This is a genomic window from Actinophytocola sp., from assembly GCF_050699935.1.
GTDB lineage: Bacteria > Actinomycetota > Actinomycetes > Mycobacteriales > Pseudonocardiaceae > Actinophytocola.
This window is the reverse complement of sequence record NZ_JBOHGB010000033.1, coordinates 1-52,515: the sequence shown is the minus strand read 5'-3', so window position 1 is coordinate 52,515 and position 52,515 is coordinate 1. Positions and strand designations below refer to the sequence as shown.

The 52,515-nt window shown below is 71.4% G+C and carries 52 protein-coding genes and 1 tRNA gene; 26 read left to right on the top strand and 27 right to left on the bottom strand.

Translation table 11 applies throughout. The features are described from left to right. Window positions 1-192 (bottom strand): hypothetical protein (locus ACRDTB_RS14010; protein WP_431430638.1); only part of this gene is annotated, 192 nt, incomplete at its 3' end. A 139-nt stretch (window positions 193-331) separates the two neighbouring features. Here ACRDTB_RS14010 and ACRDTB_RS14005 point away from each other — a divergent pair. Beyond that, a complete protein-coding gene (locus ACRDTB_RS14005; RefSeq protein WP_431430637.1) occupies window positions 332-1,207 on the top strand; it encodes a LysR family transcriptional regulator in 876 nt (291 codons plus the stop codon). Between the two features lie 7 nt (window positions 1,208-1,214). Here ACRDTB_RS14005 and ACRDTB_RS14000 read toward each other — a convergent pair whose 3' ends face one another. After that, the gene (locus tag ACRDTB_RS14000) at window positions 1,215-1,814 is read right to left on the bottom strand and encodes a TetR/AcrR family transcriptional regulator (protein WP_431430646.1); all 600 of its coding nucleotides are present in this window, start codon (window positions 1,812-1,814) and stop codon (window positions 1,215-1,217) included. Between the two features lie 98 nt (window positions 1,815-1,912). Here ACRDTB_RS14000 and ACRDTB_RS13995 point away from each other — a divergent pair, with 98 nt between their 5' ends. Then, window positions 1,913-2,383, top strand: coding sequence for a hypothetical protein (locus tag ACRDTB_RS13995; protein ID WP_431430636.1), 471 nt, complete (start codon window positions 1,913-1,915; stop codon window positions 2,381-2,383). Between the two features lie 2 nt (window positions 2,384-2,385). Here the strand turns inward: ACRDTB_RS13995 and ACRDTB_RS13990 are convergent, their stop codons facing one another. From ACRDTB_RS13990 to ACRDTB_RS13980, 3 genes are all read right to left on the bottom strand, one after another. Then, window positions 2,386-3,219, bottom strand: coding sequence for a DUF7192 family protein (locus ACRDTB_RS13990; RefSeq protein WP_431430635.1), 834 nt, complete (start codon window positions 3,217-3,219; stop codon window positions 2,386-2,388). Between the two features lie 85 nt (window positions 3,220-3,304). Then, window positions 3,305-4,744: an AAA family ATPase gene (locus ACRDTB_RS13985; protein ID WP_431430634.1), complete on the bottom strand. Its 1,440-nt coding sequence runs from the start codon at window positions 4,742-4,744 to the stop codon at window positions 3,305-3,307. A gap of 60 nt (window positions 4,745-4,804) precedes the next feature. Beyond that, window positions 4,805-5,251 (bottom strand): NUDIX domain-containing protein, encoded by a 447-nt coding sequence (locus tag ACRDTB_RS13980; protein ID WP_431430633.1) that lies wholly within the window; start codon window positions 5,249-5,251, stop codon window positions 4,805-4,807. An 82-nt stretch (window positions 5,252-5,333) separates the two neighbouring features. Here ACRDTB_RS13980 and lipA point away from each other — a divergent pair, with 82 nt between their 5' ends. Both lipA and ACRDTB_RS13970 read left to right on the top strand, forming a co-directional pair. Continuing rightward, window positions 5,334-6,338 (top strand): lipoyl synthase, encoded by a 1,005-nt coding sequence (gene lipA / locus ACRDTB_RS13975; RefSeq protein WP_431430632.1) that lies wholly within the window; start codon window positions 5,334-5,336, stop codon window positions 6,336-6,338. A gap of 120 nt (window positions 6,339-6,458) precedes the next feature. Beyond that, window positions 6,459-7,130 (top strand): DedA family protein, encoded by a 672-nt coding sequence (locus ACRDTB_RS13970; protein WP_431430645.1) that lies wholly within the window; start codon window positions 6,459-6,461, stop codon window positions 7,128-7,130. A 13-nt stretch (window positions 7,131-7,143) separates the two neighbouring features. Here ACRDTB_RS13970 and ACRDTB_RS13965 read toward each other — a convergent pair whose 3' ends face one another. The 4 genes from ACRDTB_RS13965 to ACRDTB_RS13950 form a co-directional block, all read right to left on the bottom strand. Continuing rightward, window positions 7,144-7,353, bottom strand: coding sequence for a KTSC domain-containing protein (locus ACRDTB_RS13965; protein ID WP_431430631.1), 210 nt, complete (start codon window positions 7,351-7,353; stop codon window positions 7,144-7,146). A 26-nt stretch (window positions 7,354-7,379) separates the two neighbouring features. Continuing rightward, window positions 7,380-8,621: an MFS transporter gene (locus ACRDTB_RS13960; protein WP_431430630.1), complete on the bottom strand. Its 1,242-nt coding sequence runs from the start codon at window positions 8,619-8,621 to the stop codon at window positions 7,380-7,382. A 189-nt stretch (window positions 8,622-8,810) separates the two neighbouring features. Continuing rightward, a complete protein-coding gene (locus tag ACRDTB_RS13955; RefSeq protein ID WP_431430629.1) occupies window positions 8,811-13,088 on the bottom strand; it encodes a S8 family serine peptidase in 4,278 nt (1,425 codons plus the stop codon). A gap of 225 nt (window positions 13,089-13,313) precedes the next feature. Continuing rightward, window positions 13,314-13,892: a TetR/AcrR family transcriptional regulator gene (locus ACRDTB_RS13950; protein WP_431430628.1), complete on the bottom strand. Its 579-nt coding sequence runs from the start codon at window positions 13,890-13,892 to the stop codon at window positions 13,314-13,316. A gap of 173 nt (window positions 13,893-14,065) precedes the next feature. Here ACRDTB_RS13950 and ACRDTB_RS13945 point away from each other — a divergent pair, with 173 nt between their 5' ends. From ACRDTB_RS13945 to ACRDTB_RS13930, 4 genes are all read left to right on the top strand, one after another. Further along, on the top strand, window positions 14,066-14,767 hold the full coding sequence (locus ACRDTB_RS13945) for an NADPH-dependent F420 reductase (RefSeq protein ID WP_431430627.1): 702 nt from the start codon (window positions 14,066-14,068) through the stop codon (window positions 14,765-14,767). A gap of 445 nt (window positions 14,768-15,212) precedes the next feature. Continuing rightward, on the top strand, window positions 15,213-15,350 hold the full coding sequence (locus ACRDTB_RS13940; protein ID WP_431430625.1) for a hypothetical protein: 138 nt from the start codon (window positions 15,213-15,215) through the stop codon (window positions 15,348-15,350). A 145-nt stretch (window positions 15,351-15,495) separates the two neighbouring features. Then, on the top strand, window positions 15,496-17,031 hold the full coding sequence (locus tag ACRDTB_RS13935) for an MFS transporter (protein ID WP_431430624.1): 1,536 nt from the start codon (window positions 15,496-15,498) through the stop codon (window positions 17,029-17,031). A 123-nt stretch (window positions 17,032-17,154) separates the two neighbouring features. Continuing rightward, complete coding sequence (locus ACRDTB_RS13930; RefSeq protein WP_431430644.1) at window positions 17,155-18,174, top strand: DUF3048 domain-containing protein; 1,020 nt, start codon at window positions 17,155-17,157, stop codon at window positions 18,172-18,174. Between the two features lie 269 nt (window positions 18,175-18,443). Here ACRDTB_RS13930 and ACRDTB_RS13925 read toward each other — a convergent pair whose 3' ends face one another. Further along, a complete protein-coding gene (locus ACRDTB_RS13925; protein ID WP_431430623.1) occupies window positions 18,444-19,289 on the bottom strand; it encodes a nuclear transport factor 2 family protein in 846 nt (281 codons plus the stop codon). A 106-nt stretch (window positions 19,290-19,395) separates the two neighbouring features. Between ACRDTB_RS13925 and ACRDTB_RS13920 the strand changes: the two genes are divergently transcribed. The 3 genes from ACRDTB_RS13920 to ACRDTB_RS13910 all read left to right on the top strand — a co-directional run bounded on the left by ACRDTB_RS13920 (window position 19,396) and on the right by ACRDTB_RS13910 (window position 20,925). Beyond that, entirely contained in the window at window positions 19,396-19,995 is a 600-nt protein-coding gene (locus tag ACRDTB_RS13920; protein ID WP_431430622.1) for a TetR/AcrR family transcriptional regulator, read from the top strand. Window positions 19,996-20,261: 266 nt separating this feature from the next. Continuing rightward, window positions 20,262-20,489 carry a type II toxin-antitoxin system CcdA family antitoxin gene (locus tag ACRDTB_RS13915; RefSeq protein WP_431430621.1) on the top strand — a complete coding sequence of 76 codons (228 nt, stop codon included), beginning with the start codon at window positions 20,262-20,264 and terminating at the stop codon, window positions 20,487-20,489. Next, window positions 20,482-20,925, top strand: coding sequence for a type II toxin-antitoxin system VapC family toxin (locus ACRDTB_RS13910; RefSeq protein WP_431430620.1), 444 nt, complete (start codon window positions 20,482-20,484; stop codon window positions 20,923-20,925). Before ACRDTB_RS13915 ends, ACRDTB_RS13910 begins: the two co-directional genes overlap by 8 nt. Before the next feature lie 86 nt (window positions 20,926-21,011). On the opposite strand, the gene ACRDTB_RS13905 is transcribed toward ACRDTB_RS13910, so the two are convergent. The 4 genes from ACRDTB_RS13905 to ACRDTB_RS13890 all read right to left on the bottom strand — a co-directional run bounded on the left by ACRDTB_RS13905 (window position 21,012) and on the right by ACRDTB_RS13890 (window position 25,628). Further along, window positions 21,012-23,999: an NACHT domain-containing protein gene (locus tag ACRDTB_RS13905; RefSeq protein WP_431430619.1), complete on the bottom strand. Its 2,988-nt coding sequence runs from the start codon at window positions 23,997-23,999 to the stop codon at window positions 21,012-21,014. A 591-nt stretch (window positions 24,000-24,590) separates the two neighbouring features. After that, window positions 24,591-24,662: transfer RNA gene (locus ACRDTB_RS13900), tRNA-Val, on the bottom strand. 7 nt (window positions 24,663-24,669) lie between these two features. Then, the gene (locus tag ACRDTB_RS13895) at window positions 24,670-25,131 is read right to left on the bottom strand and encodes a peroxiredoxin (protein WP_431430618.1); all 462 of its coding nucleotides are present in this window, start codon (window positions 25,129-25,131) and stop codon (window positions 24,670-24,672) included. A 65-nt stretch (window positions 25,132-25,196) separates the two neighbouring features. Continuing rightward, window positions 25,197-25,628: a DUF3052 domain-containing protein gene (locus ACRDTB_RS13890; RefSeq protein ID WP_431430643.1), complete on the bottom strand. Its 432-nt coding sequence runs from the start codon at window positions 25,626-25,628 to the stop codon at window positions 25,197-25,199. A 182-nt stretch (window positions 25,629-25,810) separates the two neighbouring features. Here ACRDTB_RS13890 and aceE point away from each other — a divergent pair, with 182 nt between their 5' ends. The 4 genes from aceE to ACRDTB_RS13870 all read left to right on the top strand — a co-directional run bounded on the left by aceE (window position 25,811) and on the right by ACRDTB_RS13870 (window position 30,720). Continuing rightward, complete coding sequence (gene aceE / locus ACRDTB_RS13885; RefSeq protein ID WP_431430617.1) at window positions 25,811-28,609, top strand: pyruvate dehydrogenase (acetyl-transferring), homodimeric type; 2,799 nt, start codon at window positions 25,811-25,813, stop codon at window positions 28,607-28,609. A 505-nt stretch (window positions 28,610-29,114) separates the two neighbouring features. Further along, window positions 29,115-29,540 carry a hypothetical protein gene (locus tag ACRDTB_RS13880; protein ID WP_431430615.1) on the top strand — a complete coding sequence of 142 codons (426 nt, stop codon included), beginning with the start codon at window positions 29,115-29,117 and terminating at the stop codon, window positions 29,538-29,540. Further along, window positions 29,534-29,761 carry a helix-turn-helix transcriptional regulator gene (locus ACRDTB_RS13875; protein WP_431430614.1) on the top strand — a complete coding sequence of 76 codons (228 nt, stop codon included), beginning with the start codon at window positions 29,534-29,536 and terminating at the stop codon, window positions 29,759-29,761. Before ACRDTB_RS13880 ends, ACRDTB_RS13875 begins: the two co-directional genes overlap by 7 nt. Then, window positions 29,758-30,720 (top strand): NAD(P)-dependent alcohol dehydrogenase, encoded by a 963-nt coding sequence (locus ACRDTB_RS13870; RefSeq protein ID WP_431430613.1) that lies wholly within the window; start codon window positions 29,758-29,760, stop codon window positions 30,718-30,720. The genes ACRDTB_RS13875 and ACRDTB_RS13870 overlap by 4 nt, the downstream gene beginning before the upstream one ends. Window positions 30,721-31,009: 289 nt before the next feature. Here ACRDTB_RS13870 and ACRDTB_RS13865 read toward each other — a convergent pair whose 3' ends face one another. Continuing rightward, a complete protein-coding gene (locus ACRDTB_RS13865; RefSeq protein ID WP_431430611.1) occupies window positions 31,010-31,135 on the bottom strand; it encodes a hypothetical protein in 126 nt (41 codons plus the stop codon). A 77-nt stretch (window positions 31,136-31,212) separates the two neighbouring features. Between ACRDTB_RS13865 and ACRDTB_RS13860 the strand changes: the two genes are divergently transcribed. From ACRDTB_RS13860 to ACRDTB_RS13840, 5 genes are all read left to right on the top strand, one after another. Next, window positions 31,213-32,388, top strand: coding sequence for a PucR family transcriptional regulator (locus ACRDTB_RS13860; RefSeq protein WP_431430609.1), 1,176 nt, complete (start codon window positions 31,213-31,215; stop codon window positions 32,386-32,388). A 178-nt stretch (window positions 32,389-32,566) separates the two neighbouring features. Continuing rightward, complete coding sequence (locus ACRDTB_RS13855; protein ID WP_431430608.1) at window positions 32,567-33,469, top strand: ACP S-malonyltransferase; 903 nt, start codon at window positions 32,567-32,569, stop codon at window positions 33,467-33,469. Next, entirely contained in the window at window positions 33,466-34,440 is a 975-nt protein-coding gene (locus ACRDTB_RS13850; RefSeq protein ID WP_431430607.1) for a beta-ketoacyl-ACP synthase III, read from the top strand. Before ACRDTB_RS13855 ends, ACRDTB_RS13850 begins: the two co-directional genes overlap by 4 nt. Window positions 34,441-34,493: 53 nt before the next feature. After that, a complete protein-coding gene (locus ACRDTB_RS13845) occupies window positions 34,494-34,748 on the top strand; it encodes an acyl carrier protein (RefSeq protein WP_431430606.1) in 255 nt (84 codons plus the stop codon). 32 nt (window positions 34,749-34,780) lie between these two features. Next, a complete protein-coding gene (locus ACRDTB_RS13840; RefSeq protein WP_431430605.1) occupies window positions 34,781-36,028 on the top strand; it encodes a beta-ketoacyl-[acyl-carrier-protein] synthase family protein in 1,248 nt (415 codons plus the stop codon). Between the two features lie 35 nt (window positions 36,029-36,063). Here ACRDTB_RS13840 and ACRDTB_RS13835 read toward each other — a convergent pair whose 3' ends face one another. After that, a complete protein-coding gene (locus ACRDTB_RS13835; protein WP_431430604.1) occupies window positions 36,064-36,648 on the bottom strand; it encodes a hypothetical protein in 585 nt (194 codons plus the stop codon). Between the two features lie 23 nt (window positions 36,649-36,671). Next, a complete protein-coding gene (locus ACRDTB_RS13830; protein WP_431430603.1) occupies window positions 36,672-37,163 on the bottom strand; it encodes a DUF3145 domain-containing protein in 492 nt (163 codons plus the stop codon). Window positions 37,164-37,377: 214 nt separating this feature from the next. Between ACRDTB_RS13830 and ACRDTB_RS13825 the strand changes: the two genes are divergently transcribed. Then, on the top strand, window positions 37,378-38,667 hold the full coding sequence (locus tag ACRDTB_RS13825; RefSeq protein WP_431430602.1) for a hypothetical protein: 1,290 nt from the start codon (window positions 37,378-37,380) through the stop codon (window positions 38,665-38,667). Between the two features lie 10 nt (window positions 38,668-38,677). Here ACRDTB_RS13825 and ACRDTB_RS13820 read toward each other — a convergent pair whose 3' ends face one another. Together ACRDTB_RS13820 and crcB are read right to left on the bottom strand one after the other, a co-directional pair. Next, window positions 38,678-38,932 carry a fluoride efflux transporter FluC gene (locus ACRDTB_RS13820; RefSeq protein WP_431430601.1) on the bottom strand — a complete coding sequence of 85 codons (255 nt, stop codon included), beginning with the start codon at window positions 38,930-38,932 and terminating at the stop codon, window positions 38,678-38,680. Window positions 38,933-39,043: 111 nt separating this feature from the next. Then, entirely contained in the window at window positions 39,044-39,436 is a 393-nt protein-coding gene (gene crcB / locus ACRDTB_RS13815) for a fluoride efflux transporter CrcB (RefSeq protein ID WP_431430600.1), read from the bottom strand. A gap of 130 nt (window positions 39,437-39,566) precedes the next feature. Between crcB and ACRDTB_RS13810 the strand changes: the two genes are divergently transcribed. Beyond that, window positions 39,567-39,902, top strand: coding sequence for a histone-like nucleoid-structuring protein Lsr2 (locus tag ACRDTB_RS13810; RefSeq protein ID WP_431430599.1), 336 nt, complete (start codon window positions 39,567-39,569; stop codon window positions 39,900-39,902). Here ACRDTB_RS13810 and ACRDTB_RS13805 read toward each other — a convergent pair. From ACRDTB_RS13805 to ACRDTB_RS13790, 4 genes are all read right to left on the bottom strand, one after another. Further along, entirely contained in the window at window positions 39,899-40,792 is an 894-nt protein-coding gene (locus ACRDTB_RS13805) for an oxygenase MpaB family protein (protein ID WP_431430598.1), read from the bottom strand. The two genes, ACRDTB_RS13810 and ACRDTB_RS13805, sit on opposite strands and share 4 nt — an antisense overlap. Before the next feature lie 100 nt (window positions 40,793-40,892). After that, window positions 40,893-42,452 (bottom strand): acetolactate synthase large subunit, encoded by a 1,560-nt coding sequence (locus ACRDTB_RS13800; protein ID WP_431430597.1) that lies wholly within the window; start codon window positions 42,450-42,452, stop codon window positions 40,893-40,895. A 193-nt stretch (window positions 42,453-42,645) separates the two neighbouring features. Next, window positions 42,646-44,034: an FAD-binding oxidoreductase gene (locus tag ACRDTB_RS13795; RefSeq protein WP_431430595.1), complete on the bottom strand. Its 1,389-nt coding sequence runs from the start codon at window positions 44,032-44,034 to the stop codon at window positions 42,646-42,648. A gap of 28 nt (window positions 44,035-44,062) precedes the next feature. Beyond that, a complete protein-coding gene (locus tag ACRDTB_RS13790; protein ID WP_431430593.1) occupies window positions 44,063-45,142 on the bottom strand; it encodes an NAD(P)/FAD-dependent oxidoreductase in 1,080 nt (359 codons plus the stop codon). Window positions 45,143-45,331: 189 nt separating this feature from the next. On the opposite strand from ACRDTB_RS13790, the gene ACRDTB_RS13785 reads away from it, so the two are divergent. Next, window positions 45,332-46,132 (top strand): rRNA adenine N(6)-methyltransferase family protein, encoded by an 801-nt coding sequence (locus ACRDTB_RS13785; protein ID WP_431430591.1) that lies wholly within the window; start codon window positions 45,332-45,334, stop codon window positions 46,130-46,132. Between the two features lie 244 nt (window positions 46,133-46,376). Next, window positions 46,377-47,657: a Na+/H+ antiporter NhaA gene (nhaA, locus tag ACRDTB_RS13780; protein WP_431430590.1), complete on the top strand. Its 1,281-nt coding sequence runs from the start codon at window positions 46,377-46,379 to the stop codon at window positions 47,655-47,657. A 13-nt stretch (window positions 47,658-47,670) separates the two neighbouring features. Here nhaA and ACRDTB_RS13775 read toward each other — a convergent pair whose 3' ends face one another. Further along, window positions 47,671-48,255 carry a TIGR03086 family metal-binding protein gene (locus ACRDTB_RS13775; RefSeq protein WP_431430588.1) on the bottom strand — a complete coding sequence of 195 codons (585 nt, stop codon included), beginning with the start codon at window positions 48,253-48,255 and terminating at the stop codon, window positions 47,671-47,673. A gap of 121 nt (window positions 48,256-48,376) precedes the next feature. Between ACRDTB_RS13775 and ACRDTB_RS13770 the strand changes: the two genes are divergently transcribed. After that, a complete protein-coding gene (locus ACRDTB_RS13770; RefSeq protein WP_431430640.1) occupies window positions 48,377-48,766 on the top strand; it encodes a GNAT family N-acetyltransferase in 390 nt (129 codons plus the stop codon). Here the strand turns inward: ACRDTB_RS13770 and ACRDTB_RS13765 are convergent. Then, window positions 48,753-49,667 carry a LysR family transcriptional regulator gene (locus tag ACRDTB_RS13765; RefSeq protein WP_431430587.1) on the bottom strand — a complete coding sequence of 305 codons (915 nt, stop codon included), beginning with the start codon at window positions 49,665-49,667 and terminating at the stop codon, window positions 48,753-48,755. The two genes, ACRDTB_RS13770 and ACRDTB_RS13765, sit on opposite strands and share 14 nt — an antisense overlap. A gap of 202 nt (window positions 49,668-49,869) precedes the next feature. Between ACRDTB_RS13765 and ACRDTB_RS13760 the strand changes: the two genes are divergently transcribed. Beyond that, complete coding sequence (locus ACRDTB_RS13760) at window positions 49,870-50,277, top strand: RidA family protein (protein ID WP_431430585.1); 408 nt, start codon at window positions 49,870-49,872, stop codon at window positions 50,275-50,277. Here the strand turns inward: ACRDTB_RS13760 and ACRDTB_RS13755 are convergent. Together ACRDTB_RS13755 and ACRDTB_RS13750 are read right to left on the bottom strand one after the other, a co-directional pair. Continuing rightward, a complete protein-coding gene (locus tag ACRDTB_RS13755) occupies window positions 50,249-51,826 on the bottom strand; it encodes a PH domain-containing protein (RefSeq protein ID WP_431430583.1) in 1,578 nt (525 codons plus the stop codon). The genes ACRDTB_RS13760 and ACRDTB_RS13755 overlap by 29 nt on opposite strands. After that, entirely contained in the window at window positions 51,823-52,314 is a 492-nt protein-coding gene (locus ACRDTB_RS13750) for a PH domain-containing protein (RefSeq protein ID WP_431430582.1), read from the bottom strand. The genes ACRDTB_RS13755 and ACRDTB_RS13750 overlap by 4 nt, the downstream gene beginning before the upstream one ends. Window positions 52,315-52,515 lie beyond the last annotated feature (201 nt).

Here is a 52,515-nt window from a genome sequence, read left to right as displayed (position 1 = left end):
GCCCGGGGCCGCAGCGTCGCCGCGCTCGGCCGGGGTCGCGGCGCTCGCCCGCCTCCGCAGGGCCCGGAGGAACCCGAAGGCGCGAGGCCGCGTCCGGACACGGTCGGGCTCCACCGGTGCGTCCGGCTGTGCCGACAACGCCAGCGCACGAGTGGCGTCGAGCGCGAGGTGCGCGGGGATGACGATGGACATCGGTCAACTCTCTTTCGTTAGCGGGTAAGCGATGCGCGCTGGCGAGGTACCTCGTCACCTTCGACGCTAGGCCGGCAGGTCTGATTCGTCCAATGCAAGTGTTTGGCGCTTTTGATGCACACCAGGAATGATGTCGAGCATGGAACTCCGGCATCTCCGCTCGTTCGTCATCACGGCGGAGGAACTGCACGTCGGCCGGGCGGCGGCCCGGCTGCACCTGACCCAGCCGTCGTTGAGCCGCCAGATCGCCGCCCTCGAAGGGGACGTCGGCGTGCCGCTGTTCACCCGCGTCCGCCGCAGGTTCGGGCTCACCCCCGCCGGCGAGATCTTCCTGACCGCGGCGCGGGAGATCGTGCGCCACGCCGACGAAGCGGCACGTGACGCGCGGCGGGCCCACCGCGGCGAGCTCGGCACGCTGCGGCTGCGCTTCGTCCAGTCCGCCACGTTCGAGGCCCTGCCCCGCCTCCTCGTGGCCTTCCGAACGGCACACCCGGACGTCACCCTCGACCTGGAGACCATGACGACCCTCGGCCAGGTCGCGGCGCTCCGGGACGGCCACATCGACGTCGGCCTGCTCCGGCCGCCGATCAGCGAGCCGGCCTTGACCACCCGGGTGATCTCCCGCGACCCGCTGGTCGCCGCGCTACCGGCCGAGCACCCGCTCGCCAAGCGCCGGCGCCTGCCCCTGGCCGCACTCGCCGACGAGCCGTTCGTGCTCTACACCCGCGCGTACGGGCCGTCCGTGCAGGACGCGATCATCGGACACTGCATGGCCGCCGGCTTCTCACCGCGGATCGTCCAGGAGGCCGCCGGCGTACAGACGATCGTGTCGCTCGTCGCCGCCGGGCTCGGGGTGTCCCTGCTGATCGCACCGACCCCACCGACCACCGAGCGCGCGGTCGTCTACCGGCCGATCAGCGACGACCTGCCCCCGTGGGAGCTGGCGCTCGCCTGGTCCACCGACCACCACGCGCCGGTCCTGTCCCGGTTCCTCGCCGTGGCCGCACAAGCCTGAGCATCGATCACAAGCGCGCGTTGCGTCGCATGCCCTCCATCACCGCGACGATCGTGCGGCGGACGTCCGCGGCCGCCTTCTTCGGCTCGGCCGAGCTCGCGATCGTCTCCGCGCCCGCGGACAGCGCGCCGAACAGGATCCGCGCGGTCGCCTCCACCGGCAGCGGCTCGATCTCTCCCGCGTCGACCAGCGCCTCGACCGTCGCGCGGACCAGGCCGTAGCTGAAGTGCTCCTCGGCCTCGCGCCACCGCTCCCAGCCCATCACGACCGGCGCCTCGTGGATCACGACGCGTTGGTAGGACGGCTCGAGGCAGACGTCCACGTACGCCTGGATGCCCGCCATCGCGCGCTCCCACGCGGCGCCGTCGCCGTCGACGACCTCGGTCAGCCGGTTCATCGCGGCCGTCTCGACGAGGTCGAACGCCGCCTCGAACAGCGCCTGCTTGCCGCTGAAATGGTGGTACAGCGCGCCTTTCGTGACCCGCGCGCGCTTCACGATCGCGTCCAGCGAGGTGCCCGCGTAGCCACGCTCGGTGAACAGGTCGAGCGCCGAGTCCACCAGCGCCTGCCTGGTCGACTCGACGTAGTCGACCCGCCTCGACCGCATTGTCACCACGTTCACAACCGTACGACACATGGCCGGGGCATACCGGTGGTACGTTGGCGTTGTCCGACCATACCGCCAGTATGTCGAAGACCGGTGGTATGACCGACGTCACGGAAGAGGCAACCATGGGGTGGGACGACTTCTACCGGCGCAGAGACGCGCTCGACGCCGTGGTCGAGCGGGGTGAGCTCGTGGTGCCGGACGTGTTCCACGGTCCCGGTGAGCTGCTGCTGGCGCTGCACCACCGGTGGTCGCTGCGGCTGGCCGGCCGGGTCGAGCTCGCGACGCCGGCCGAGGACCCGGTCGACGCGGTCGGTGCCGCCTGGCGCGAGACGGCCGTGGCGAACCCAGGGCTGCGCCGCCTGCTGGACGAGCACGCCGACCACCCGGCGCTGCGCGAGGTGACCATGGCCGAGCAGCGGATGCTCGCCACCGCGGCCGGCCTCACCGAACCCGGCGACGGCCCGGCCGAGCGGGCCGCGGTCGGCGCCGCGTTCACGGCGCTGCTGCGCAACGGCCCGCGGCGCGGCCCGGTCGAGCGCTTCCCGAGCCTGGTTCCGTCCGGGTGAGCTCAGTCGAGTAGGCCGAGGTCCACGAACGTCTCGTGGCACCAGTGCGATGCGGCGTCCAGGTCCGTCCACTGTGGATCGTCCGGACGCAGATACGGGAAGATGTAGGGGTCGGTCACCTCGCCGGGCAGATCCGACGGCAGGCAGTGATAGGGCGGCGCCCCGTAGTTGTCGGCGTTCATCCGCCGCGCGAGCGCGCGCTCCTGCGCGTCCCACACGGCGAACCACAGCCGCCGGCACATCAGCGGGTGCGCGACCGCGAACACCAGCCGCCCCACGTCGAGCGGCTCGCCCGCCGAGATCACCCGGGCCATCGCGGTGTGCCGGTCGGGGCCGACCATGCACGACCAGCCGGACCAGATCTCCACGCTGTGCCCGGCCCCGATGATCGCGGCGCACAGCGTGGCGAGCGCGATCCCGCGGTTGCGCACCAGCTCGTGCGGTGTCGTGTTGAGATAGGTGGCCGGCACCACGAACGTCACCACCCGCCCGCGCGTGGAGGTCCGCCGCGGCACCGCGTCGACCATGCACTCGGGCACCCCCGCGAGGTACGCGCCCACGTCGACCTCGCTACCGGTCACGTCCCAGGTCGGCTCGAGCGTGGTCGCCCAGCTGCCGATCCCGGCCCGCTCCCGCAGGGCGCCGACCGTCACGTCGGCCTCGTGCAAGGCCAGCGGCCACCCGTCGACGGCCAGCCGCAGCGCCTCGGACCACGAGCCACCACACCAGCCGTCCGCACCGTGGCGGCCGGAGCCGTGGATGGTCTCCGGCGCCCGTGCCGCGTCGAGAAAGTCGTGCCAGGACAACAGCGCCACCAACGCAACATCACCACTCACGCCCCCACCCCCCACCCCCGTTGGGCTTGGAAGGACGCCTTACGGACGCTCAACGCCAGTAAGGCGTCCTTCCACGCCCTCCCGCTCACAGGCCCAGCGCCTCGCGGTTGGCCTCGGACAGGCCGCGCGTGACCCGCCAGCGCAGCACCTGCTCGTAGTTCGCGCCCGCGGCGAGCAGCTTGGCGCCGTCGATGCTCACCCGTGGCGAGAAGATCACCGGCAACCGCTTGTCCGCGGCGAGCGTGCGGAGGCGGTGGACCTCGGTCAGCAGCTGGCGCACCAGCCGCTTCTTCGTGGGCGCGTGCGCCATCGCGACGCGCTCCTCCAGCCGCTCGTCGACCGGTACGTCGATGGTGACGAACCGGTCGAGGGTGGCCGCGTCGAGCGCCTGCCGGCCGACGTAGTGGCGGTCGCCGCCGGTGCCGTACGTGTTGCCGGTGGCCACGAGCCGGAAGTCGGCGTGTGCCCGCACCATCCCGTCGGCGAACGCGCACCTGCCGAGCGCCAGCGCCTGGTTGAGCTCCGCGAGCAGCCCGGGGTGCCCGTTGTCGAGCTCGTCGAGCAGCATCACGCCGCCGTGCTCGAAGGCCCGGCGGAACGGCGTGTCGTGGTACGCGCCGTGCGCGTCGAAGTAGCCGAACACCTTGCTCATCGGCGTGGTCGGACCGAGCGAGATCGCCTGCAACCCGAGACCGAGCGCCTCGGCGGCCTGGGTGGCGAGCGTGGACTTGCCGGTGCCGGCCGGTCCGACGAGCAGCACGTGGCAGCGCGCGTGGAGGGCGAGCAGCAGCTCCGGCAGCACCTGGTGGTGGTGCCCGGTGACGGTGATCTTCCGGCCCTCCGGCAGCGTGACCTCGATGGGCGCCGGGACGAACTCGACGCACGCCTTCTCGGCGGCCTCCCGGGCCAGCGTGACCACCTCGTCACGGGCGTGCTCGACTGCCGCGGACGCCTTCGCGGTCGCCTCCCGCGCGAGCGCGACCACCTCCTCGCGAGCCTCGTCGACCGCACGCCGCGCGGTCGCGGAGGCCTCCCGCGCCAGGCCGGTGACCTCGTCCCGGGCCTGCCGCACCGCCGACTCCGCACGCTCGCTCGCCTCCCGCGCAAGCGCCGACACCTCCTCGCGAGCCGCATCGACCGCCGTCTCGGCACGAGCCGTCGCCTCCCGGGCGAGCGTCGCCACCTCATCCCGCGCCTCGGCCACCGCGGAGGTCGCCCTCGTGGTGGCCTCGCGGGCCAGCTTCGCGACATCCTCGCGGGCCAGCTCGATCGCGGCGCGGGCGTCGCGGACCGCGGCGTCGGCCGTCTCCGTGGCGGTCGCGTGCGCCGTGTCCGCCGCGAGGTCGCGGATGTCGTCCGACAGCGGCGCGAGCGCGGCCGACGCGACGGCCGGGTCGGCGAACCGCTCTCCCACCGCCCGCCGCGTCGCGGCGTCGACGAGTTGACCGAGGTTGTGCTGGTGCAACACCGCCCGCGCGGCCTCGACCGACAGCTGGTGCAGCTCGAGCCTGGTTGTCCGCCGCAACGAGTCCTCCTCCGGGTCGCCGCGCCAAGCCTGCGGCACCGGGTCCGGGAGGGGTCCCGATCAGCGCAACGGCTCGGCGTGCTCGAGGTAGCGGATGGTCCCGTCCGCCCGCGCGGCGACCGCGGCGGTGACCCGGCGGACGAGCCGAGGCGGGAGCCACTCGCCGACCTCGCCGGGCGGCACGAACGCGAACGACGCCAGCTCGTCGACCTGCAGCCGGATGGCCGCCACGGACTCCGCGCCGAGCAGCCCGCCGTCGAACACGAACCGCACCTCGTCGCCGTCCGGGTGCGGCGCCCAGTCCACCACGAGCAACCGTCCCACGTGGACGGTCAGGCCGAGCTCCTCGGCGACCTCGCGGGCGCACGCCGCGCTGGGCGTCTCCCCCGACTCGATGACGCCGCCCGGGATGTCCCAGCGCGGCTTGTAGGTCGGCTCGACCAGCAGCACCCGCCCGAGCTCGTCGAAGAACAGGGCGCCGGCAGCGCTCCCCACCACAGCGGGCACCCGAACCTCCACCCCGTCGCACCTTCAGCGCAGCCTAATGCGGCGGCCGAGGCGGTGTCGTGACGCGAGGTAGCCTGGCGGCGTGACCATCGCGCCGGAAGGACGAAAGCTGCTGCGTCTCGAGGTCCGCAACAGCCAGACCCCGATCGAGAAGAAGCCGTCGTGGATCAAGACCCGCGCCAGGATGGGCCCGGAGTACACCGCGCTCAAGGGGCTGGTGCGGCGGGAGGGCCTGCACACGGTGTGCGAGGAGGCCGGCTGCCCGAACATCTACGAGTGCTGGGAGGACCGCGAGGCCACCTTCCTCATCGGCGGCGAGCAGTGCACCCGGCGCTGTGACTTCTGCCAGATCGACACCGGCAAGCCGGCCGCCCTTGACCGCACCGAGCCGCGCAAGGTCGCCGAGTCGGTCCAGGCGATGGGCCTGCGGTACGCGACGGTCACCGGTGTGGCCCGCGACGATCTCGACGACGGCGGCGCGTGGCTCTACGCCGAGACCGTCCGCCAGATCCACACGCTGAACCCGGGCACCGGCGTCGAGCTGCTGATCCCGGACTTCAACGCCGAGCCCACGCAGCTGGCCGAGGTGTTCGGCACGCGGCCGGAGGTGCTGGCGCACAACCTGGAGACCGTGCCGCGGATCTTCAAGAGCATCCGGCCGGCGTTCCGCTACGAGCGGTCGCTGGAGGTCATCACGCGGGCGCGGGAGTTCGGCCTGGTCACGAAGTCGAACCTGATCCTGGGCATGGGCGAGACGCCCGCCGAGGTCACCACCGCGCTGTGGGACCTCCACGACGCGGGCTGCGACATCATCACGATCACCCAGTACCTGCGCCCGTCGCTGCGCCACCACCCGATCGACCGGTGGGTCAAGCCGGAGGAGTTCCTCGAGCACAAGGAGACCGCCGAGCGGATCGGGTTCGCGGGGGTCATGGCGGGCCCGCTGGTGCGCTCGTCGTACCGGGCCGGCCGGCTGTACACGCAGGCCATGGCGCACCGCGGCGAGGCGGTGCCGGAGGCGCTGCGCCACCTCGCGGAGGCCGGGCCGGCGAGCCAGGAGATCGGTGCGTTGCTGAACCGCCACTGAGGGTCTACCCGTATCACCGATGAGGTGGAACCCCGATGTTTCGGTCGCGGTCGTACTGCTTAACTGATCGCGGTTCGGCCGCAGGGGGCGGCCACACAGGAGGGGAGCCGGGTTGTGGCGGTGCTGACCGACGTACTCGACTGGCTGAACAGCGGCATCCCGTTCGCGGCCGTCGCGGGCGCCACCGCGGGGCTCGTCTTCGCCGAGTGCACGATCGGGCTGGGCTTCATCGCCCCGGGCGAGGTCGGTCTGCTGGTCGCCGCCACCACGGTCGACTCGGCTCCCGAGTTCCTGATCCTGTGGCTGATCGTCACGGTCTGCGCGGGTATCGGTGACTCGATCGGCTATGCGATCGGCCGGCGCTTCGGGCCGGCGCTACGCGAGACACGGCTGATCCAGAAGTACGGGGTCGAGGGCTGGGACTCGGCCACGGGCATCCTGCGCAGGCGCGGTGCGTGGGCGGTGTTCTTCGCGCGGTTCCTTCCGGTCGTGCGCACGCTCACCCCGGCGGCCGCGGGTACGGCGCGGCTGCCCTATCGCAAGTTCCTGCCGGCCGTCGTGGCCGGGGCCGCCTGCTGGTCGGTCCTGCACATCTCGCTCGGCGTCGCCCTCGGCGACGCGGCCAGGCGGATCGAAAGCGCGATCACCACCGGCGGCATGTTCGTCGTCGGCGGCTTGGCCCTGACTCTGATCGTCACGGTCATGGTGCGCAAGCGCCGCAAGGCGAAGCGAGCGCTGCAGACGGCGGCCGCCGCGCGCCCGGACGACGACACGGAGCTGGAGCCCGCCTGAGCACGCGAACCCGTCAGAGCCGGCGGTAGGCGTAGTTCGGTTTGATGATCGTGTTGTAGTAGCGGCCGCGGCTTTCCGCGGCGAGCAGGGCCATGAACTCGCGGGCCGGGACGTCGAGATACTGGTAGATCGCGCCGCTCACCAGCTTGACCTCCAGCAGGCGGCGCTTCTGGTCGTAACCGACCTCCGCGAGAACACTGGACTCGATCGGTCGGCGGTGCACGGCGTCATTGTTCCCTTCGGCACGCGTCATCGAGGACGGCCGGCGTCCGGAACCAGGTCGCGGCCGAAGCGGCGCAACGTCGGGACGGCCACCACGCAGACCGCCAGCAACAGCGAACCCGACAGCAGGAACGTCGCGCTCGCGCTGCCGAACAGCCGGGTCGTGACGCCGCCCAGCAGGGCGCCGGCCGGAATGGCGCCCCACACGGCGGTCCGCCACATGCCGAGCACCCGGCCCAGCAACCCGTCCGGCACCGCGATGTGTCGTGCCGTGGCGATGACGACGTTGACCGCGACGATGCCGACCGCGAAGGCGCCGAACAACACGGCGGCGAGCACGGGCGAACCGGTGAGCCCCATGCCGAGGAAGCTCGCGCCGGCCACCCCCATGCCGCCCAGCAGCACGGCCCGCCGCGACATGACCCGCAGCAGCTTCGGCGCACCGGCACCGACGAGCCCGCCCACCCCGGACGCCGCCGCGAACACGCCGAACATGCTCTCGCTGAGCCGCAGGTCGTCGAGCACGTAGAGGACCAGCTGGTTCGCGGCCAGCTCCGAGGTCAGGCCCAGCGCCGCCGCGATCGCCATCAGGCGCACGATCAGCGGGCTGCCGCGCAGCCAGCTCAGCCCGTCCCGCACGTCGCCGTGCTCCGCCCGCCGCGGGTCCGGGACGCGGGCCGGCCGGTGGCTGCCGGCGATGCCGACGAGCAGTGCCGCGGCGAGCGCGAAGCCGATCGAGTTGAGCACGAACGGGAACGCGGCGAACACCGCGAACGTGAGGCTGCCGGCCAGCGGCCCGAGGAACGACTGGCCGACCACCTCCGCGGCCTGCACCTGGCCGTTGGCGCGGTCGAGGCGCTCCCGGCCCGCGACCGACGGGATGAGCACGTTACCGGCACTGTCCGCCACCGTCTCCGCCGTGCCGACCAGCAGCGCCGCCACGAACACGAGCCAGATCGTCTGGGCACCGACTACCAGGACGACCGCGAGCGCCCCGATCACGACGGCCCGGGCGAGGTTCGCGAGCGCCAGCGCCCGGCGGCGGTCGACCCGGTCCAGCAGCACGCCCGTCGCGATCGAGAACAGCAGCCAGGGCAGGACGGCGACCGCGGAGAGCGCGCCGATGACGACCGGGTCGCGGGTCATGCTGGCGGCCAGCAGAGGAAACGCTGTCTTGCCGATGCCGTCCGCGAGGTTCGAGACCGAGATGGCCGAGATCAGGTACGGCATGCCGGCGCGCCGGACCGGTCGCTCGGTCGCCGTCCGCATCCCGTACCCCCAGTACGCGTCGACGTCAGGCAGCTACCCCACGTGACAAATCGGTCCTAGGAGGTCGGCCGTTAGCGCGGGCTTCCGTTTCCCTGTTGCCGTTTTACGGCGCGCGGCCACCGGCCAGCGTGATCACCACGGCCGTCTGGTCCCGCGGCGGCGCCGCGGGACCAGACGGACCAGACGGACCTACCGGACGCCGACCGGCTCGGCCACCACCAGTTCGTCGGCGTTGGTGACGAAGACACCGCCGCCGGTGAACGTGTCGCTGACGTGGTACGTCCCGGTCGTGCGCAGCAGCAACGACATCCGCCACGTGCGCTCCGCCCCGGCGGCCACCGCGGCGTCGGAGACGACCGCGCCGGCCAGCGCGTCGCCGTCACGGGTCAGCCGCACGCGCTGCCACGTGTCCCCGACCAGCTGCCGAAGGACGACATCCTTCGGCGCCACCGCGTGGTCGGCGGCGATCCGTACCGTCCAGGTCATCGGCCCGGAGTCGGCGGTACCGCTGTTGACCGCGCGGACGTCGTACGGGGTGCGCTCACCCGGCGAGAACGTGCCCCGAGTGTCCGAAATGGACACCTGGGCGGCCGGCTGCGGCCCGACCCGAAGCAGCGCCTCCCCGGTGAGGTCACCGGAGTAGCCGCCGGTGTCGACGTCCAGCGCCAACGGGTACGCCCCGTTCGGAGTGTCCGGGTCGAGCGTGAACGTGAACGGCCGCGCGTTCCAGTCGATCTCGCCGGCACGCACCGGGGTGCCCTCCGGCGAGAACAGCCGCAGGATCGGCTTGAGCTCGTTCGGCACCGCGGCCCGTACCAGGCCCTCGACGTCCTCGAGCGCCGCGCGCTGCGGCAGGTTGAGGAAGGGCCGCACATCGGAGGCCATCACCGTGGCGAACGGCATGCCGTGCGCGTCGGTCACCGACCAGTCCACCGTGGCCTGGCCGTCCGCGTCGACCGCGACGTCACCCACCGAGACGGCGGCGGGGCCGCCGAAGGTGAACGACACGTCGTACGGGTCGATCCAGTCGAGCCCGCCGACCACCGTGCTCGGCAGGAACCAGTCCTGCTCGAGGTGCCGTACCGCGTGCACGGTCACCGCCTCGTACCGGTCCAGCGTCGCCACCAGCGTGCCGGGCTCGTAGCGGTACCCGTGCGGCGCGGTGCCCGCCGGCCGCAGGAACACCGAGCCGGTGTGCCGGGTGTCGGTGGCGTCCAGCGCGATGTCGGCCCGCACGGCGAAGTCCTCGCCGATGGACCCGGCGGCCGCCCGCGTGCCGCCCGCGAGCACCCGTGGCGCGAACGAGACCGTCTCGTCGTCGATCACGGTGATCTCCCGGTGCAGCAGGTAGGCGTCGCCACCGTCCGCCGGCGTCGGCTTGCGCACCACGAGGGTGTACCGGCCGACCGGGTCGGGGATCTCGAACGACAGCTTGCCCGCGGCGTCGGTCGTCCCGAGTGGATGGACCTGACCGTCGGCGATCAGCTCCACGGTCGCCCCGGCGAGCGCGCCGGCCGCGGCCGCTCCCGGCGCGTCCACTGTGGACGCGACGAGGTCGACCCTCGGCGCGCGCACCCGGAACGAGCCGGTCAGGTACTCGACCTCCACGCCGAAGGTGCCGAGCGTGTCGGGGTCGACCGTCCACGTGACGGTCCTCGACTGGCCCGCCGAGAGCTGCACCGGGGTGGTCGCCTCGACAGCGCCGCCGACTCTCAGCTCCGCGTTGTAGGTGCCCGCGGCCTTGCCGACGTTCTTGACCTGCACCGACACCGTGACGTTCTCACTGGCCTTGACCAGCCCCGGCGACACCCGCAGGTCGTGCAGGGCGTAGTACGGCTGGTTCGGGTCCGGTGCGGGCGAGGCCCAGGTGATCGCGTTCAGGAACAGCTCGGTCGCCTCCGGCGTCCAGTCCTCGGGACCGCGGGTCGCCGACACACCGTGCAGCGACAGCAGCACGTGCCGGTTGGTGGCCCGCTCGTCGACGCCGATGCCGCCGCCCAGCACACCGTCGGCCGTACGGCCGAGGCCGGCGATGGTCTGCCTGCCCTCGCCCGAGTAGCCGTCGAACCAGGCCACCCACTTCGGCTGGCCGCTGTTGTCGAGCGGGATCTGGTCACCCACCGCGTGACCGGCGAAGATCGGGTGTTCCGCGGTCACCTCGTAGTACGACTCGGCCGACGTGCTGCCACCGGTGCTGCGGTCGGTCGACACCGGCTGGCCCGTGTGCGTGGACAGCTGCCGGATGCCGTTGCCCGACGCGTAGGCGTGGTCGGTGAAGATCACGCCGGTGCCGTTGGCGTCGGTCGCGTCCAGGAACGCCTGGAACCTGGCCGGGTCGTAGTCCGACGACAGGGTGCCGTAGCCGAGCACGACCGTCGCGTGCTGTGCCGCCTCGTCCAGCTCGTCCCAGTCGTAGTAGGCGGTCTCGATGCCGCGTGTCGCGAACACGACGTCGCGGTACTCGTTGGCCCGCGACTCCGAGCTGTCCACGATCGCCACCGTGCGCGGCGGCACCCCGAACGTGAAGTCGACGGTGGCCGCCTGGCCGGCGGTCACCGTCACCTCGACCTCGGCGGGCGCCCGGAACCTCGGGTGCGTCGCCGCGACCCGGTAGGTGCCCTCCGGCACACCGCTGATCGTGTAGCCGCCGTCGGCGGCGGTCGTCGCCGACGAGTCGACCGGCACGTCGAGCAGCGTCACCGTGACCCCGGGCAGGCCGGCGCCGGACACGTCCAGCGTGGCCTTGCCGGTGATCTGTCCACTCGGGAGCGCGGTGAGACCTATGTCGACCGTGGCGAAGGAGTCCGCGACGACCGTGGTGTTCGCCGTGGCCGCCTCGTAGCCGAACGCCTCGACGGTGACGGTGTAGTCGCCCGGCTCGAGCCGGGTGGTGAACGTACCGTCCGCGCCGGTGACCACGTCGCGGCCGCCCGGCTCGGTGGTGACCGTCGCGCCGGAGACGGGCGCGCCCGTCGCGACGTCGGTGACCGTGCCCTGCACTCCGGAGTTCATGGCGACGAACCGCACCGCCTCGTACGCGTTGATCCGGCCCCGGCCGAACCGGGTGTCCGGCGGGGCGGTGGCGTACCGGTCGTCCCAGAACCCCGTGTCCGCCAACACGTCCAGCACCTCGGACACCGGCAGGTCACCGCCCGCCGACAGCATCAGCGCGACGGTCCCCGCGGTGTGCGGGGTGGCCATCGAGGTGCCGGACAGGGTCCGGTAGCCGCCACCCGGCGAGGCCGAGTACACGTCGACGCCCGGCGCGGAGAGGTCGGGCTTCACCCAGCTCTCCGGCCACTCGGCCGGCGGGTCGGTCCACTGGTCCTTGCGCACCACGCCGCCGCAGGAGAACGACGCGACGTTGTCGTCGCTGTCGGTGGCCCCGACGCCGACCGCCTCGAACACGTTGCCCGGGCTGGCCGTGCCGAGCGAGCCGCAGTCGTTGCCGATGGCAAAGGCCGGGAACGAGCCGAGCGCGCGGATGGCCCGGGTCGGCTGGATCATCTCCTCGTGGAAACCGTTGCCGCCCAACGACATGCTCACCACGTCGGCGGGTCGCCCGGCCGGGTCGCCCGCCGCGTCGGTCGGCGCGACGGCCCACTGCATGCCCGCGGCGACCTGTGCGAACGAGCCGCCGCCACCGGGGATCACCAGGCCGTGCATCATCTCGGCGCCGGGCGCGACACCGATCGCGGTGCCCGAGGTCGCGCCGCCGTAGATCGTGCCGGAGACGTGGGTGCCGTGGTACGCGGAGTCGTGCGGCGCCGACGGGACGAGGTTGCCCGACCCGTCGAACTCCATCCAGCCACCGGGGTGGTTGGGGTCGCTCGGGTCGTCGGTCACCATCTTGCCCGCGAGGTCCGGGTGGGTGATGTCCACGCCGGTGTCCAGGGTGGCGACGCGTACGCCGCTGCCGGTGACACCGAGCTCCTGCCATACCCGGGCGGCCTCGATCTTCTGCAGGCCCCAGGTGAGCTCGGCGGCCGGGGTGACGTCCGCGGCACTCGGGACCGGTTCGGGGGCGGTGAGCTCGAAGTTCGGGATGAGGCGCGCCACGCCGGGCACGGCGGCGAGCGAGTCGAGGGTGTCGGTGTCGGCGGGGAACTCGACCAGCAGCATGTTGGTGAGCCAGAAGCGGTTCACCACGGCGGCGGTCTCACCCATCGCCTGTTCGACGTGGGCCTGGGTCTCGGTGGCATGGTCGCGGAGGGTGGCGAGGACCTCCGCGCGGTCGCCGGAGAGCCCGGCGGCGTTCGGGAGCATCATGAGAGCCTGGACGGGCTCGCCCTCTTCGGCCGCTTCGATCTCGGCGACGAGCTCCGGCGCGATGGGGGCGGCGACGTCCTTCGGGGGGTGGGACGGGGTGAGTGCGGCGAACAGGCCGACCGCGGTGGCGACGGCCAGCCAGGGTCTTGTCAGGCCTCTGTGCCGGCGTCTGCGTCTTGGTAAGGGGAACCGGGGCATTCACGCCTCCTAAGGTGCGAGATTTCGCTCCTTTGAGAATGGTTGAGATTCACCCACCGTCAATGCGCCGCACGGGGTAGCCATCAGAGCCCGGATGCCGAATGACACACGTCCACAAGACACGTCGTCGTCACGCCGGCCGGTGGATCCGCCGCCGACGTCCACATCGGACGCACCGCCGTCTCGGCCTCCGGCTCGGCGGTCACCGCCCGGCCGAGGTCGACGTCAGCTGGTGGGGCAGGCGGCGTCGACCAGCATCCGGGCGGCGGCCTTGGCCGCTCGTGGTGTCGCGGGGTCGGCGTCGAGAACGCCCGCGGCGAGACCGCCGTCCAGCAGTACGGTCAGTTGGCGGGCAAGCTGCTCGGGTCGGCTGGCGCCGGCGCGTCGGGCGAGGTCGGTGACCCACGCGCGGACGACGTTCTTGTGTTCGACGGTGCGGGCGTGCACGTCGCTGCCGGGCTGGGCCTCGGCGGCGGTGTTGATGAACGCGCAGCCGTGGTAGCCCTCGCGGCGGCAGGCGGTGCGCAACGCGTCGAACATGCCGACGAGTTGGTCGCGCGGCGTGTCGCCGGCGGTGCGGGCGGCGGCCCGCAGCTGCTCGAGCCAGGCTTGGTCGACCTTGTCCAGGTAGGCGAGGACCAGGTGGTCCTTGCGGGGAAAGTGCTTGTAGAGGGTGGCCTTGGCCACTCCGGACTCGGCGATGATGGTGTCCACGCCGACGCCACGTGGGCCGTGGGCGTAGAACAGCCGGAACGCCGTGTCGAGGATGCGTTCCCGCGCCGGTTGTGCGTGTGCCGGGCTCATCCAGCGCCTCCCGCCTGTCTCCGTTCGCTGGCAGCGTACAGACAAGTCCGTTCTATCCACGACGCAGGGTCTGAGCAGGCGGTCTCCGATTACCGCTGTGGCGCAAGGGATCGGCGCGCGTATTGCAGCAGACAGACCTGTCTGCTAGCTTGCCATCCGTTGATGGATCCACTGTGAGTGAGGGAGATTCCACGATGAAGATCGCGGTGTTGGGTACCGGAACGGTCGGTCAGGCCGTTGCCGGGAAGTTGGCCGAGCTGGGGCACGAGGTGACGGTCGGCACCCGGGACGTCGAGTCGACGCTGGCGCGCACCGAGCCGGACGGTTACGGCAGCCCGCCGTATGCGGTCTGGGCGCGAGCGCACCCGGCGGTCGGGTTGGCGTCGTTCGCGCAGGCCGCGGCAGCCGCGGAGCTGGTCGTCAACGCCACGGCGGGCGGTGTGGCGATCGAGGTCCTGCACGCGGCCGGCGCCGACAACCTGGCGGGCAAGGTGCTCATCGACATCGCGAACCCGCTGGACCACTCGCAGGGGATGCCGCCGACGCTGTTCGTCAAGGACACCGACTCGTTGGGCGAGCGGATCCAGCGGGAGTTCCCCGGCACGCGGGTGGTCAAGACGCTCAACATCGTCAACGCGAACGTCATGGTGAATCCTCGCCAGGTCGCCGACGGTGACCACACGATGTTCGTCTCCGGCAACGACACCGAGGCCAAGAGGGCGGTGACCGGGCTGCTGGAGTCCTTCGGCCACACCGACGTCATCGACCTGGGTGACATCAGCACCGCCCGCGGCACCGAGATGATGCTGCCGATCTGGGTGCGGCTGTGGGATGCGCTGGGCACCCCGATGTTCGCGTTCAAGATCGTTCGCTGACACGCTGCGGCAACCGTGTCGCCCAGCGGAGACCTCCCTGAGCACTTGCCGGGCAAGGCGGGACGGGTGATGGTCCCTCAGGGCTATGCCTCGTGTGCGAAGTCGGCTCGCCGTGCCCGCAAATGCCCTTCGCAGTAGTCAGCCGCCGCCTACGGCTCCCGAGCGTGCGGAACGTCCTTGAGGCCGCCACGGGTGGGACAGGTCGCGGTCGTTGACGCAAGTTGGTGTACTCCCCGAAGCGCTCACTCGCGTCCGCCTCGGCCTCCGTGAACGTCATGGGTCGAACGCCGGCGGGATCGCCGCCGAAGACCTGGACCACCGCGGTTTCGTCCAAGGCCTCGATGACGGAGACGCATCAAGTGAGGTCCAAGGCCGGGTCGCCAGCCCAGGCGTGGCGCGCCATCAGAGTCCGCATGCGACCGTGTCCGCACCGGCGAATCGCTCGGTGGCGATGCTGGTGATGGTCGGACTCGCCGAGGCGGCATTCCGTTACCGCCACCTCGCGGCACTGATCGCGACCGCGGTGGCCGGCGTCGGTGCCGCGCTGCTCGTGCCATCTCGTTCACGCTGGTCGCCATCGTGACAGTCGCCGCGGCTGGCCGGACGAGAGCGTCGTCGAGCTCGCGGCGTGACCGGCCGCCGGGAAAGAAGTTCGCGGCCCATGTCGATTCGCGGTGTCCCGGTCCGACGTGCTGGTGACAGTGACGAATCGAGACCCGGAGTCTGTGATGGACATGGATCAGAAGGCGCTGGCCGGCCGGCGTGAGTGGACCGGGCTGGCGGTGCTGGCCCTGCCGACTCTGCTGCTGTCGCTGGACATGAGCGTGCTGCACCTCGCGGTGCCGCACCTTGCCGCCGACCTGCGGCCGAGCAGCTCCGAGTTGCTCTGGATCGTCGACATCTACGGGTTCATGATCGCCGGGTTCCTGGTGACGATGGGCACGCTGGGCGACCGGATCGGCCGCCGGAAGCTGCTGATGGCCGGCGGCGCCGCGTTCGGTCTGGCGTCGGTGGTGGCGGCGTTCGCGACGAGCCCGGAGATGCTCATCGGGGCGCGGGCGCTGCTCGGGATCGCCGGGGCGACGCTGATGCCCTCGACGCTGGCGCTGATCACCAACATGTTCGCCAACCCGCGCCAGCGCGGCACGGCCATCGCCGTGTGGATGAGCTGCTTCATGGGCGGCATGGTCATCGGCCCGGTGGTCGGCGGCCTGATCCTGGATGTCGCGTGGTGGGGCGCGGTGTTCCTGATGGCCGTCCCGGTCATGGTGCTGCTGCTCGCGACCGCGCCCAGGCTGCTGCCGGAGTACCGCGACGAGCAGGCCGGCAAGCTGGACCTGACTAGCGCGGTGCTCTCGCTCGGCACGATCCTGCCGGTGGTCTACGCGCTGAAGGAGCTGGCCAAGAACGGCCTGGATGCGCGCGGTGTGGCCGCCTTGGCGATCGGTGTCGGCATCGGCGTGGTGTTCGTGCGGCGCGAGCGGCGGACGGCGCACCCGATGCTGGACCTGAGCCTGTTCCGCAACCGGAAGTTCACCGCGGCCGTGTCGATCGTGCTGGTCGGCGCCACCACCATGGGCGGCGTGTTCCTGCTGGTGAGCCAGTACATCCAGCTGGTCGAGGGCCTCTCGGCCAGCGAGGCGGGGCTCGCGCTGGTGCCGCAGGCGCTGGCCGTGGTGGTCGGTTCGCTCATCGCGCCCCGGCTGGCGCGGCGGATGCGACCGGAGTTCGTCCTCGGCTTCGGCATGCTCGTCGCCGCGGCGGGGATCTTGCTGTTCACCCAGGTCGAGAGCGGCAACGGACTGATCGTGGTGGTGCTGGGCATGTCGGTGGCCGCGTTCGGGATGGGGCCGCAGGGCGTGCTGTGCACCGAGATGGTGGTCGGCTCGGTGCCGGCCCGCAAGGCCGGGGCGGCGTCCGCGATGTCCGAGACCGGCGCCGAGTTCGGGATTGCCATGGGGATCGCGCTGTTCGGCAGCGTCGGCACCGCCGTGTACCGCGACGGCCTGGTGGTCCCGGCGGACGTCCCGGCTCCCGTGGCGACCGAGGCCACCGAGAGCCTGGCCGGTGCCATCCACGCCGCCGGCGGGCTCGGCGACCCGTTCTCCGCGAGCCTGCTCGGCTCGGCGCGGGAGGCGTTCACCAGCGGGCTGCACACGGTGGCCGTCATCGGCGCGGTCGTCGCGATCGCCTTCGCTGTGGTCGGCATGGTCGCCCTGCGCACCACCCGCCCGGCCGAGACGGAGCCGACCCTCGCGCACTGAGCCCATCTCACTGAGCCCACGAGCCGTGGTGGCGCCGGCGGAGTCGACGCCATCACACCGTCGCGGGACATTCGCCACTCGCCATCGCCGGGTGTGCGGCTGATAGTGGAGGGCGAAGGGGTGATGATCGTGAGCCGACGCGCATGGACAGGGTGGGTCATCGCGGCGGCGGCGGTGGCCGTCGTCGCGGTCGTCGCCGGGATTCTCGTTGCGCTCAACCGAACCGACGAGGTGGCCCTGGACGCTCCCCGATCCACAGCGCCCACGACCCCCACACCGCCCACGGCCTCCACACCGCCCACGACGTCCACACCGGCACCGGCGGCGCCGCGGGCTGCGCCGATGCTGGCCGTCAAGATCGACAACGTGGCGCCCGCGCGGCCGCAGACCGGCGTCGGCTCGGCGGACGTGGTCTACGTCGAGCCGGTCGAGGGCGGACTGACCAGGCTCGTGGCGATCTACGCCGGCAGGGCGCCGGCGGTGATCGGTCCGGTACGCAGCGCCCGGCGAACCGACATCCAGCTGCTCGCCCAGTACGGCCGGCCGGTACTCGCCTACTCCGGCGCCGCGCCCGAGCTCCTGCCGTCCCTGCGCGCGGCCGACATCGTCAACGCCCCGCCCGCGCGGGCACGCCGGGCGTTCCACCGCAACGGCGCCCGGCCCGCGCCGCACAACCTGTACGTGCGCCCGGCGAACCTGCCGCGGGGCGCGCGTGCCCCGGCGCGGCCGCCGCTGCGGATCGGCGCCGCCCCCGGGGGTGGTCAGCCGGCCACACGGCAGGACGTCGCGTTCCGGGCCGCCCACTACACGTTCACCTGGTCCGCCCGCACACACCGGTGGCTCGTGTCGCTGGACGGCAGACCGCTGATCTCCACCGAGTCCGGGCGGGTCTCCGCGGCCACCGTGGTGATCCAGCGGGTCGAGCTGATCGCTCGCGAGCGGATCGAGGACGCCCGCGGCGCCGTCTCGCCGGTCGCCCGCACCGTGGGCGGCGGCCGTGCGTTCGTACTGCGCGACGGCCGGCGGTTCACCGGCACGTGGTCGCGGCCGGGACCGCGGGCACCCACGCGGTTCCACACCGCCACCGGCATCGACCTGCCGCTCGCCCGCGGACCGGTCTGGATACTCCTGGTACCGGCCTAGGTTCGTCCCGACGGAGGTGACACGATCACCCGCCACCATCTGGATCGGCAGTGAGCCGCCGCATCGACCTGCCCAGATCCGGACACCCCGGCATCGCCAGCGGCCCGACGCCTGGCCGAGCTCGAGCCACGCGACGTCGAGCTCGCCCGCGACAACCGGTCACGGGTTCGAGCCCCGTCAGCTCCACGATCAACTGGTGCGCGAACCACATGTCGTGCCCGTGGCCGTGAACGGGCGGCATGACGGTCCGGCCAGTAGGGGCCGCGCCATCAGGTGGTCTCACGTGGCCACAGACCGAACGGTGACGTGTCGTCGCGGCCCATGGCGGCTGCGGCGTCCAGGATGTTGACGTAGTCGCGCAGGTGGGTGATCTGGCCGTTGCGCACGGTGAGCACAACGATGTTGGGAAGCGTGAACTCGCCGGTGGACGTACTGGTCCCGAGGGCCTCCTGCTCGACGATGATCGTGTCTGGATCGTGGGTGTCGTAGATGGCGAGGGTGCGGTACCGCTCGTACTTGAGCGTGTTGGTCTTCCACCCTGCGGCTATCCAACTCACGATGTTGTCCCGGCCCTCGAGCCGGGACGGCACGCCCGGGCGGGTAAACGGGAACTCATGGACCGCGTCGACCGCGTACACACGACCCATGTCATCGGCGGACTGGCTGACAGCGGCTTGGCGAAACCGCTCCAGAACTTCACGGGCACCAACTTCTCGCTCGCCCAGCGCCGCTCGCCTGGCAGTCACCTTGCGGTAGCTGATCTTCCAGCCGTTGGATTGGCGCGTGACGATGTCGTCGTAGACGACACTGCCGGCCGTTCCGTCGGCCTTGATGCCGACTCCCTTGGATTGGACCCGCGCCGAGCGATCGTCGATCGCAGTGATCACGATATTGGTGACGTGATGGCCGACCGGGTTGGCGTCACCCAATGCGAGCGCTGCGGCACGCATGGCCGCGGTCCCGTGCAACGACCCGAGACCGAAGTCGTCCGCGTCGTAGGTGGCATCTGGGGTGAACAGCTCATCCCATCGATCCAGTTCGCCCGCGTCCGTGAGGTGGCCGTGGAGGTTGATCACGTCGTTGATGTCGATCCGGTCTTGTTCCGACAGCGCCATCAGGGGTGGCCCCCATGCATGGAGATGAGGCATACCCCGTAAAGTGAGGCATGGTCCGGTTAATTGAACACGGTAGCGGACTGTGTCCCCGGTTAGCAAGGGAGTGGTGATTGCGCTGACTGGCCACGATTCGCGGTCGCGCGCCGGGCGTCCGAAGCGTGCGGACGCCCGACGTAACTACGAGCAGTTGGTCGAGCAGGCGCGAATCGCGTTCGCCGAGTTCGGGGTGGACGCCCCCTTGGACGAGATCGCTCGGCGGGCGGGAGTGGCCAGCGGGACGCTGTATCGGCATTTCCCCACCCGACTGGATCTCATCGAGGTCGTGCTCGCCAAGCAGATAGCCGAGTTGGTCGACCTGGGTCGCGGACTGCTGACAGTCCAGGACGAATTCGACGGGTTGTCCACGTGGTTGCGCGCCACGCTCACGCATGCCTTGACCTATCGGGGTCTGGCGGCCGCGGTGATGAACTCGGCGTTAGGCAACGGGAATGACCTGGTATCGACCTGGCATGCGGAGATATTCGAGGTGGGGGCCGCATTGCTGGCGCGGGCGCGGGAGTCAGGCGTGGTCGTCGCCGATGTCGACGATGCGGATGTGCTGAAGATGGTCGGCGCTATCGCCTGGGCAGTCCGGGACACTCCGGACAGCTCCGCTCAGGCCGACCGCCTGCTCGCCCTCCTCATGAACGGACTACGTCACGCATGAGCGGAACGTTGTCATCACGACGCTCGGCGACGGCCAACAGGCCGGACGAGAACTTCAGGACCCTCGGCAACCACTGGCCGGTTCTTACGCCGACACGTTAGGTCCACGACCCCCACACGAGTCCTTGACCAGCGGGTCTGCCTGGCCTTCGGTCAAGATCGTTTGGTTCGTATGCTGACGGTCATTGGGCGAACCGCTGGCTGGAGTTTCGCCGTGGTAGCACGTCCGTGTCGCAAACAGCGGGCGGATGTGTGTACATTGTGTGTATGGCCAGGTTGAATGTGTACGTGCCCGACGAGCTCGCCGAGCGGGCGAAGGCTGCGGACTTGAACGTCTCTGCACTCGCGCAGGCCGCGATCGCAGACGAGTTGCAACGCCAGGCCACGAACTCGTGGTTGGAAGCGCTGCCTGCCCCACGCGGCGCGGTCTCCCATCGCGCTGCTCTTGAGGCGCTGGATGGTGCCCGTGAGGAGTTGGCCGGCGCGGATGACTGAGTCGCCGGCCGAGTTGGTGGTCATGGATGCCTCGGTTCTCGTCGACCTCCTAGCGGGCACCGAGTATGCCGCTCCGGCTAAGAAACGGCTCGTCGGTACCGTTGTGCACGCACCGGCGCACATGGACGCCGAGGTGCTGTCGGCCCTTGGTCGACTCCAGCGCGCCGGGGAGCTGACCACGGCCGATGTCGACGCCGCCCTGTCCGCGCTGAGCACGATCCCCGTGACGCGCCACCCTGTCGTCGAGTTGGCGGCTGGCGCCTGGGCACGCCGCGCCGATCTCCGCTTGACCGACGCGCTCTACATCGAACTCGCCGCCCGTCTACGGGTACAGGTCCTCACCAGCGATCACCGCCTCGCCCGAGCAAGCTCGCTCGCTGAAAGCATCGACATCAGCGGGTCGGCGAGCGACGGGCACCCACCGGGCGGATCGTGATTTCAGGTCCTTCGACCAGTACCTCGCGGTTCTTATGCCGACACGTTAGGTCCATGACGTCGACAACACCCGCGCAGAGTGAACCGCTACGCGCGTGCGGGGGTGTCCACGGTCAGCAGGATGGCTTCGGTTGTGGGTGCCTCGCCGCTGACCCGTCGTTCGAGCAAGGTCATTCCGGCCGCGATCTCCCGGAAGGTGTCGCCGACCGTGGCGGCGTCGCGGGCATCGGCCTCGGCGGCGAGACACAAGGCCGCGAGCCGGACAGTGGTCGCGGTCCGGGTGGTGACGGGCTGCCGCTGGGCGAACACCGCGGATGCCGTTTCCTCGATCCGGCTCGCGACGCGAGTGGCCCACGCGGGCGACGAGCCGAGGACGTCCAGCAACGCTGCGTGTCCATTGTGGACTCTCCGGGCGAGGCTGTCCGGAGCCACCAGGTAACCGGCCGGCGCGGCACCGGTCTCCTCCAGGAGCGTTCGGGAGAACTCGGCACGCCAGGCGGTAACGGCCGTGTCGTGCCGCAGGACGCGGGCGAGTGTCTGGGACAGGGCGCTCCCCATCACCTCGGCGGCCGGTCCGTCGAGATCAACGGTGAGGTCGAGTCCGAGGTGGCGGTCGCGGATGTGGTCGAGGGCCAGGGCATCGTCGAGCTCGCGGTCCTGGTCGGTGGTGAGATGGTGGTCGAGCGCGAGGTCGAGGTCCAGCGTCAGATCGCGCGCGTCGTGCAGGTCCTGGGTGAGTTCCCGGATGAGGTGGTTGTCCACCTTGATGGCACGGGCGAGGCAGAGATTGAGGTCGTGGGCGAGATCACGGGTGGCGCCGAGACCGCGAGCCGGGTCGAGGGCGTGGGCGTGCTCCAGAGTGCGCAGGAGTGCCCGAGCGAGCGTGTGATCACGGTAGAGGTCGAGCGTGAGGTCGCGGCCCCCGCTGGCGCCTTGGGCGAGAGACAGTGTGTGCGCGCAGAGGCGGGCGACGATTCGGACCACCGCGACCGACCGGAGCAGCAGCAGCCGGACCAGCGTAGGCACCGACCGGTCGAGGTCACGGCTCACGTGCCGGGCCAGCGTCGCCGCGTCGATGGCGTGTGGATGCGCCGCATCAGCGGGCAGCCACAGCTCGGGCCGGTCCCGCCCACCGTCTGGTTGCAGCCATACACTCCGTCCAGGCTCAAGTGTGCCGTGCACGGCCGGGTCGCTGATATCCGCGCGGCTCGGCAGGCGGTACCGGGGATCGCCGCCCGTGCTCTCGTTCACCCAATCCGTGAAGGCGACCGCGTCATGTCCATAGACGCCGGTGACCGGCTCGTCCTGGTTGGTCCTCAGTGGACCATCTGGTGGATCGCCCCCCACGTCCCGCCGGTACAGCCCGTAGATCCTGGCGGTAACCGGCATGGCCCGGACACGGCCTCCGTCGCTGGCCCGGTGCAGCGGTCGCAGGTGCCGCGCGACGAGGACACCGGCGATGACCCGCCGGCGTGCGGGGTCCACGTCTGGGGTGACCTCGGAGCTGAGCAGGTCGTCGAGCTGGTCCCGCAGTTCCGGGGCGAGCTCACTGTCCTGGTCGACACAGTCGGACGCGAGCAGCAGCGCGGTCATGGTCCGCCGTCGCAGGCACGCCGCAACGATCGGGTCGGCGTCCCACCTAGCGGCGTAGAGCAGCGCCGTCTCCCACCACCAGTCGTCGTCGACCGACTCGGTCAGCGTGTGCACCAGGGCTTTGTCCCGGATGTGGGTCGCCGCGAGGTACTCCTGGAAAGTGAGGTGGGCAAAGGCGTACAGTCCGCTCTCGCGTTCCACGAACAGCCCGCTGCCGCTGACGTCGGCGAGGTAGTCCTCCGCCGTCGGGCCCCGGGACATCCGCCGCAACGTCGGCCCGAACTCGGCCAGCACCTCGGCGCGCGACAGGTCCCGAACGCGGCGGTGCATCATCGCGTACGCCAGCGCGCGCAGCGGAGTCTCAATCTTGTCGCCACGTAGCTGGCTTGGCAGGTTCTTGGCCTGTTGTCGGCGCCACAGCATCACCTGGCAGATCTCGCCATAGAGCTCCGCTCGGCTGCCGGGCAGCGCGCCGCGGTAGCGGTGCACATTGGCGATCATCGTGAGCAGCAACGGGTTGGCGGTCAGATCGGACAATCCTGGTGCGCTGCTCAACCGCTCGAGCAAGTCATCAGCGGCCGACTCGGCGCGCGACCTGACGGCCTCGTCCAAGCCACCGGTGGTGTGCCGCTCCACCGCGAGGTACCAGCCACGCAGGAAGCTGATCACCTGCTCGGCGGTGAGGTTTCGTACCTGGACCACGGTCGCGCCGTTGATTCTGGCTTCTCGGTATCCGAGTGGGCGCGAGGTGATCACGAAGTCGTTTCTCGAGTACTGCCTGATCTGGGTTTCCACCCAGTCGGCGACCTTTCTGCGGTCCTCCTGCCTGGCCACCTCGTCCAACCCGTCCAGGAGCACCACGCAGTCGCCGTCGCGCAGCCGCTGCTCGAACCAGCCAGGCGGTTCGTCAAGGTCTGGGCCGACCGTGCGGCGCACCACCGCGGGCAGGGCGAGGTCCGGGCTGGACAGGATCGCATCGACGTGATCACGTAGCTGCAGCAGGATTGGCGTGGTGCGCCGCCGGCCGCGGCCATCCTGGCAAACGACCTTGGCCAGATGCCGCAGCAGCGTGGTCTTCCCACCGCCGGCCACCCCGAGCACGGCGAGCACGGCGGGTTGCCGGCCATCGAGGAAGGCACTGAGCGAACGGCGCTCGGTCACGTCCGCGGGTAGCCGGGTGAGCACACCGTCCGGCACCTGGTGTGGTGCGCGGTAGGCGACGCTCACGTCCACGAAGACCTCGTCCAGCTCCGGTGTGTAGAAGCCGACCGTGGCCAGACCCTTGAGGTCGATGAACCGCACACCGCTGCACACGAACTCCCGGTAGCGCCGGTCGAATCGGGAAATCCGGCGGCGCAGCGCGGTATCGAGATGATCGACAACGCGATCACGCCAACGTTTCAGCAGCTCTCTCGGGATCACCAGCAGCGCGGTGATCACCGACAGGATGCTGATGAACAGCCACCCCCACACGCTCACCATTGAGCAGATCCCCCGTCCACACCGACCAGCAGGGGACACGTCGCGGCATGACGCAGCGCTCTGCCACGCCTTGAAGCGGCCGTAGCGGCCGTAGCGGCCGGTTCGGAAAGCATCCTTCGCCGCTCGGTATCCGATCACTCACTATCAGATACCGAGAATACCCGGTCCGACCGTCCGCGGCGGTGCACCCTGCGGAGGAGCACGGTCCGTCTGCCGAGTCGTGTGTCCCGACACATGAGCCGAAGGTCGAGCGGATCGACAGCATCGGACGACGTTGGGCAAGCGCGGAGCGGTGCGGACCGACCTGCCCGAACTCGCCGAGGCGAGCCTCGCGACCGGCACGAGGTTCGGCGAGACCCTGGCGCTCACCGGGGACGATGTCGAGGCCCATACCGACGAACAGACAGGACATCGCCGACCAGCTCGGCAACACCCGCGGTGGCCGAGAAGCACCACATCGCTCCGCCGAGGTGAAGGCCGCGATCGCGGCGATGCCCGGCAGGGTCCGGAAGGCCGACAAAGTTTAGTGCCGGAAAGGTGTCGGGAAGGACACTCGTGATGAACACCAGACAGCGTTCACGCTGGTCAGAGTGGGCGCAGTAGGACTCGAACCTACGACCGCTCGGGTGTAAACCGAGTGCTCTTCCGCTGAGCTATGCGCCCGGTCGGATCACGGCAGGGCGGCCACCGCCTTCTTCCAGGCCTCCTGGTCCCGCCGCTCGCCCGGACCGTTGATCTCCGCGAAGCGGACCACGCCGTCCCGGTCGATCAGGAACGTGCCCCGGTTCGCCAGGCCGGCCGCCTCGTTGAAGACACCGTACGTGGCCGCGATCTCGCCGTGTGGCCAGAAGTCCGACAACAGCGGGAACTGGTAGTCCTGCTGCTGCGCCCAGGCCTTCAGGCTGTACGGCGTGTCCACCGACACGCCCAGCACCTGCACGCCGGCCGACTCGTAGTCCGCGAACTCGTCACGCAGCTGGCACAGCTCACCCTGGCAGATCCCGCTGAACGCGAACGGGTAGAACACCAGCAACACATTCGACGAGCCGTGGTAGGACGACAATGACACCTTCTGGTTGTTGTAGTCCTTGAGCGTGAACTCGGGCGCCTTCGAACCGACCTCGACCGCCATGCGAAATCCTCCTGCTGTCCGTCTCCCGGGTGCGGCGTCAGCCTAGGCCACCCCGGTCCACGATCTCAGCGCTTGGACTTCGCGGACTTCGGCGACACCAGCCTCGTGGCCGCCCAGTCCGGGCCCACGCTCACGCTCGACGTCTGCGCCAGCCCGGCGGTCGGCACCGCTTCGGCGATCTCGCTCGGCTCGACATGACCGTCGCGGCCCGTCTTGGGCGTCAGCACCCAGATCACACCGTTGTCGGCCATCGGCCCCATGGCGTCCATGAGGGCGTCGACCAGATCGCCGTCGTCCTCCCGCCACCACAGCAGAACCACCTCGACGACTTCGTCCGCATCCTCGTCGAGAAGATCCCCCCCGATGCGCTCCTCGATGTCGGCGCGCACGCCGTCGTCAACGTCCTCGTCCCAGCCGATCTCCTGGACGACCATGCCCGGCTCGATTCCGAGCCTCTCGGCGACGCCGACCCTGCCAGCGTCTCCCGCGGCGACCACGGCTTCACTCCTCCTCGACGCCAACGCGGTGGCCAGCCACCGCCCAACGGTATTGGGATAGCGAACACTGAGCGTGCCCACCTACGCAACCACCCACGCCGGGTTTGCCCGTACTCACCAGTAACGATGACGCGAGCGGCCGTCGAGACGACCATGGTGAGAGTGATGGCAGAGTTACTGTCATGAGCGCAGGCACTGGAGAACCCTTGGCTACGCAGAGCAGCGGAAACGGCAGAAACCGCCCCGAGCGGGTACGGGTGATCAGGGACGGTCTCGCCGCCCACCTTCCGGACATCGACCCCGACGAGACGGCCGAGTGGCTGGAGTCGTTCGACGCGATGCTGACCACCGGTGGGCAGGCACGGGCCCGCTATCTCATGCTCCGCCTGCTGGAACGCGCCCGGGAGAGCCGGGTCGGGGTGCCTTCGCTCACGAGCACGGACTACGTCAACACGATCCCCACCGACCGCGAGCCGTGGTTCCCGGGCGACGAGGAGGTGGAGCGCCGCTACCGGGCGTGGATCCGGTGGAACGCGGCGATGACCGTGCACCGCGCGCAGCGTCCGGGCGTGGGCGTCGGCGGGCACATCTCCACCTACGCCTCCTCCGCGACGCTCTACGAGGTCGGCTTCAACTGGTTCTTCCGCGGCAAGAACCACGCGGGCGGCGGCGACCAGGTGTTCTTCCAGGGCCACGCCTCGCCCGGCATGTACGCCCGCGCGTTCCTCGAGGGCCGGCTCTCCGCCAACCAGCTCGACGGCTTCCGCCAGGAGTTCTCCCACGGCGGCCCGGGCGCCGGCCTGCCGTCCTACCCGCACCCGCGCCTGATGCCGGACTTCTGGGAGTTCCCGACCGTCTCGATGGGCATCGGCCCGATGAACGCGATCTTCCAGGCCCGGTTCAACCGGTACCTGCGCGCGCGCGGCATCAGGGACACGTCGGATCAGCACGTCTGGGCGTTCCTCGGCGACGGCGAGATGGACGAGCCGGAGTCCCGCGGCCTGATCCACGTGGCGGCCAACGAGGGGCTCGACAACCTCACGTTCGTGATCAACTGCAACCTACAGCGGCTCGACGGGCCGGTACGGGGCAACGGCAAGATCATCCAGGAGCTGGAGTCGTTCTTCCGCGGCGCCGGCTGGAACGTGATCAAGGTCATCTGGGGCCGCGAGTGGGACGCGCTGCTGCACGCCGACCGCGACGGCGCGCTGATCAACCTGATGAACACGACGCCCGACGGCGACTACCAGACCTACAAGGCCAACGACGGCGCCTTCGTCCGCGAGCACTTCTTCGGGCGCGACCCACGCACCAAGGAGCTCGTCGCGCCGATGAGCGACCAGGAGATCTGGAACCTCAAGCGCGGTGGGCACGACTACCGCAAGGTCTACGCGGCCTACCAGGCGGCCACCGAGCACCACGGCCAGCCGACCGTGATCCTGGCCAAGACGATCAAGGGGTACGGGCTCGGCCCCAGCTTCGCCGGCCGCAACGCCACGCACCAGATGAAGAAGATGACCCTGGACGACCTCAAGGTGTTCCGGGACTCCACGCGGGTGCCGGTCTCCGACGCCGAGCTGGAGAAGGACCCCTACCTGCCGCCGTACTACCACCCCGGGCCCGACACCCCCGAGATCCAGTACCTGCTGGAGCGGCGCCGCCAGCTCGGCGGGTTCCTGCCGGAGCGGCGGACCAAGGCCAAGGCGCTGGTGTTGCCCGGCGACAAGGTCTACGACGTGGTCCGGAAGGGGTCGGGCAAGCAGGAGGTCGCCACCACGATGGCGTTCGTCCGGCTGGTCCGCGACCTCGCGAAGGACCCCGAGATCGGGCCGCGGCTGGTGCCGATCATTCCGGACGAGGCACGCACGTTCGGCATGGACTCGATGTTCCCGACGCAGAAGATCTACAACCCGTACGGCCAGCTATACACGTCGGTCGACGCCGAGCTCATGTTGTCCTACAAGGAAAGCGAGCAGGGCCAGATCCTGCACGAGGGCATCAACGAGGCCGGCTCGACCGCGTCGTTCACCGCGGCGGGCACCTCGTACGCCACGCACGGCGAGCCGATGATCCCGATCTACATCTTCTACTCGATGTTCGGCTTCCAGCGCACCGGTGACGGGCTGTGGGCGGCCGCAGACCAGATGGCGCGCGGGTTCATCCTCGGTGCGACCGCCGGGCGGACCACGCTCACCGGAGAGGGCCTGCAGCACAACGACGGCCACTCGCTGCTGCTGGCGGCGACGAACCCGGCCGTGGTCGCCTACGACCCCGCGTGGTCGTTCGAGATCGCCCACATCGTCCGCGACGGGCTGCGGCGGATGTACGGGGAGCAAGCGGAGGACGTCTACTACTACCTGACCGTCTACAACGAGCCGTACGTGCAGGCGCCGGAGCCGACGGACCTCGACGTCGAGGGCCTGCTGCGCGGGCTGTACCGGTACCAGGAGGCGCCCGCCGGGAACGGGCCGCGGGCCCGGATCCTCACGTCCGGGGTGGCCATGCCGTGGGCGCTGCGCGCGGCCGAGCTGCTGCGGGAGGCGTGGAACGTGCGGGCGGAGGTGTGGTCGGCGACGTCGTGGGCGGAGCTGCGCCGCGACGCGGTCGAGACCGACCGGCACAACTTCCTGCACCCGGAGGCGGAGGCGCGCCGGCCGTACGTGACGCAGGTGCTCTCCGGCGGTGCGGGCCCGGTGATCGCGGCGACCGACTGGATGCGGGCGGTGCCGGACCTGATCCGCCCGTGGGTGCCGACCGACATGCTCACGCTGGGCACCGACGGGTTCGGCTTCTCCGACACCCGCCCGGCGGCCCGACGCCACTTCCTGGTCGACGCCGAGTCGATCACGGTCGGCGTGCTGGCGGCGCTGGCGCGGCGCGGCGAGGTGGAGAAGTCGACGGTCGTGGAGGCGGCGCGGAAGTACCGGCTCGACGACGTCTCGGCGGCGGGGCCACAGACCTCCGACCCGGGCGCGGCCTGACTGAGCGTGACCCCTTTGACGTGCGCGGATGAACCGCTAGCACGATAGGAGGACAGCGCTGGCAGCCTCTCCCCCGCACCTCCATAGTGGTGTCACCGGTGGGGACCGGGGAGAGGGGCCGCCCGGCGGCGTGCGCACCGCCACGCCGGGCGGCCCGCGTCCTTCGCCTCCCCTGTTCGGCGCTCTTCGCGCCTTCCCCCTTTGCGGACGCGGATCTTGCTCTGGGGGGCGACCCCCCAGACCCCCACGGTGCGAGCTCCTTGCGTTTCCGGCGTGGTTTCGTTTCGGTTGACCAGCATCGGTGTCGGTGTCTCGCTTCGCTCACACCGCGAGTTCCCCGCTCCTGCACGCGAGTTCCCTGTTCCCAACTCGCGTGTTCAACATTCCTAACCCGTGAGTCCGACGCTCCGTGCTCGGAAGGCGGGGCTTGTTAAGAATATTTGACACCGTGTTGGCCGAGCTTTACATTGGTGGACGTCAAAGATTCTTTACATCTGGAGTGGGCGTGGCGTTCGAAGAGAAGCGCGCGTGGATCATGCTCGGGACGTCCGTGGGGGCGTACGCGGTCTACCTCGCCGTCGTGCTCGGGCGGGTCGGGGACGGGCCGGTCGGCGACGTCGCCTACGTGGTCCCGCTGCTGTGGTCCATCGGCGGGGCGATCGTGGCGGCGATCGTGCTCGGGATCCTTGCCGTGGCGTTCTCCCGGGACGCCCCGCAGACCGACGCACGGGACCGCGAGATCGGGCGGTTCGGCGAGTACGTCGGGCAGTCGTTCGTCGTCATCGGTGGGGTGGCCGCCCTGGCGATGGCGATGCTCGAGCTCGACTACTTCTGGATCGCCAACACCGTGTACCTCTGCTTCGTCCTCTCGGCCATCCTCGGCTCCATCGCGAAGATCTTCGCCTACCGACGGGGGTTCCACCCGTGGTGAAGCCGACCAGAGTCACCAACGCGATTCGCTCACTGCGCTTCGCCCACGACGAGATGACCCAGGCCGAGCTCGCGAGCCGCATCGGGGTGACGCGCCAGACCGTCATCGCCATCGAGCAGGGGCGCTACTCGCCGTCCCTCGAGATGGCCTTCCAGATCGCCCGGGTGTTCAAGGTTCGGATCGACGAGGTTTTCCAGTACCCAGAAGGAGAGACATCATGAAGGCAATCGTCCAGGACACGTACGGAAACGCGGACGTGCTGCGCTTCGCGGACGTCGACAGACCGCCGCCGGGCCCCGGCCGGCTGCTCGTGCGCGTGCACGCGGCGGGCGTGGACCCCGGAGTCTGGCACCTCATGACCGGCCTTCCGCTGCTCGTGCGGCCCGCGCTCGGGATGCGCCGGCCCCGCCTACGCGTGCGCGGCCGGGACGTCGCGGGAACCGTCGAGGCGGTCGGCGCGGGCGTCACGCGGTTCGAGCCCGGCGACGAGATCTTCGGTGCCGGCGACGGCACGTTCGCCGAGTACACGCTGGTCCGCGAGGACCGCGCCGCGCGCAAGCCCGCCAACCTCACCTTCGAGCAGGCCGCGACCGTGCCCGTCTCCGCGTGCACTGCGTTGCAGGCGTTGCGCGACCGGGGCAAGGTCGAGAAGGGGCAGCGCGTGCTGGTCATCGGCGCCGGCGGTGGGATCGGGACCTTCGCCGTGCAGCTGGCCAAGGTGTTCGGGACGCACGTGACCGGCGTGTGCAGTACCGGCAAGGCCGACCTCGTACGCGAGCTCGGCGCCGACGACGTGATCGACTACACCCGCGAGGAGATCCCCGCCGGGCGGTACGACCTCGTGCTCGACATCGCCGGCAACCGGTCGCTGGCCGACGTGCGGCGGACCCTCACGCCGACCGGAACCCTCGTCCTCGTCGGCGGCGAGGACGGCGGGCGCTGGCTCGGCGGCATGGAGCGCAACCTCGGGGCCCTGCTGCTCTCGCCGTTCGTCAAGCACAACCTGCGCGGGATGTTCGCCACCGAGCCGGCGAGCGACCTGGATGTGCTCCGCGAGCTCATGGAGGCCGGGACGGTCACGCCCGTGCTCGACCGCACGTTCCCGCTGGCCACCGCCGCGGAAGCCATCCGCTACCTGCACGCGGGCCGCGCCCGCGGCAAGGTCGTGGTCGTCCCCTGATCGAACTCGTACCCACGGCCGCCCGAGTCTGGGACCACGAGCCGATGGGTGAGTCGGTACCGCCGGAGAAGGTCCGGGCCACTGATACCGACCGCGAAGAGGCGCAGCGGCGGGTGCGCGAGCCCACTCCGCGGGAAGCCTGGAGCTCCGCGAACTGGACGAGCGGCTGCTGGCGGTCTGGCAGGCCAAGACCAGGGCGGAGCTGGCCGCGCCACCGCGGATCTTCCCGACCTGGACGCGGACGTCCCGCCGGAACCGGTGCCCCGCAACGCAACCCGGCGGCGTTGCGTCAGGTCACGGTGGCCTGGTTGAGCGTGCTCAGCGTCGGCATCACGGTGTGGGCGCTGCTCTGGCTCACCACCGACCACGAGCCCGATCCGCTGTGGATCTGGCTGCTGGTGCCCGGACCAGCCATCGGAGTGGTCTGGGCACTCGGCCGCCGCCGGCCGGAGAACCGAACCGGGCCCGAGCCGGCGGGCATACAGTCGACGCATGGGCAAGGTGTCGGAGTCCACGCTGGCGGCACTGGACCGCGCCTCCGGCAAGCTCGCCTCGCTCGCCCTCGCCTCGATGGACGAGCAGTTCGCCTGGTTCGGCCGGATGCCGGCCGACCAGCGGGCGAGCGTGCAGCTCATCGCGCAGACCGGCGCCGCCGGGTTCACCGCCTACCTGCGCGACCAGCGCGAGGCCATCCGGCTCACCACCGACGCCTTCCGGCAGGCCCCGCGCGAGCTGTCCCGCTGGATCAGCCTGCGCCAGACCGTGGAACTGGTCCGCGTCGCGCTGCACGTCATCGAGCGCGAGGTTCCCGACCTCGCCGCGGACGAGGGCGAGCGGCAGGTGCTCACGGAGGCCGTGCTGCGCTACGGCCGCGAGGTCGCCTTCACCTCCGCCATGTCCTACGCCTCCGCCGCCGAGACCCGCGGCGCCTGGGACGCCCGGCTCGAGGCCTCCGTCGTGGACGCGATCGTCCGCGGGGACGCCGAGGAGGCGCTGCTGTCCCGGGCCGCCGCGCTCGGCTGGGACCTGGACGCGCCGGCCACCGTCCTCGTCGGCAACTCCCCCTCGGACGACCCGCCGACGGTCCTCTACGAGGTCCGCAGCCGCGCCGCCCGGGCCAACCGGCCCGTGTTGCTCGGCGTGCAGGGATCGCGCCTGGTCGTCGTCCTCGCCGGGGAGACCGAGGGGCCCGCGAACGAGGTCGTGCTGCGCAAGATGTCCACCTCGTTCGGCACCGGGCCGGTCGTGGCCGGGCCGACCATGCCGAACATCGCCGACGCGCACCGCAGCTCCGCCGACGCGCTCTCCGGCCTGCGCGCGGTCGTCGCCTGGCCGGACGCCCCGCGCCCGGTCCGCTCCACGGATCTCCTGCCCGAGCGGGCGCTCGCCGGCGACCCGGAGGCCGAGTGGCAGCTCATCGAGCAGATCGCCCGGCCGCTCGAGGAGGCGGGCGGCGCGCTGCTCGAGACCGTCGAGACCTACCTCGAGGCCGGTGGCGTGCTGGAGACCTGCGCTCGGCTGCTGTTCGTCCACCCGAACACGGTCCGCTACCGCCTCCGCAAGGCCACTGACCTCACCGGCCGCAACGCGAACCTCCCCCGCGACGCCCTGGTGCTGCGCATCGCGCTGGCGGTCGGCAGGCTGTCGAGGTCACGTGGCTTGTGGTAACCAACCGGACAACGCAGCGGCTCCTTAATCGTTCATCTGGCAGCAACCTTTGGAGGTTCCCCACAAAAGGCCTGCCACGACTTCGTGACTGTCGGCATGCCGCCGGGAGCACGGAACGTGTGTAGTGGACACCGTGCTCGCGTTACTCGCCCCAGGCCAAGGTTCCCAGACCCCCGGCATGTTCACCCCGTGGCTCGAACTGGACGGCACCCGCGAACGGGTCGCCGGCTGGTCCGAGCTGACCGGTCTCGACCTGCTCGAGCTCGGCACCACCGCGGACGCGGACGCGATCAAGGACACCGCGATCACGCAGCCGCTGGTCGTCGCGCTCGCCCTGCTCGCGTTCGAGGAGCTGGAGCGGCGGCACGAGCTGCCGGACGACGTGCTGGTGGCCGGGCACTCCGTGGGCGAGCTCGCCGCCGCCGCGATGGCCGGCGTGCTCAGCGCCGACGACGCGGTCGTCCTGGCCGCCGTGCGGGGCCGGGAGATGGCCGCCGCGTGCGAGCTCGCGCCCACCGGCATGGGCGCCGTCATGGGCGGCGAGCCCGAGCAGGTCGTCGCTTGGCTGGACGAGTTCGACCTGGTGCCGGCCAACATGAACGGCGCGGGCCAGATCGTCGCCGCGGGCGCGCTCGACTCCATCGACAAGATCGTCGACGGCAAGCCCGACTACGTGAAGAAGGTCATCAAGCTCAAGGTCGCGGGCGCGTTCCACACGCACTACATGGAGCCCGCCCGCGAGGCGCTGCGGGACAAGGCCGCCGGCATCGCCGTCGCCGACCCCACCCACCCGCTGCTCTCCAACGCCGACGGCCAGGTCGTGACGAGCGGTACCGAGATGCTCGGCCGGCTCGTCGAGCAGGTCACGCTGCCGGTGCGATGGGACTTCTGCATGGCCACGATGGCCGCGCGTGGCGTGCACGCGGTCGCCGAGCTGCCGCCGGCCGGGGCGCTGAGCGGGCTGGCCCGCCGCGAGCTCTCCGGTGTCACGATCGCCGGCCTGAAGAAGCCCGAGGACCTCGGCAAGGTGGCCGCCGCCCTCGCCGATGACGCGGCCGGCGCCGGAGAGGCTTCCACATGACCCGACTTCGGCAGTCACAGGGCGCCGCCGCGACCCGCATCCTCGGGATCGGCAGCAGCCAACCCGAGCGGGTGGTCACGAACGACGACCTGTCCAAGATCATGGACACCAACGACGAGTGGATCCGCGACCGGGTCGGCATCACCGAGCGCCGGGTCGCCGGGCCGAAGGACACCGTCGTGTCGATGGCCGTCGAGGCGGGCGCCAAGGCGATCGCGGCCGCCGGGCTCACTCCGTCCGATGTGGACACCGTGCTGGTGGCCAACTGCACCACGACCGTGCCGATTCCCAACGCCGCGGCGCAGGTCGCCGAGCTGGTCGGGGTGAAGGGGGCGGGCGGGTTCGACCTCAACGCCGCGTGCGCCGGGTTCTGCTACGCGCTCGCCGCCGCGTCGGACATGGTCCGCGCCGGCTCCGCGGGCCGGGTGCTGGTGATCGGGTCGGAGAAGCTCACCGACGTGGTCGACCCGGTCGACCGGTCCACCGCGATCATCTTCGCCGACGCCGCGGGCGCCATGGTGGTCGGCCCGAGCGACGAGCCGGGCATCGGCCCGGTCGCGTGGGGCACCGCCGGTGACCTGGTCGAGATGATCACGATGCCCAACGATCGGTACATCTTCCAGGAGGGCCAGTCGGTCTTCCGGTGGGCGACCACGAAGATCGCCCCGATCGCGATGCGGGCGCTCGAGCTCGCCGGCGTGCAACCGTCCGATGTGGACGTCCTGATCCCGCACCAGGCGAACCTGCGGATCGTCGAGGCCATCGCGAAGAGGCTGCGCAAGAACGGCGCGCGGGAGGACATGGTCGTCGCCGACGACATCGTCACGTCCGGCAACACGTCCTCGGCGTCCATCCCGATGGCGATGGACCACATGCGTGCGGAGGGCCGGGTGCACTCCGGCGACGTCGCACTGCTGATCGGGTTCGGCGCGGGGCTGTCCTACGCCGGCCAGGTCGTGATCTGTCCGTGAACAAGCTTCCGGCGGTGCCCTGCCGACCGGTCAACCGAGAAGGAGAAGAGTCCATGGCGAACGAGAAGCCCACCGAGGAGGAGATCCTCGCCGGTCTCGCCGAGATCGTCGAAGAGGTCGCCGGTGTCGAGGCCGACGAGGTCACCGCCGACAAGTCCTTTGTGGACGACCTGGACATCGATTCGCTGTCCATGGTCGAGATCGCCGTGCAGGCAGAGGACCGCTTCGAGGTGAAGATCCCCGACGCGGAGCTCGCGAACCTGAAGACCGTCGGGGACGCGGTCGGCTACGTCTCCAAGAACGTCTGAGTCACCACGCCAAAGCCACCTCGGAGGGGGCAATGAGCACGGTCGATGTGGTCATCACCGGCATGGGCGCGACGACGCCGCTTGGCGGCGACGTCCCGTCCACCTGGGACGGGCTGATCGCGGGCCGCAACGGCATCAGGACCAACGACGCCGAGTGGGTCGAGCGCTACGACCTGCCCTCGCGGCTCTCGGCACCGCTGGCCGTCGAGCCGTCGGAGGTGCTGCCCCGCGTGCAGCTGCGCAGGCTGGACCGCTGTGAGCAGATCGCGATCGTCGCGGCCCGGCAGGCGTGGGCGGACGCGGGGTACGAGATGCCGACCGAGGAGAGCCAGCCGGTCGACCCGGACCGGCTCGGGGTCGCCATCGGCACCGGCATCGGCGGCCCGAGGACCCTGCTCGAGCAGGACGACCTGCTGGAGACCAAGGGCCTGCGCAAGGTCTCGCCGCTGACCGTGCCGATGCTCATGCCCAACGGCCCGGCCGCGCACGTCAGCATCGAGCTGATGGCCAGAGCCGGGGTGCACTCCCCGGCATCGGCGTGCGCGTCCGGCGCCGAGGGGCTGGCCACCGGGTGGCAGATGATCCGGAACGGGCGGGCGGACGTGGTCGTCGCGGGCGGCGCGGATGCCTGCATCATGCCGATCACCGTCGCCGGATTCGCCCAGTCCCGGACGTTGTCCCTGCGCAACGACGACCCGGAGGGCGCGTCACGGCCGTTCGACGTGCACCGGGACGGCTTCGTACTCGGCGAGGGCGCGGGCGTGCTCGTGCTCGAGCGCGAGGACCATGCCAGGGCTCGGGGCGCGCGGATCTACGGGAAGCTGGCCGGCGCCGGCATCACGTCCGACGCGTACCACATCACGGGCAACCACCCGGAGGGCATCGGCCAGATCAACGCGATCACCGAGGCCCTGCGCACGGCCAACCTGTCGCCCGCCGACGTCGGGCACGTGAACGCCCACGCGACGTCCACCGTGGTCGGCGACATCGGGGAGGCCGTGGCGGTGGCCAAGGCGATCGGCGACCACGTGGTGCTGACCGCGCCGAAGAGCGCACTCGGCCACCTGGTCGGCGGCGCCGGGGCGGTCGAGAGCATCATCACGCTGCTGTCGATCTACCACGGCATCATCCCGGCCACCCGCAACCTCGAGAACCTGGACCCGAAGGTGACGCTGGACGTCGTCGCCGGCGAGCCCCGCAAGCTCGAGCTCACCGCGGCGGTGAACGACTCGTTCGGTTTCGGCGGGCACAACGTGGCGCTGGCCTTCACGACCGCCTGAACCACCGCCTGACCCACCGCTGGCCCAAGCCCGCGTCAGGGGCAGCGCTCGTGCTGTGGCGAGGCGCCCGCCGGGGACGCGTCCAGCTTCCAGTCGTCCTCAAGGACCAGCGCGAACACCACGTTCCAGTTGATGCAGTCCGCCGGCAGCTCCGCGGGTGCGTCCTCCTCCGCCTGGGTGCTCGTGAACGTCATCAGTACCCGGGCCGAGTCGTCGTCCTCGTCCAGCTCGATGCGGTAGATGACGGCGCTGCCGTCCTTGGTGGTCCGGTAGTCCTTGAGCCACCTTTCCCTCGGCTGGCGCTCCACCCGCTCGCTGGTCACCGCGCGCTGCCAGGCCGCGTAGTCCCGCTCGTTGATCGCGCCGAAGTAGCGCTGCAGCAGGCCACGCACGGTCTCGTACAGCGGGTGTTGGCTCGCGTCCGGGGTGCCCTGGACCTCCCTCGTACCGGGCTGATCGCTGCTCGGGACTGTCGTGGAGGACGGGATCACGGCGGCGGGCGTGGTCGGACCGGGATCCTCGTACCACGTCCGCGCCAGCAGTCCCCCCACCGCGGTGGCGATCACGGTGATCAGCAGTACCGGCAGCAGCCACAGCTGGCGGGGACGGTCGGGCGGCACGCCTAGAGGGTGCCACAACGGGGTCAGCCCACGCGGTGCAACCAGGTAACCGGAGCCCCGTCACCGGCCCGCCGGTACGGCTCGAGCGCGTCGTCCCACGACGCGCCCAGCAGCTCGTCGATCTTGTGCGCGAACGCCTCGCCCGCCCGGCTCGCCGACGCCATCGCACGCAGCTGGTCCTCGCCGACCACGATGTCGCCGTTCGCGGAGGTACGGGCGCGCCACAGGCCCAGCGTGGGCACGAAGCAGAACCGCTCGCCGTCCACGCCCTCGCTCGGTTCCTCGGTGACCTCGAAGCGCACCATCGGCCACGCCTTCAACGCCGTGACCAGCTTGGCCGCGGTGCCGGCGTCTCCGGTCCAGCCGCACTCGGCCCGGAGCTGACCCTGGGCCGCGGGCTGCGCGGTCCACTGGAGGTTCGCCCGAACCCCCAGGGTGCCCGAAATCGCCCACTCGACGTGCGGACATACCGCAGACGGCGACGAGTGGACGTACACCACGCCACGAGTGCTCACTGCTGACCTCCGCTTGATCGACGAGGAACCGTCTTCCCCTACGTCCTCGCCGCGGCGGGCAGCCCGCACTCCCTCTGTTGCTGTTGGCGCCCATTGTGCCTTGCGCACACACGTTCCCGCCATACCGGCCCGAAATCACCCGGCCGTGGCGCGCCGGGCGGGGTGGGCGGATACGGTGGTCTGGTTCGGGTACTGGGCGTCGGGGAGGTGTGCGGTGCGGCTGATCCGGCTGGATGGAGGGTCCTCTGAGGTCGGTGCCGACGTCCGTGCCGCGCTCGCCTCCTGGGGCAGCGGCGACGCCGTCCTCGGGGGCGTGGCACTGCTCGGCTCCCGGGCGGGCGGCGAGCAGCCGGTGGACGCGATCGTGCTGCTGCCGCGCGGAGTTCTCGTGATCGTCGGCGTGGACCTGCCCGACCCGGCGGTCCGCCTGGAGGCGCCGCTGTCCGGACAGTGGAAGACCGACGGCTGGCCGCTGGTCCGGCCCGACGGCGTGGTCAACCCGGCCGCGGACGTCACCGAGGTCGTCGCCAAGATCACCCGGCACCTGGAGCAGGCCCGGGTCGAGCCGCTGCCGGTCGGCACGGTGATCGCGGTCGGGCCGTACGTCTCCAAGGTCGAGCAGCCGACGTCGGACCTGCTGCGTGGCGTGCGCGTGCTGCACCCGGAGCCGATGACGCTGCTCACCGCGGCCCGCGAGCTCGCCACCCACCCGCGGCCGTGCACGGTGGCGCAGGCCCACGAGATCCTCACCGCGCTCGAACCGGACAACACGACGATCGCGGCGCTCGACCTCGAGGCCGAGGGGTTCACCGACACTGTCAAGCCCGACCTCTCCCAGGCCAGCACGATGGTGATCCCGCGGATCGCCCCGCCGCGCGCGCCGCGACCGACCCGGTCCGCCGCGCGCCGCGGGGGCGGCTCGGGGCTGCGCTGGCTGCCGGTGAGTGCCGCGGTGCTGGTGGCGCTGCTGCTGCTGACCGGGATCGTGTACGCGGTCGCGTCGGCCGGTGACGGCGACGACTCTCCGACGCCGGCCAGCCGGTCGCGGACCAGCGCCGCGGTGGAGGTCGGCGGGGTCTCGTTCGTCCCGAGGGGCACGACCACCGACGCCGACTGCGCGGCCCACGCCTACGGCGACGTGCAGGTGTACCTGCAGCAGAACCGCTGCGGCGAGCTCGTCCGGATGCGCTTCGAATCCGCAGCGGAGGGCAAGACGGCGGCGATCCTCGTGTCCGTGCTGCGCTTCCAGCAGAGCGCGTCGGCCACCGAGCTGAACCAGCTGGCCGACAAGCCGGGCAGTGGCGCGATCGTCGACCCGTCCGCCGAGGGCAAGCCCTGGCCGGGCGAGGACGAGCCGACCTTCGAGTCGGCGGCGTACGCGAGCGGCCGCGAGGGCAACAGCCTCAAACTCGTGCGGGCGGTGTGGATCGGCACCCCGTCCACACCGGACGACGAGCACCTCGTGGAGCTGGCGAACACCGCACTGAACCTCAGCGCGCCCTGAGCCTCGAGCCCTAAGCCGACAGCCACGCGACGAGCGCGTGCGCGCCGACCGCCACGCCCACCCCGGCCACCACGCTGACCACCACGTTCGCCGCCGCCAGCAGGTACGCCCGGTCCTCGGCGAGGCGCACGACCTCGTAGCCGAACGTGCTGTACGTGGTCAGGGCGCCGCAGAAGCCGGTGCCCAGCAGCACCGCGAGCGGCTGCGGCAGCGCGGTCCCGGCGCCGGCCAGGGCCCCCAGCAGCGCCGAGCCGGCCACGTTCACGATCAGCGTGCCCCACGGGAACGGGCCACCGTGGCGGGCGGTGGACCAGCTGGTCCACCAGGTACCGCAGCGGCGCGCCGACGGCCGCCCCCAGGACGACGAGCAGGGCGTTCACGGTCGACGTCCCAGGGCGACGAGCCGGGCCAGCCAGGTACCCGTGACCGTCGCCACGAGGGCGGCCGGCACGGTACCGGCGAGGTAGGCCACCGCGACGGTCCACTCAGGACCAAGCAGGGCGCGGACCTCCTCCGCGTAGGTGGAGAACGTCGTGAAGCCGCCGAGCACGCCGGTGCCGAGAATCGGGCGGACCAGCGGGTGCGCCGGGCGGACCTCGGTGACCAGGACCATGAGCGCGCCGATCGCGAAGCAGCCGACCACGTTGATCGCGAACGTCCGCCACGGGAAGGCACCCGGCTCGGTGGGCCACGCGAGCATCAGCCCGTAGCGGGCCAGTGCACCGAGCGCGCCGCCCACCGCCACCGCGGCGAGGATCCATCGGGTCACGGGCACAGTCTGTCGGGAAGGCGGCGGTGTGACGTGGACGGCATCCGCCACGCCGCACACCCTGACCGCCCGCCGACCCGGTGGCCGTTATCCTCGGTGCGCTCGTCTCACATCGCACGCGGAGGATCTTGTGGCGCAGAAGACCATTCTGGAGCTGGTCGACGACCTCGACGGGGGGACGGCCGACGAAACGGTGGCCTTCGCCCTCGACGGGGTCGAGTTCGCGATCGACCTCTCCGCCGCGAACGCCGCTCACCTTCGCGACACGTTCGCGGAGTTCGTCGCGCACGCCCGCCGCACCGGCGGCCGCAAGTCGCGTGGCAAGGCCGCCGCGAGCAACGGGTCGAACGGGAAGCCGGACACGCAGGCCGTCCGCGAGTGGGCCCGCAGCCAGGGCGAGACCGTCGCCGACCGCGGCCGCGTGCCCCAGGCGCTGGTCATGCGCTTCCAGGAGGCGCACTCCTAGTGCGGTAATCGGGCCGCGGACGGGGTCGCCCAGCGGCCCATCCGGCGCACGGCCCACACCGGGTGCGGTTCGAGCCGGCCCAGTCGCGGCTCCCGCATGACCCGTGCCGTGTTGCGCAGGAACGTCCGCACGCCGACCGACACGCCGCGCAGCGCGGCCGTGGTGACCAGCCCCGGATAGGCGCCCCGGCCGTAGAGCGTGACCGCCCAGCGTGGCAGCAGCGAGTACGCCAGGTGCCCGATGACCGGCTCGTACACCCGCACGCCCAGCGACAGCGCGCCTCGTGCCGGCGGCCGGTGCAGGAACCGGTAGATCTCGTCGGCGTCCTCGGTCCGCCGCAGCGACGGGCGCATCGCGGCGAGGTAGGCCGACATCTCCGCCACCGAGCCGGGCACCTCGGCCGGATCCAGCCCCACCAGCGACGCCGACACGCGCTGCTCGTCGAGGTAGCGGTCGGCGTGCGCCGCGGTGAGCGGGAAGCCCGCGCGGCGCACGACGGACAGGAACGAGGAGACCTCCGCGCAGTGCACCCACCGCAGCAGCTCCGGCTCGTCGATCCGGAACCGCTCCCCCGTCTGCGGGTCGACCGCGCGCAGCTCGCGGTGCACCTGCCGCACGCGGGCCGCGCGTTCGGTGATCTCCGCGCGCGTGCAGTAGGTGGTGGCGCCGACGAAGTTCGCCGTGCGGACCAGGCGGCCGAGGGGGTCGGTCCGGAAGTCGGAGTTCTGCATGACGCCGGCGACCGCGCGCGGGTGCAACGCCTGCAGGTAGAGGCTGCGGATCCCGGCGAGCCACATCGCGGGCTGGGCATGGAGCTGCCAGCTCACCGAGTCGGGCCCGAACAGTCCCGGGTCCGGCTCGGCGGGCGCCTTCCCAAGCTCACGGGTCATGGGCTCCATTGAACCTCGAACCCACGAGGGGCCGCCGCCAATGCCCGGAATGCGTCCTTCCGGGCATCCAGTGTCCGGAAGGCGTCCTTCCAGGCGGGGGTCAGACCAGCGGAGGCACCATGGCCTCGATGACGTGCGGACCGGGCTCGGCGAGCGCCTTCGCGAACTGGTCGGCGAGCTCCTCGGCCGTCGTCGCGCGGGTCGCCGGCACTCCCATGCCCCGCGAGAGCGCGACGAAGTCCAGGTCCGGGCCGGACAGGTCGAGCAGCTGGTTCGCCTTCGGCCCGGCGCCCTGCGCGCCCACCCGGGACAGCTCCATCCGCAGGATCGCGTAGGCGCGGTTGTTCAGCACGACCGTGGTCACGTCGAGGCCCTCGCGCGCCATCGTCCACAGCGACGAGACCGTGTACATCGCGCTGCCGTCGGCCTGCAGGCAGACGACCGGCCGGTCCGGGCAGGCGATCGCGGCGCCGGTCGCGACCGGCAGGCCCTGGCCGATCGCGCCGCCGGTGAGCGTGAGCACGTCGTGGCGCGGGGCGCCGGCGGTGGTCATCGGGATCATCAGGCCGGACGTGTTGGCCTCGTCGGACACGATCGCCGCCTCGGGCAGCAGCGCGCCGATCACCTCGGTCCAGTTCTGCGGGGTGAGCGGGCCGCTGGGCATGCCGGGCCGGACCGCCTCCTGCAGCACCGGATCCTGGTCCGCGGCGACCTCGTCGGCGAGGTGCTCGAGCGCGCCCGTGCCGTCCTCGCCGAGGACCGACAGCACGTGCACGTGACAGCCTTCCGGCACGAGCTCGCTGGCTTTGCCCGGGTAGGCGAAGAACGACACCGGGGACTTGGCGCCGACGAGCACCAGGTGCTTGGTCTCGGAGAGCTGCCACTGGACCTGCTCGGCGAGGTAGCCGAGCCGCTCGACGTTGGGCAGCCCGGCGCCGCGCTCGATGCGCGCGGGGAACGTCTCGGCGAAGAGCTTCGCCCCGGTGGCCGCGGCGACCCGGCTGGCCGCGAGCAGCCCGCGCTCCAGCGTGGTGCCGTGGCCGAGCAGCAGCACGGTCGGCTCGCCGGACCGCACGACCCGGGCGATCTCGGCGACCCGGTCGTCGTCGACCGGCACCGCGGGCGACACCGGCTCCTGCTCGCCGACCACGCCACCGTCCGACCAGGACACGTCGGCCGGCAGTACGAGGTTCGCGACCCGACCGGGCGATGACTGCGCGGCGGCGACCGCGGCGGCCCCGTCCGCGCCGACCTCCGCGGGGGTCTTGGACGTGCGGCTCCAGCCCTGCAGCCAGCCGGTGAGCGCGTCGATGTCGGACTCGAGCGGCGCGTCGAACCCCTTGTGGTAGCGGGCATGATCGCCGATCACGTTGACGAGCGGGGTGTGCGCGCGGCGGGCGTTGTGCAGGTTCGCGAGGCCATTGGCCATGCCCGGGCCGAGGTGCAGCAGCGTGGCCGCGGGCCGGCCGGCCATCCGGCCATAGCCGTCGGCCGCGCCGGTCACCGTCCCCTCGAACAGGCTCAGCACCGCGCGCATCTCGGGCACCGAGTCGAGCGCGGCGACGAAGTGCATCTCGGACGTGCCGGGGTTGGCGAAGCAGACGTCGACGCCGCCGCCAACGAGGGTCCGCAGCAGAGCCTGGGCGCCGTTAATGCTCACTGTTCCGCCTCCCCGGGATTCAAACCTTTGGTCACCTTGGGCGCGTGCCGTCCGGTTTGGTGCGTACTTGTGGCTGGGTTGCGTCCCGTTCCCCTTGGGTGCGGTTGGGAGCCGCTTGGGTGCGGTTGGGAGCCGCTTGGGTGCGGTTGGGAGCCGCTTGGGTGCGGTTGGGAACCGCTCGGCTCATGGGGTGTCACGGTTGTCCTTCCTCGTCGAACAGTACGCCGGGGTTGAGGACACCCTTGGGGTCGAACGCGTGCTTGATGCGGCGCATCAGTTCGACCTTGTTCGGGTCCTCCAACTCCAGGAAGTGCCGCTTCTTCTCGTGGCCGATGCCGTGCTCGCCGGAGATCGCACCGCCCAGCGCCATGCCGGTGGCGAACAGCTCGTGCAGCACCTTGTGCCGTACCTCGGGGTCCTTCTGGAACACCGCGAGGTGCACGTTCCCGTCGCCGGCGTGCCCGCAGCCGACCACCAGCGTCTGGTGGCCCTGCGCGATCTCGAGGACCTTCGCGAAGAACTCGGGCAGCGCGGCACGCGGCAGCACGGTGTCGATGATGTCGTCGGCGCCGGCGGTCCGCGCGGTGAAGAACGCCTTCTCCCGCGCCTCGATCAGCTTGCGGGCCGCGGGTCCGGGCAGCACGTAGACGTCCAGCGCACCGAGCTCGCCGAGCAGCGTGCCGGCCGCCTCGACGTCCTCGTCGAGCCGTTCGGAGCCGTTGTTCTCCAGCATCACCACGAGGTAGGCCTGCGAGGTGTCGCGGATCTGGTCCGGGATCCCCAGCGCCAGCTCGGCGCTGTAGGTGATCGCGCCCATCGTGAGCGCGTCGATGTACTCGAGGATGAGCGGGCCGATGCCGCTGCCGACGATCTTCGGCACCGCCCGCGCGACCGTGGCGAGGTCGGGGAAGGGCGCGAGAATCGTGGCCTGGTGCGCCTGCCGCGGCTGGAGCTTGAGCGTCGCCTCGGTGACGAGCGCGAGCGTGCCCTCCGAGCCGACGATCAGCTGGGTGAGGTCGTAGCCGGTGCTGGCCTTGACGAACTTGCCGCCGGTGCGGATGACCTCCCCGGTGGGCAGCACCGCCTGCAGGCCGAGGACGTGGTGGCGGGTGACGCCGTACTTGACCGCGCGCATGCCGCCCGCGTTGGTGCCCACGTTCCCGCCGAGGCTGGCCGACAGCTCGCCCGGGTAGACCGGGTAGAACAGCCCGTCGGCCAGGGTGCGCTCCTCGAGCTCGGCGAGCGTGACCCCCGGTTGCACGACGGCCACGTGGTTCTCGGTGTCGATCTCGAGGATCTGGTTCATCCGCTCGAACGACACGAGGATGCCGTCCGCGCGCGGGGTTGCCGAGCCGGAGAGGCCCGTGCCGCTGCCGCGCGCGGTGACCGGCGTGCCGGTCTCGGCGGCGAGCGTGAGGAGGGCGGCGACCTCGTCCGCACTGCCCGGTCGTACGACGTGGGCGGGCCGGGTCGGCGTCACGGTCAGGGTCTCGTCGTGCGTGTAGTCCTCGCCGATCGCGTCGCCGGAGAGCACGTGCTCGGCGCCGACGATCTCGCCGAGCCTCCCCGCGATGTCCGCCATTGCACTCCTTCCGTCTCCGCCGAACACCTTAGTTCGCCGACCTTCCCGGCAACACGTCCCGCGCGGGTACGTTCACGTCGCCGGGCACCGGTTTCCCGAGCACGACCGCGGCGCCGTACGCGGCGAGCGCCGGGGCCATCTGGATGCCGTAGCCGCCCTGCCCCGCGAAGAACGCGAACCCCGGGTGACCCGGCCACGCACCGACGACCGGAGCCCGGTCGGCGACGAACGAGCGCAGCCCGGCCCACGCCGTGTGCACCCGGCGCAGCCCGAGCGTGGTGACCTCGTTGATCCGCGCCAGGGCGAGCGCGACGTCGACCTCCTCCGGCTTGGCGTCACAGGGCTCGCTGGGTGTCTCGTCGGACGGGGAGACCAGCAGACGCCGTCCCTCGGGGCGGAAGTAGTACCGGTCGGCGGCGTCGCACACCAGCGGCCAGGTCGGGTCGACGGGCACCGCGCCGGACGCGACGGCGGCGGTGCGGCGCATCGGCCGCAGACCGATCGCGGGCACCCCGGCCCGGGCGGCGAGCTCGTCGGCCCAGGCCCCGGCGGCGTTCACCACGAGGCCGGCGTGGACCTCCTGGTCGCCGACCCGCGCCTGCCAGCCGGAGCCGTCCCGGGTGATCTCGGTGACCGGGCTCGCGGTGCGGACGGTGCCGCCACGGGCACGCAGGCCGCGGCGGTAGCCGTCGTGCAGGGCCATGACGTCGATGTCGCTGGCGCTGTCGTCGCGCGCGGCGGCCTTGACCTCGCGCAGGAACGGGCACAGCTCGCGGGCCTGCGCCGGGGTGATCCGCGGGGCGGGCAGGGCATCGAGGTGCGCCGCGCCCGCGTCGTCGGCACCGAGCCAGAGGACCGGGCGGGGCGTGAGCAGCGGCGGGGTGTCGAGCTCGGTCTCGAGGTCGCGGTAGCGGCGTTCGCTCGCGGCGGTGAGCGCGCGGATGACCGGACCGCCGTAGCTGGGCGCGTAGACGGCGGCGGACCGGCCCGTGGTGTGCGTGGCGAGAGCCGGTTCGGCCTCGGCGAGCAGGACCCCCGCCCGCGCGGCGAGCTCGTAGGCGATCGAGACTCCGGCGATGCCGCCGCCGACCACGAGGACGTCCACCATGCCTGTGAGCTTAATTCGGTTGCCGGTACGTCCTACCGTGGTTGGTATGGGAGTCGCGTCGATAAGGCTGCGCCGTCGCTGACAGCGGCGGCCTGATCCTGCTACAGCCCTGCGTTACGCGCTGACCCTTCCGGTCGGCCGTCGCTGTCTCCACGCACCTCGTTCCTTCGTGCTTGGAGCAGTCCTCCCATGCCTTCGACACCGTCCGGTGTTCATCTGCTGTCCTGCCCGCGCGTGATCCGGTCGCTGATCAAGCACTCGGGCGTCGGCCCCGGCGACCTGGTGATCGACTTCGGCGCCGGCCCGGGCGCGCTCACCGCCCCACTGGCCGCGACCGGTGCCGCCGTGCTGGCGGTCGAGCGTGACGACGCGTTCGTCCGCGTGCTGCGGCGCCGGTTCGCCGCTCGCCCCTCCGTCCGGGTTGTTCGGTCGGACCTGCGCTGGGTCCGCCTGCCGTGCCGGGACTTCGCGGTCGTGTCGAGCATCCCGTTCGCGGTGTCGACGCCGTTGCTGCGCCGGCTGCTGAGCCCGGTGTCGGGCCGGCTGGCGCACGCGGACCTGGTGGTCGAGTGGGGCCTGGCGCGTCGGCTGACCGCGTCCCGGCCGCGCGACCTGGAGTCGGCGTGGTGGGCGGCGCGGTTCGACCTGAGACTCGTGCGGCGGATCCCGTCCTGGTGCTTCACGCCGGCGCCGTCGGTCGACGCGGCCCACCTGTCGGTACGCCGAAGGTCCGGTTTGGACGGTCGTGGTTCGGCCGTGTTGTGGGCCCTGCTCGGTTCGGTGTACCGGCAGCCGTCCGTGCCGGCCCGGCGGGTGCTCGGCGAGTTCGCGGCGTACCGGCCCGCGCTGCGGATGTTGCGGGAGGCGGGAGCGGACCCCTCCGGACCGGCCGCCTCGGTCCAGGTCGGAGTGTGGGCACGGGTCGCGTCGGTCGTGGCCGTGGACCGGGGGATCGCCGTGCCCCGGCTGCCGCGCGGACTGCGCGGGTGAGCTCGTCCACGGTGTCGTCGGGCTGCCGCCTGGCTAAAATCGGTGTCGATGCCTGCGCTGCCTTGCGATGCTGACCGCCACCCCGGCACCAACGGGTGGCTGAGCTCGTGGGGAACGTGCGCTCACGGCCAGATCGCGGGCTGCCCACCCGGAGCCTGACCTCGTCGAACCACCGCCACCGTGCACCCGGGGCCGGTGGGTTCGCTGCGCATTCCGCTCCCACCCCACGACGAGGTAGCCACACATGGGCTCGACAACACCACTTACTCCCGCGCGCCTGCGGACACGTCTCGCCGCGTCCCTGCGCCAGGACACCCTGAGCGGCATTCTTCTCACCGCCGCAGTGGTGGTCGCGCTCGCCTGGGCCAACTCACCGTGGGCGCCCGCCTACGAGCATCTCCGGGAGATCACCATCGGGCTCAGGTGGGCGCACCTGGACCTGCCGCTACACGTCTGGGCCGCCGACGGACTGCTCGCACTGTTCTTCTTCATCGTCGGCAACGAGCTCAAACAGGAGTTCGTGCACGGAACGTTTCGCGACCCCCGGCACGCCCTGGTGCCGATGGTCGCAGCGGTCACCGGCGCTCTCGTACCCGCGGGACTGTTCGTCCTCATCACACTCGGTACCGATGGCGGCTCCCGTGGCTGGGGCGTTCCCATGGCCACCGACGCCGCCTTCGCCGTGGCCGTGCTCGCCCTGATCGGCCGGCACCTGCCCACGGCACTGCGCACGACGCTGTTGACACTCGCCGTGGTCGACGACCTGATCGCCATCGTGGTGACCGCCGTGTTCTACACCGACGGCATCAGCCCGGCACCGCTCGCCGCCGCCGTGGTCCTGCTCGTGGTGTTCGGCTGGCTGCAACGCGGGTGTGGCTTCGCGGCCCGCGTCGACCGGGCCCGCCTCCCGAATGTTCTGATCTACGCCCCGCTCGTGGTCGTCAGCTGGGCCTGTGTCCACGCCGCGGGCATCCACGCGACAATCGCCGGGGTCGCGATGGGGTTGCTCATGCGCACTCGCACCAAGCCCGGCGAACGTCTCGACCCCAGCCACCGTGCCGAACACCGGCTACGTCCGTGGGCCATGGGTGCCGCCCTGCCGATCTTCGCGCTCCTCTCGACCGGAGTCGCCATCGGTGGCGTGGGCGCCGACTCGCACGACCCCGTCACGCTCGGGGTCATCGCGGGGCTCGTGGTGGGCAAACTCGTCGGGATCGTGGCCGGCGCCTGGCTCGCCACCCGACTCACCGGAACACCGCTGGACCCCAGCCTCCGCTGGATCGACATCGTCGGCATGTCCCAGCTCGCCGGCATCGGGTTCACCGTCTCGTTGCTGATCAGCGAACTGTCCTACACCGACCAGCCCGACACCCTCGAACACGCCAAGGTCGGCGTCCTCCTCGGCTCACTCACCGCCACGTTCCTCGCGACCGCCATTCTCGCCGTCCGCAACAACCAGTGCCGCCGAGCCACGCACGACCGAACCGGAGCACCACGTCCGGCGACCTCTCCCGATCACGGGTGACGGACGCCGCGCCTCACGGTGTCCACTGTGGATCGCGGCCGCTCAGCCCCAGCACCCGGTCCAGCAGGGGGGCCGACTCGGGGACCGCCACCTCCGGGCCGAACGCGCCCATCCGCCTGCCCATCTCGCCGATCTCGGTAGCCATCTCGTGAACCGTCCACAGGACGGCCGCGTCGGTCTCGAGCGGCTGACCGGTCGCCCTCGCCAGGTCCCAGCCGTGGACCACCGGTTCGCCCACCATCATCATCGCGATCACGCGAGCGGGCATCGAACCGCCGGCCAGGCCGGTGTCGCCCTCGGTCGCACCCGGCTCGGCCCAGGCGGCCACCGCCCTGTCCAGCTGGCGCTCCAGCGTCTGCGGCCAGTCGCGCCGCGTCGTGAAGTCGGTCTGCTCGGTGACCGGGTCGTCGGCCGGCGCGGTCTGCTTGCGCGCGGCCAGCTCCGAGCGGAACGCCGACCAGAACGTCAGGTGGTTCACCAGCGCACGCACGTCCCACCCGGGACACGGCGTCGGATCCGTGAGCTGGTCGGGCTTCACGTTGCGGGCCACCGCCACCACCGACGTGGCCGCCTTCGCCATCATCTCGTGGAGTTCCATGTGCCGAACGCTACGCCCGCGCCGGTGGCGCGGCCAGGACGAACGCGACACGATCGGCGGTGTGGACTTCGAGCTCGACGACGACCCGGACCGCATCGACGTCGACGTGGTCTGGCGGTTCATGTCCACCCAGGCCTACTGGGGCCGCTGGCGCGACCGCGCCCAGGTCGAACGCCAGCTCGCCGGCGCGTGGCGGGTGGTCGGGGCGTACGACCGCGCGGGCGCGATGGTCGGGTTCGCCCGCGCGGTGTCGGACGGCGTGGCACTCGCGTACCTCGCCGACGTGTTCGTCGTCGAGCGGGCACGCGGGCACGGGCTGGGCAAGTCGCTCGTCCAGGCCATGATCGAGGACGGGCCCGGCGCCGACTTCCGGTGGATGCTGCACACCGCCGACGCGCACGGGCTCTACCACCGGTTCGGGTTCACCGAGCCCGACACCACCTACCTCGAACGACCCGGCAAGCACACGCGGAACGACGAGTCGGCCGGCGAGTCGGTCAGCGGGTCATAGCCGCCAGCTCGCGCCGGCACGCCGCCGCGCTCTCCGTGAGGTGCGCGAGGAACGCCGGCACCGCCGGGGGTCCCGACACCCGCTCGACCGTCGCCGCGTAGATGCCGCGGGTGGGCTCGGCACGCAACCGCTTCACCACCACGTCCGGCCGGGCCACGCCCGCGCCCAACCCCGGCACCAGCGTGACGCCCAGCCCGGCCGCGACCAGCCCCTGCTTCGCCGTCCACTCCGGCACGACGTACCGCACGTGCGGTACCAAGCCCGACCGCAGGCACGCGGCGATCAGCGTGTCCTCCAGCGCCGTCGAGCCCGCGATCCAGTCCTCCTCCGCCAGCTCGGTCAGCCGCAGCGTCCGCCGGCCCGCCAGGCGGTGCGCCCGCGGCAGCGCCACCAGGATCGGATCGTCGAGCAGGTGGCGCAGCGCCAGGCCGGCCACGTCCGTCGACCGTCCCGAGTGGAGGTTCAGGACCGCGACGTCCAGCTCGCCCGCCCGCAGGCGCGCGACCTGCGCCGCGGTCACACCGTCCGAAAGGGACAGCTCCACGTGCGGGTGAGCCGCCCGGAACGCCGCCATCGCCCGCGGCACCAGGACCGCCTCCGCCGTGGCGAACGCGCCGATCCGCAGCCGGCCGCCGTCCAGCTCGCGCAGCGTGGCCAGGTCGCGCCGCGCGGTCTCCAGCCGGTCGAGCACCGCATGCGCGTGGTCGAGCAGCAGACGACCCTCGTCGGTGAGGCGCACCCCGCGCGAGCCACGGTCGAACAGCGGCACCGCCAGCGACTCCTCCAGCGCCGCGACCTGCCGCGACACCGCGGACTGCGTGTACCGCAACGACTTCGCGGCCGCGGTGATCGACCCGTGCACGGCGACCTCACGGAAGGCGGTCAGTCCGGCGATGTCCATCTCTCATACCTACCATGCGGAACATTCACTTGTCGCATGTCACGGAGTTGCTTAGCGTCGGCGCCATGCCCACGATCGCATCGCTCCCAACCGCACCTCAGGGGAACGTGACGCAAACCAGCCACAAGTACGTGACCAGACAGAGGCTTTCGTCTCCCAACGCGACCACAAGGGTTAATTCCGGGGAGGCGGTAGGACAACCATGACCACGACGTTCCACAACCCGCCCACCGCGCCACCACCGGCCGGTCCCTATTCCAACCTCGCCGACATCGACCTCGGATCGACGCGGCTGCTGCTCCTCGCCGGCCAGGTCGCGATCGACGGGGACGGCCACGTGGTCGGCGAGGACGACATGAGCGTGCAGACCGCGTTCGTGTTCGACGCCATCGCCGCGCTGCTCGCCGATCGCGGCGCCACGTTCGCCCACGTCGTCAACATCCGCACCTACCTCGCGGACATGGACCGGCGGGCCGAGTACGGCGAGGCCCGCCGCCGCTACCTTCGCGACCCGCTGCCGACGAGCACCACGGTCGAGGTGTCGCGGCTGTTCCGGCCCGGCCTGCTGCTCGAGGTCGACATCACCGCCGTGGTTGCAGGAACGGCGTGAGCAGCCCCGGCACGGCCTCGGCCGCGAGCCGCAGCCCCTCGCTCTCGCCGACGTCGCGCACGAGGTACTGACCGGTGTTCGCCGCGGTCGTCGCGGCGATCGTGACCAGGCCGGCCCGGCGCTGGAACGGCGAGCTGCGCACCGTCCACCCGATGACGCCGCCGCGCAGCAGGGCGACCGTGTGCCGGCTGCCCGCGCCGTAGCGGGTCACCACGTAGTCGCCGGACAGGCCGTGGCCGAGGTTGCGGTAGTCGTCGAGGGCGAGCGCGATCGCCGGCGGCGTCAGCACGACCGCGGCGATCCACGCCATGTGCAGCAGTACCACCGTGAGCAGCAGCCCGAGCACGGCCAGCACCGCGACCACGAGGAACACACCCAGCAGGGCCCAGACGAGCCGCCGGGTCCGCGCCGCCCGCGGGTGCGGCCTGATGTCCACATCGGACAACGCGGACGCGCCGAGCACGTCGGCCGCGACCCGGTGGGCGATCGCGAGCGGGGCGGCCGGCAGCAGCGTCTTCGGGTCCGAGCGCTCCCGGTTCGAGCGCACCCGCAACCCGGTCGCGACCACGTCGACCCGGGCGGCGCCGAGCACCCGCCAGGCGAGCGCCTCGAACACGTCGACCCCGCGCAGCCGCCGCTGCTCCAGCGACAGCGAGCGGGTGGTGAGCAGGCCGCGGTGCACCCGCAGCGCGCCGTGCTCCCGGGTCAGCCGGTAGCGCCACCACATCTCCACGAACAGCAGGAGCGACCCGACGAAGCCGACCACCAGCCCGGCCGCGACGAGCACCGCGATGAGCCCGACCAGGGGCAGCCCACCGAACATGTCGCGGACCGTCCGGAACACCGCGCCCTGCAGGTCGAACCATTCCGACACCTGCATCACCGCCCCGAACGCCGCCGCGCCGAGCAGCGGCGTGGTCACCGAGATCGGCGCGTACCGCAGCCATGCCCAGTCGAGCTCGGCGAGCGGTCGGCCCGCCGCGGCGGGCGCTGTGGGCCGTGTGGCGGATGGTGTGGCGGACGGTCCGGGGGGCGTGGCCGGCGTGGTGGCCGGGCCGGGCGGCGCGGGTCGGTCGAGCAGCAGCCGGCGCAGCTCCTCGGCGTGCGCGCGGCCGACCGGGTCCAGCGTGAGGTGACCCTGCTGGCCGGTGACCTGCTGACCGGTGCCGATCTTGACCTTCGCCAGCCCGAACGCGCGCAGCAGCGGGTTCGCGGTCAGGTCCACCGTGCGCACCCGCTCGCGCGGGATCGAGCGCAGCTTGTGCAGCACCCACGCGTAGCGCAGCTCGACGCGCTCGTCGGTGACCCGGTAGGTGGTGTGCCGCCAGCGCAGCCGGTCGACCAGCGCCCCGACCGCGGTGAGCACGAGCACGCCGGCGATCGCGATCACCAGGACGGGTCCGGCCGGGCGGTCGTTGCGCAGCATGCCCAGCACGATCGGAGCGGCGATGGACACGCCGATCCCGGCGAGCGTCAGCGTGGTGACCAGGACCGTGTGCCGGTGCAGCCGCCGCCACTCGCCCAGGCCGGCGGCGGGGTCGGCGTTCATGTGGCGTCCCCGCGGTTGGCCTGCGCGGTCTCGGTCAGCCGCGCCACCAGGTCGGCGGCCAGCTCGTGGTCCAGCCCCTGGATCTTGAGCGGCCCCGCCGCCGACGCAGTGGTGACCGTGACGCTCGACAGCCGGAACAGCTGCTCCAGCGGCCCGCGCGCGGTGTCCACGGTCTGGATCCGCGACATCGGCGCGATCCGCCACTCCTGCCACAGCCAGCCGGCGCGCGTGTAGACCGCGTCCTCGGTGACCTCCCAGCGGTGCACCTGGTAGCGCCAGAACGGCACGACGACGCCGTACGGCACGCCGATCGCCAGGACGACGCCCATCGCGAGCAGCAGCCACGGCCGGGCCGGCGTGAGGAGCACCGCCAGCACGGCCAGGATCACCGCCGGGACCAACGTGGACAGCAGCTCGTTGGTCAGCCAGTAGCTCACCGCGCGCCGCTCGACCCGGTTCCGGGGCGGCCGCAGCCGTATCTCGTCCACAGTTCTCCTCCCCCTTTCCTCGTCCGGAACGGTAGGCGTCCCGGAGTGCACCGGCGTCGGCCCGGAGAACGATCCCTCTCGTCATTCCCTGGTTGACGCCGCTCGGCTATCTTGCCGTCCCATGAAGCGTGCGCTCACGATTGTCCTACTCGTTCTGGCCGCGCTGGTGGTCGTGCCCGGCGGCACGGCGGGCGCCGACCC

Bases quoted from the DNA above. Each gene is read 5' to 3' on its own strand.
- ACRDTB_RS14005 (WP_431430637.1), top strand. From the start codon at position 332: ATGGAACTCCGGCATCTCCGCTCGTTCGTCATCACGGCGGAGGAACTG.
- ACRDTB_RS14000 (WP_431430646.1), bottom strand. From the start codon at position 1,814: ATGCGGTCGAGGCGGGTCGACTACGTCGAGTCGACCAGGCAGGCGCTG.
- ACRDTB_RS13995 (WP_431430636.1), top strand. From the start codon at position 1,913: ATGACCGACGTCACGGAAGAGGCAACCATGGGGTGGGACGACTTCTAC.
- ACRDTB_RS13960 (WP_431430630.1), bottom strand. From the start codon at position 8,621: ATGCGGACGGCGACCGAGCGACCGGTCCGGCGCGCCGGCATGCCGTAC.
- ACRDTB_RS13955 (WP_431430629.1), bottom strand. From the start codon at position 13,088: ATGCCCCGGTTCCCCTTACCAAGACGCAGACGCCGGCACAGAGGCCTG.
- ACRDTB_RS13950 (WP_431430628.1), bottom strand. From the start codon at position 13,892: ATGAGCCCGGCACACGCACAACCGGCGCGGGAACGCATCCTCGACACG.
- ACRDTB_RS13935 (WP_431430624.1), top strand. From the start codon at position 15,496: ATGGACATGGATCAGAAGGCGCTGGCCGGCCGGCGTGAGTGGACCGGG.
- ACRDTB_RS13930 (WP_431430644.1), top strand. From the start codon at position 17,155: ATGATCGTGAGCCGACGCGCATGGACAGGGTGGGTCATCGCGGCGGCG.
- ACRDTB_RS13925 (WP_431430623.1), bottom strand. From the start codon at position 19,289: ATGGCGCTGTCGGAACAAGACCGGATCGACATCAACGACGTGATCAAC.
- ACRDTB_RS13915 (WP_431430621.1), top strand. From the start codon at position 20,262: ATGGCCAGGTTGAATGTGTACGTGCCCGACGAGCTCGCCGAGCGGGCG.
- ACRDTB_RS13910 (WP_431430620.1), top strand. From the start codon at position 20,482: ATGACTGAGTCGCCGGCCGAGTTGGTGGTCATGGATGCCTCGGTTCTC.
- ACRDTB_RS13905 (WP_431430619.1), bottom strand. From the start codon at position 23,999: ATGGTGAGCGTGTGGGGGTGGCTGTTCATCAGCATCCTGTCGGTGATC.
- ACRDTB_RS13895 (WP_431430618.1), bottom strand. From the start codon at position 25,131: ATGGCGGTCGAGGTCGGTTCGAAGGCGCCCGAGTTCACGCTCAAGGAC.
- aceE (WP_431430617.1), top strand. From the start codon at position 25,811: ATGAGCGCAGGCACTGGAGAACCCTTGGCTACGCAGAGCAGCGGAAAC.
- ACRDTB_RS13870 (WP_431430613.1), top strand. From the start codon at position 29,758: ATGAAGGCAATCGTCCAGGACACGTACGGAAACGCGGACGTGCTGCGC.
- ACRDTB_RS13865 (WP_431430611.1), bottom strand. From the start codon at position 31,135: ATGGCTGGTCCGGGCACCAGCAGCCAGATCCACAGCGGATCGGGCTCG.
- ACRDTB_RS13860 (WP_431430609.1), top strand. From the start codon at position 31,213: ATGGGCAAGGTGTCGGAGTCCACGCTGGCGGCACTGGACCGCGCCTCC.
- ACRDTB_RS13855 (WP_431430608.1), top strand. From the start codon at position 32,567: ATGTTCACCCCGTGGCTCGAACTGGACGGCACCCGCGAACGGGTCGCC.
- ACRDTB_RS13850 (WP_431430607.1), top strand. From the start codon at position 33,466: ATGACCCGACTTCGGCAGTCACAGGGCGCCGCCGCGACCCGCATCCTC.
- ACRDTB_RS13845 (WP_431430606.1), top strand. From the start codon at position 34,494: ATGGCGAACGAGAAGCCCACCGAGGAGGAGATCCTCGCCGGTCTCGCC.
- ACRDTB_RS13840 (WP_431430605.1), top strand. From the start codon at position 34,781: ATGAGCACGGTCGATGTGGTCATCACCGGCATGGGCGCGACGACGCCG.
- ACRDTB_RS13805 (WP_431430598.1), bottom strand. From the start codon at position 40,792: ATGACCCGTGAGCTTGGGAAGGCGCCCGCCGAGCCGGACCCGGGACTG.
- ACRDTB_RS13795 (WP_431430595.1), bottom strand. From the start codon at position 44,034: ATGGCGGACATCGCGGGGAGGCTCGGCGAGATCGTCGGCGCCGAGCAC.
- ACRDTB_RS13790 (WP_431430593.1), bottom strand. From the start codon at position 45,142: ATGGTGGACGTCCTCGTGGTCGGCGGCGGCATCGCCGGAGTCTCGATC.
- ACRDTB_RS13785 (WP_431430591.1), top strand. From the start codon at position 45,332: ATGCCTTCGACACCGTCCGGTGTTCATCTGCTGTCCTGCCCGCGCGTG.
- nhaA (WP_431430590.1), top strand. From the start codon at position 46,377: ATGGGCTCGACAACACCACTTACTCCCGCGCGCCTGCGGACACGTCTC.
- ACRDTB_RS13775 (WP_431430588.1), bottom strand. From the start codon at position 48,255: ATGGAACTCCACGAGATGATGGCGAAGGCGGCCACGTCGGTGGTGGCG.
- ACRDTB_RS13770 (WP_431430640.1), top strand. From the start codon at position 48,377: ATGTCCACCCAGGCCTACTGGGGCCGCTGGCGCGACCGCGCCCAGGTC.
- ACRDTB_RS13765 (WP_431430587.1), bottom strand. From the start codon at position 49,667: ATGGACATCGCCGGACTGACCGCCTTCCGTGAGGTCGCCGTGCACGGG.
- ACRDTB_RS13760 (WP_431430585.1), top strand. From the start codon at position 49,870: ATGACCACGACGTTCCACAACCCGCCCACCGCGCCACCACCGGCCGGT.
- ACRDTB_RS13755 (WP_431430583.1), bottom strand. From the start codon at position 51,826: ATGAACGCCGACCCCGCCGCCGGCCTGGGCGAGTGGCGGCGGCTGCAC.